General features: G+C 63.1%; 49 protein-coding genes, 5 tRNA genes and 1 riboswitch (2 of these 55 running past the window's edge). Of the genes, 28 read left to right on the top strand and 26 right to left on the bottom strand.

The window, feature by feature from the left end; all coding sequences use genetic code 11:
* From HNO82_RS10695 to apbC, 9 genes are all read right to left on the bottom strand, one after another.
* On the bottom strand, positions 1-2567 hold the 5' portion of the coding sequence (locus HNO82_RS10695) for a T6SS effector BTH_I2691 family protein (RefSeq protein WP_175343688.1). 904 nt of this gene lie to the left of the window's left edge; 2567 of the gene's 3471 nt are visible here — the first part of the coding sequence; its start codon is at positions 2565-2567; its stop codon lies beyond the left edge, outside the window.
* A gap of 35 nt (positions 2568-2602) precedes the next feature.
* Positions 2603-3565: a hypothetical protein gene (locus tag HNO82_RS10690; RefSeq protein ID WP_217509873.1), complete on the bottom strand. Its 963-nt coding sequence runs from the start codon at positions 3563-3565 to the stop codon at positions 2603-2605.
* 681 nt (positions 3566-4246) lie between these two features.
* Positions 4247-4322 (bottom strand) — tRNA-Glu (locus tag HNO82_RS10685).
* Between the two features lie 73 nt (positions 4323-4395).
* Positions 4396-4471 (bottom strand) — tRNA-Ala (locus HNO82_RS10680).
* 250 nt (positions 4472-4721) lie between these two features.
* Positions 4722-4797: transfer RNA gene (locus HNO82_RS10675), tRNA-Glu, on the bottom strand.
* A 56-nt stretch (positions 4798-4853) separates the two neighbouring features.
* Positions 4854-4929 (bottom strand) — tRNA-Glu (locus HNO82_RS10670).
* A gap of 80 nt (positions 4930-5009) precedes the next feature.
* Positions 5010-5085 (bottom strand) — tRNA-Ala (locus HNO82_RS10665).
* A 73-nt stretch (positions 5086-5158) separates the two neighbouring features.
* Positions 5159-6559, bottom strand: coding sequence for a glutamate--tRNA ligase (gene gltX, locus HNO82_RS10660; protein ID WP_175343686.1), 1401 nt, complete (start codon positions 6557-6559; stop codon positions 5159-5161).
* Positions 6560-6694: 135 nt separating this feature from the next.
* Positions 6695-7783 (bottom strand): iron-sulfur cluster carrier protein ApbC, encoded by a 1089-nt coding sequence (gene apbC, locus HNO82_RS10655; RefSeq protein WP_175343685.1) that lies wholly within the window; start codon positions 7781-7783, stop codon positions 6695-6697.
* A gap of 230 nt (positions 7784-8013) precedes the next feature.
* Between apbC and metG the strand changes: the two genes are divergently transcribed.
* The 7 genes from metG (at position 8014) to HNO82_RS10620 (ending at position 15950) form a co-directional block, all read left to right on the top strand.
* Positions 8014-10077 (top strand): methionine--tRNA ligase, encoded by a 2064-nt coding sequence (metG, locus tag HNO82_RS10650; RefSeq protein WP_175343684.1) that lies wholly within the window; start codon positions 8014-8016, stop codon positions 10075-10077.
* Between the two features lie 33 nt (positions 10078-10110).
* Entirely contained in the window at positions 10111-10590 is a 480-nt protein-coding gene (locus tag HNO82_RS10645; protein ID WP_008330226.1) for a GNAT family N-acetyltransferase, read from the top strand.
* A gap of 219 nt (positions 10591-10809) precedes the next feature.
* Complete coding sequence (locus HNO82_RS10640) at positions 10810-11790, top strand: sugar-binding transcriptional regulator (RefSeq protein WP_008330227.1); 981 nt, start codon at positions 10810-10812, stop codon at positions 11788-11790.
* A 24-nt stretch (positions 11791-11814) separates the two neighbouring features.
* A complete protein-coding gene (locus HNO82_RS10635; protein ID WP_175343683.1) occupies positions 11815-12864 on the top strand; it encodes an ABC transporter ATP-binding protein in 1050 nt (349 codons plus the stop codon).
* A gap of 54 nt (positions 12865-12918) precedes the next feature.
* Entirely contained in the window at positions 12919-14220 is a 1302-nt protein-coding gene (locus HNO82_RS10630) for an ABC transporter substrate-binding protein (RefSeq protein WP_008330230.1), read from the top strand.
* 27 nt (positions 14221-14247) lie between these two features.
* Positions 14248-15123, top strand: coding sequence for a carbohydrate ABC transporter permease (locus tag HNO82_RS10625; RefSeq protein WP_175343682.1), 876 nt, complete (start codon positions 14248-14250; stop codon positions 15121-15123).
* Positions 15120-15950, top strand: a complete 831-nt coding sequence (locus HNO82_RS10620; protein WP_175343681.1) for a carbohydrate ABC transporter permease — start codon at positions 15120-15122, stop codon at positions 15948-15950. The genes HNO82_RS10625 and HNO82_RS10620 overlap by 4 nt, the downstream gene beginning before the upstream one ends.
* A 12-nt stretch (positions 15951-15962) precedes the next feature.
* On the opposite strand, the gene HNO82_RS10615 is transcribed toward HNO82_RS10620, so the two are convergent.
* Entirely contained in the window at positions 15963-16490 is a 528-nt protein-coding gene (locus HNO82_RS10615; RefSeq protein ID WP_175343680.1) for an outer membrane protein assembly factor BamE domain-containing protein, read from the bottom strand.
* Between the two features lie 71 nt (positions 16491-16561).
* Between HNO82_RS10615 and HNO82_RS10610 the strand changes: the two genes are divergently transcribed.
* Genes HNO82_RS10610 through HNO82_RS10595 form a run of 4 tightly spaced genes read left to right on the top strand, consistent with a single transcriptional unit; the run spans position 16562 to position 19465 of the window.
* Positions 16562-16765 carry a DUF3460 family protein gene (locus HNO82_RS10610; protein WP_008330239.1) on the top strand — a complete coding sequence of 68 codons (204 nt, stop codon included), beginning with the start codon at positions 16562-16564 and terminating at the stop codon, positions 16763-16765.
* 9 nt (positions 16766-16774) lie between these two features.
* The gene (locus tag HNO82_RS10605; RefSeq protein ID WP_175343679.1) at positions 16775-17671 is read left to right on the top strand and encodes a segregation and condensation protein A; all 897 of its coding nucleotides are present in this window, start codon (positions 16775-16777) and stop codon (positions 17669-17671) included.
* Positions 17672-17731: 60 nt separating this feature from the next.
* Positions 17732-18571 (top strand): pantoate--beta-alanine ligase, encoded by an 840-nt coding sequence (gene panC / locus HNO82_RS10600; protein WP_008330243.1) that lies wholly within the window; start codon positions 17732-17734, stop codon positions 18569-18571.
* Positions 18572-18574: 3 nt separating this feature from the next.
* Positions 18575-19465, top strand: a complete 891-nt coding sequence (locus tag HNO82_RS10595) for a cobalamin-binding protein (protein ID WP_175343678.1) — start codon at positions 18575-18577, stop codon at positions 19463-19465.
* A gap of 64 nt (positions 19466-19529) precedes the next feature.
* Here the strand turns inward: HNO82_RS10595 and HNO82_RS10590 are convergent, their stop codons facing one another.
* The 3 genes from HNO82_RS10590 to HNO82_RS10580 are packed head-to-tail and all read right to left on the bottom strand — an operon-like array spanning position 19530 to position 23329.
* A complete protein-coding gene (locus HNO82_RS10590; RefSeq protein WP_175343677.1) occupies positions 19530-20330 on the bottom strand; it encodes an ABC transporter ATP-binding protein in 801 nt (266 codons plus the stop codon).
* Positions 20327-21310, bottom strand: a complete 984-nt coding sequence (locus HNO82_RS10585) for a FecCD family ABC transporter permease (RefSeq protein WP_008330248.1) — start codon at positions 21308-21310, stop codon at positions 20327-20329. The genes HNO82_RS10590 and HNO82_RS10585 overlap by 4 nt, the downstream gene beginning before the upstream one ends.
* A gap of 42 nt (positions 21311-21352) precedes the next feature.
* A complete protein-coding gene (locus HNO82_RS10580) occupies positions 21353-23329 on the bottom strand; it encodes a TonB-dependent receptor family protein (RefSeq protein ID WP_175343676.1) in 1977 nt (658 codons plus the stop codon).
* 80 nt (positions 23330-23409) lie between these two features.
* Positions 23410-23687: riboswitch (cobalamin riboswitch) on the bottom strand.
* Positions 23688-24185: 498 nt separating this feature from the next.
* On the opposite strand from HNO82_RS10580, the gene HNO82_RS10575 reads away from it, so the two are divergent.
* Both HNO82_RS10575 and HNO82_RS10570 read left to right on the top strand, forming a co-directional pair.
* Positions 24186-24920, top strand: coding sequence for a protein phosphatase CheZ (locus HNO82_RS10575; RefSeq protein WP_175343675.1), 735 nt, complete (start codon positions 24186-24188; stop codon positions 24918-24920).
* Positions 24920-26812 (top strand): chemotaxis protein CheA, encoded by a 1893-nt coding sequence (locus HNO82_RS10570; protein WP_175343674.1) that lies wholly within the window; start codon positions 24920-24922, stop codon positions 26810-26812. Before HNO82_RS10575 ends, HNO82_RS10570 begins: the two co-directional genes overlap by 1 nt.
* An 81-nt stretch (positions 26813-26893) precedes the next feature.
* On the opposite strand, the gene HNO82_RS10565 is transcribed toward HNO82_RS10570, so the two are convergent.
* Positions 26894-27835, bottom strand: coding sequence for a CysB family HTH-type transcriptional regulator (locus HNO82_RS10565; protein ID WP_008330266.1), 942 nt, complete (start codon positions 27833-27835; stop codon positions 26894-26896).
* A gap of 171 nt (positions 27836-28006) precedes the next feature.
* Here HNO82_RS10565 and HNO82_RS10560 point away from each other — a divergent pair, with 171 nt between their 5' ends.
* The 8 genes from HNO82_RS10560 (at position 28007) to HNO82_RS10525 (ending at position 35315) form a co-directional block, all read left to right on the top strand.
* On the top strand, positions 28007-28780 hold the full coding sequence (locus tag HNO82_RS10560; protein ID WP_008330268.1) for a sulfite exporter TauE/SafE family protein: 774 nt from the start codon (positions 28007-28009) through the stop codon (positions 28778-28780).
* A 63-nt stretch (positions 28781-28843) separates the two neighbouring features.
* Entirely contained in the window at positions 28844-30541 is a 1698-nt protein-coding gene (locus HNO82_RS10555; RefSeq protein WP_175343673.1) for a nitrite/sulfite reductase, read from the top strand.
* Positions 30534-31061: a DUF934 domain-containing protein gene (locus tag HNO82_RS10550; RefSeq protein WP_175343672.1), complete on the top strand. Its 528-nt coding sequence runs from the start codon at positions 30534-30536 to the stop codon at positions 31059-31061. The genes HNO82_RS10555 and HNO82_RS10550 overlap by 8 nt, the downstream gene beginning before the upstream one ends.
* Positions 31062-31091: 30 nt before the next feature.
* The gene (locus HNO82_RS10545; protein WP_175343671.1) at positions 31092-31823 is read left to right on the top strand and encodes a phosphoadenylyl-sulfate reductase; all 732 of its coding nucleotides are present in this window, start codon (positions 31092-31094) and stop codon (positions 31821-31823) included.
* 49 nt (positions 31824-31872) lie between these two features.
* Positions 31873-32808, top strand: a complete 936-nt coding sequence (gene cysD, locus HNO82_RS10540) for a sulfate adenylyltransferase subunit CysD (protein WP_069374332.1) — start codon at positions 31873-31875, stop codon at positions 32806-32808.
* Positions 32808-34139: a sulfate adenylyltransferase subunit 1 gene (locus HNO82_RS10535; protein WP_175343670.1), complete on the top strand. Its 1332-nt coding sequence runs from the start codon at positions 32808-32810 to the stop codon at positions 34137-34139. The genes cysD and HNO82_RS10535 overlap by 1 nt, the downstream gene beginning before the upstream one ends.
* 37 nt (positions 34140-34176) lie before the next feature.
* Positions 34177-34938: a uroporphyrinogen-III C-methyltransferase gene (gene cobA, locus HNO82_RS10530; protein ID WP_175343669.1), complete on the top strand. Its 762-nt coding sequence runs from the start codon at positions 34177-34179 to the stop codon at positions 34936-34938.
* A gap of 5 nt (positions 34939-34943) precedes the next feature.
* The gene (locus HNO82_RS10525; RefSeq protein ID WP_008330279.1) at positions 34944-35315 is read left to right on the top strand and encodes a tRNA-binding protein; all 372 of its coding nucleotides are present in this window, start codon (positions 34944-34946) and stop codon (positions 35313-35315) included.
* A gap of 80 nt (positions 35316-35395) precedes the next feature.
* Here the strand turns inward: HNO82_RS10525 and HNO82_RS10520 are convergent, their stop codons facing one another.
* The 3 genes from HNO82_RS10520 to lptF are packed head-to-tail and all read right to left on the bottom strand — an operon-like array spanning position 35396 to position 38090.
* Positions 35396-35779: a sirohydrochlorin chelatase gene (locus tag HNO82_RS10520; RefSeq protein ID WP_175343668.1), complete on the bottom strand. Its 384-nt coding sequence runs from the start codon at positions 35777-35779 to the stop codon at positions 35396-35398.
* A gap of 48 nt (positions 35780-35827) precedes the next feature.
* Positions 35828-36958 (bottom strand): LPS export ABC transporter permease LptG, encoded by a 1131-nt coding sequence (gene lptG / locus HNO82_RS10515; protein ID WP_175343667.1) that lies wholly within the window; start codon positions 36956-36958, stop codon positions 35828-35830.
* Between the two features lies 1 nt (position 36959).
* Positions 36960-38090 (bottom strand): LPS export ABC transporter permease LptF, encoded by a 1131-nt coding sequence (lptF, locus tag HNO82_RS10510; RefSeq protein WP_034350480.1) that lies wholly within the window; start codon positions 38088-38090, stop codon positions 36960-36962.
* A 166-nt stretch (positions 38091-38256) separates the two neighbouring features.
* Between lptF and HNO82_RS10505 the strand changes: the two genes are divergently transcribed.
* The 5 genes from HNO82_RS10505 (at position 38257) to xth (ending at position 44428) form a co-directional block, all read left to right on the top strand.
* Entirely contained in the window at positions 38257-39777 is a 1521-nt protein-coding gene (locus HNO82_RS10505; protein WP_175343666.1) for a leucyl aminopeptidase, read from the top strand.
* 13 nt (positions 39778-39790) lie between these two features.
* Positions 39791-40795, top strand: a complete 1005-nt coding sequence (locus tag HNO82_RS10500; RefSeq protein WP_175343665.1) for a dienelactone hydrolase family protein — start codon at positions 39791-39793, stop codon at positions 40793-40795.
* A gap of 154 nt (positions 40796-40949) precedes the next feature.
* Positions 40950-42053: an alkene reductase gene (locus tag HNO82_RS10495; RefSeq protein ID WP_175343664.1), complete on the top strand. Its 1104-nt coding sequence runs from the start codon at positions 40950-40952 to the stop codon at positions 42051-42053.
* Positions 42054-42208: 155 nt separating this feature from the next.
* A complete protein-coding gene (locus HNO82_RS10490; protein ID WP_175343663.1) occupies positions 42209-42976 on the top strand; it encodes a MipA/OmpV family protein in 768 nt (255 codons plus the stop codon).
* Between the two features lie 684 nt (positions 42977-43660).
* Positions 43661-44428 carry an exodeoxyribonuclease III gene (gene xth, locus HNO82_RS10485; RefSeq protein WP_008330303.1) on the top strand — a complete coding sequence of 256 codons (768 nt, stop codon included), beginning with the start codon at positions 43661-43663 and terminating at the stop codon, positions 44426-44428.
* A 66-nt stretch (positions 44429-44494) separates the two neighbouring features.
* Here the strand turns inward: xth and HNO82_RS10480 are convergent, their stop codons facing one another.
* The 6 genes from HNO82_RS10480 to prpB form a co-directional block, all read right to left on the bottom strand.
* Positions 44495-44782 (bottom strand): hypothetical protein, encoded by a 288-nt coding sequence (locus HNO82_RS10480; protein ID WP_008330304.1) that lies wholly within the window; start codon positions 44780-44782, stop codon positions 44495-44497.
* On the bottom strand, positions 44779-45285 hold the full coding sequence (locus HNO82_RS10475) for an arsinothricin resistance N-acetyltransferase ArsN1 family B (protein WP_175343662.1): 507 nt from the start codon (positions 45283-45285) through the stop codon (positions 44779-44781). The genes HNO82_RS10480 and HNO82_RS10475 overlap by 4 nt, the downstream gene beginning before the upstream one ends.
* 113 nt (positions 45286-45398) lie before the next feature.
* The gene (locus HNO82_RS10470; RefSeq protein ID WP_175343661.1) at positions 45399-47285 is read right to left on the bottom strand and encodes a propionate--CoA ligase; all 1887 of its coding nucleotides are present in this window, start codon (positions 47283-47285) and stop codon (positions 45399-45401) included.
* A 338-nt stretch (positions 47286-47623) separates the two neighbouring features.
* The gene (locus HNO82_RS10465; protein WP_008330314.1) at positions 47624-48061 is read right to left on the bottom strand and encodes a hypothetical protein; all 438 of its coding nucleotides are present in this window, start codon (positions 48059-48061) and stop codon (positions 47624-47626) included.
* A gap of 287 nt (positions 48062-48348) precedes the next feature.
* Complete coding sequence (gene prpC / locus HNO82_RS10460) at positions 48349-49503, bottom strand: bifunctional 2-methylcitrate synthase/citrate synthase (protein WP_175343660.1); 1155 nt, start codon at positions 49501-49503, stop codon at positions 48349-48351.
* A 51-nt stretch (positions 49504-49554) separates the two neighbouring features.
* On the bottom strand, positions 49555-50445 hold the full coding sequence (gene prpB, locus HNO82_RS10455) for a methylisocitrate lyase (RefSeq protein WP_175343659.1): 891 nt from the start codon (positions 50443-50445) through the stop codon (positions 49555-49557).
* A gap of 336 nt (positions 50446-50781) precedes the next feature.
* Here prpB and prpR point away from each other — a divergent pair, with 336 nt between their 5' ends.
* Positions 50782-52458 (top strand): propionate catabolism operon regulatory protein PrpR, encoded by a 1677-nt coding sequence (gene prpR, locus HNO82_RS10450; RefSeq protein WP_175343658.1) that lies wholly within the window; start codon positions 50782-50784, stop codon positions 52456-52458.
* A 241-nt stretch (positions 52459-52699) separates the two neighbouring features.
* Entirely contained in the window at positions 52700-53983 is a 1284-nt protein-coding gene (locus HNO82_RS10445) for an MFS transporter (RefSeq protein ID WP_008330332.1), read from the top strand.
* 177 nt (positions 53984-54160) lie between these two features.
* Here HNO82_RS10445 and ntrC read toward each other — a convergent pair whose 3' ends face one another.
* From ntrC to glnA, 3 genes are all read right to left on the bottom strand, one after another.
* On the bottom strand, positions 54161-55660 hold the full coding sequence (gene ntrC / locus HNO82_RS10440) for a nitrogen regulation protein NR(I) (protein ID WP_008330333.1): 1500 nt from the start codon (positions 55658-55660) through the stop codon (positions 54161-54163).
* Between the two features lie 137 nt (positions 55661-55797).
* Complete coding sequence (glnL, locus tag HNO82_RS10435) at positions 55798-56871, bottom strand: nitrogen regulation protein NR(II) (protein ID WP_008330334.1); 1074 nt, start codon at positions 56869-56871, stop codon at positions 55798-55800.
* A gap of 164 nt (positions 56872-57035) precedes the next feature.
* Positions 57036-57671, bottom strand: the 3' end of a protein-coding gene (gene glnA, locus HNO82_RS10430) for a type I glutamate--ammonia ligase (RefSeq protein WP_034331334.1). 780 nt of this gene lie beyond the right edge of the window; only the last 636 of its 1416 coding nucleotides appear in the window; its start codon lies beyond the right edge, outside the window — the gene reads right to left on this strand; the stop codon is at positions 57036-57038.

The following is a 57671-nucleotide window of genomic DNA, read 5'->3' as shown; positions in this document are numbered from 1 at the left end:
GCCGCTGCAGAAATTCCGAACGCCCCCTCCAACAAACCAGCGGTACTGCCCATCACGGACATGAGCGTATCCACATAGGCATCTCCTTCCTCCTGATCAAGCTTGTTGAGCGCCGCCGTCAGCGCGGCCATCTGCACAGAGGCCAACACCAGCGTGATCTTCCCCTGACGCGACCAGAGCGCCTGTCGGCCGGCCTTGGCCAGGCTGGCCTGCTCGCCCACCAGCTTGAGCGCGGTGGACTTGGGCAACTGGAAGCGCTCAGACAAATGCCCCAGTTGCCCGTCCCCCACGACCTCGACAAGCTGCTCCTGCTGACGCCCGGCATGCGCCTTCAACTCTGCAAGCTTTCGCTCGGTCACCACCACCGGAAAGTACTCGGGCAACTGCAAGCCGCGCGCCTGGTGCTTGGCCAGCTTGCGCAAGGCATCCCGGCTCTGGTGGCGCGTGGTGCGATCGGTACCGACCTTGGTTTCCATGATCATCCCCAGCGAAGCCGGACGCACGCCCTGCACCATCGCATCCAGCGCCTCGCCGATGGGCAGCTTCACTGAGATCGTCACATACCGTTCGGTAGCAGGATTGATCATCATCTCCATGATGGCGGCGGTGCGGACCTGGATGGTGATGACGCGCTGAACCTGACTGACGTTGGCCACCGGTGCGCCCAGTCTGGTCGCCTGCTTGGGGTCCAGCAAGGTAGCCTGCAAATGGACCGCCTGCTCCTGCACCTGCAACAAGCTATGGACATGCGCTTCATGCAGCTTGCGCTGGCCCTGCAATACCTCCTTGATCGCTTCAGGCAACTGGTTGACCAACCCATTGATCTTTTCGCTGACATCCTTGCGCTTCCCGGGGTCGGAGAGGATGGCCTCGTACAGATCCCATGGTTCCAGCATGGCCCGCTCCAGCCAGGTCACGGGGGCCTCCGGGTCTTTGCCATAAGCCCGCGCCAGTTCCCTGGACGAGCTCACTGAAATCGCGCCGCCGCCCCAGGCCTTCTCCACAGCACCCAACCGGTCCAGATATTCGAACACCTGCTGCACGACGCTGCCATAGGCGCTCGACACAGCGGTGAGGGACAGGTTCTGATCGAAGTCATGGCGCAAGGTCACCGCCAGCGAGCCGCTGGTCAGCCAGCGCACATGGTCGCCATCCAACCGGGCGACATACGTCTCCCAGCGCGCCATGCCCGCCCGAAACTCCTGGCGGAATTGATCAAGCTCCTCCATGCGCAACTTGCCCCGGTAACGCTCGATCCGTGAACGGGCGTTTTGTTCGGCAACGGACTCCAGTTTCTGCTCAATCTGCGCCGGCGGCGGTGTGACGCGATAGGTCCCCGGCTTGCTATCGTTGCGCGTGATCTTGGTCCCAAGTGGGTAGTAGGCTTTGCCACTGACCTGCTCCCGGGCGCGGATCTGCTCAAACTCGGCTTCACTGATGATGTGATGGTGGCGGTAGCCGCCAGCCTCTTGAAGTGTCTTCTGGTCGGCCAGCCGGGTGGCGACGACCCAGCTCTCGATCATCTCGACATGCAAGGCCGAGCGCAGTTTCCAGCTGCGCAAGGGATCAAAGCCGGTACCGTCGGGGTGCGGTCCCCCGGCGGCCCAGGCCTTTTGCGATTCCAGCGCACACAGGCGCAGATGATTGTGCTGCTCGATCACGCCCACGTCATCGGGCAGCATCACCAGCAGCGACTTGTTGACGTACAGCGTGGGATGATCCAGTTTCTCGGCGGCGCGCACCGCCTTGTCCATGGCAGCGGCTTGCCCGAGACGCTCTTTGTCCAGCGGCTTGAGCGCAAATTCGAACCCTTTGACGAAGGCGGCGCCACCCTCCTTCACGAAGTCAGCAACGTGTTGTTCCAGATTGGCTGCATTGAGCGGCAGGCATCCAGATTGGGGAAACTCCCCCTGCTTGATCCACTTTGCTGGATAGATCTCGCGGCCACGCAGCGTGCGCAATTTGTCTTTCCTCACTGCTTTGCCGTCTGGCCCCGGCAGATCCACCATGGGATTATCCGCATAACGCTGCAGTACTGGAGGCGACCACAACCGGGGCGTAAAAGCCAGCCATACGCTCTGTACATCCTTGGCACCGTTGATGCTGATCAGAGGCGCTTCCAGATTGGCTGCCCCGCGCGAACAGGTCTTCGGGGCCGCAGCCGTCAGGAAGCCAGTGACCAGCGCTGCATATTGCTTGACGCTGACCTGGTGCATGATCTTGCGAGTCAGACCGTTGCCCATGACTTGCCAGATATCCCAACGCTGGCTCTGCACGAAGTACAGCATCAGGTAGCCGCTGCGAGCCAGGCGCGCCACCGGCACGGTCGCCTCACGCCTGATCCCGGCAAAAACAGGATCAAGCGCGGCTTGCCATTGATAATCGGCACGCTGCAGCGTATTGGCATGCTCCAGCGGTGCGACCGAGGGTGTGACGATGAGCAATTGCAGGTCGGATCGCCGACAGGTCTGACAATTGGCACTCACGCAGAGCGGTGGTGCCCCTGCAGTAGCATTGATTGCATTTCCGATGACCTTTTCGCGGGTCGCGATGGCGGATTCCGTCATGTAGTTTCCTGAGGAGAGAGGCGCAGAACCGGCGCTTATGGAAGCGAGCGTGTGGGCAAGGGGCGGGACCAGCAGCGTAATGGCAGCTCACCGAGACGTTGAGCCAGGCTGTCGCCGTGGCGCGCTGCATCGCTGAGCAGGGCGCCGAATTCGGGGCTTTCGGTGAATTCGGGAGGCATTTGCATCGCGATGAGCACGCACAGCGACAGGTTTTCTCCATCAAGCCCAAATTGCCGCGCACGACTCACCTGGGCGGACAAGCGTTGCAGGGGATGCACGCCAAACTCCATGGCGGTATCCAGACACAAGTCATGCCACTGGGCCAGCAGCCGCTGAACGATCGGTAGATGATCCAGACGCTGCCATTGGACGTCGTCCAGGTGAAACCCTTGCGGCTGAGGAGCAATGGATGCACCCTCGCCTGCCTCGACGCCAGCAATCGATTGGAGTTGGCTCAGATCATCGTGAAACAGCCAGGTCGCCTCTCCCGCCAGTGCCAACCGCTGGTCTGGCGCAAGCATGGGCCAGAGCGTCTGGAGGCATGTGGCGATGTACCAGGCGATCCAGCGCCGTTGGCCATACTTGCTAACACCAACGGAGGCAGCATTGATTCGCCTGCACAGCTTGGCTGGCTCGTCGGGAGTGATGATCCACGCGCAGACGGCCCGCTCGGCCTGGCCTGGATCATCATTGGCATGCAGTACGTTGACGCGCTGGCCGAGCACGGTTTCCGCGTAGGACTGAGTGATGCCGGCTTCCAGCAGAGGATCATCGATTGGGTTATCGGTCTCGCCAGTTCCTTGCCCGCCAGGAAGACCAACCAGCTGGATCGGACGGGGCAGCTTGTTGAGCGCCCATCGTTGTGCAGCGGTGAAGGCTGGCTGGATCAGCAGCGGCAAGTGCGCATCGGCCTCTGCCAAGGACAAGGGATCATTTAATTCGGGAGCATAGAGCAGATAGAGCCGCGCCTGCCCATGTTGCTGCAGGGAAGAGCTCAATGCGTCAAGGAGGGTACGGCGGAATTCGGATAAGGTGGGTTGGCGAGGAGAACGCATGCTTCGATAGGCACGTGGCGCAAACACGTTAGGGGACGGCCATTTTGTGTTTTTTGCGCCAGGGGATATATCGAAAAGGATCTAGATTTCGGAGTTTCTGAGACGAGAGAAGAAACGGGATGAGGATGGACGTGAAGAAGGGTTCGGCTTTCTAGTGAAGAAAGGGAATCTTCAGATCAGAGGTGAAAGGCGCTAGGTAGGGGAAGCCCGCTTGCGCGGGCTTTCGGCTGGCTGGGGTGGCCTGGATTGCGTTCGGTGCGCGCTCCACCGCCCTCTAACGCTCGCTGCGCGAGCGAGGGATTCGCCCACGTGCCGCGGGCCCGGTTTCGCTTGCAAGCGAAACCCTTCGAATCCCCCCCGCGATGTGCTCAAGCACATCGCTAGGGGCCACCAAACAAAAAAGCCCGCATGCGCGGGCTTTCGGCTGGCTGGGGTGGCTTGGATTGCGTTCGGTGCGCGCTCCACCGCCCTCTAACGCTCGCTGCGCGAGCGAGGGATCCGCCCACGTGCCGCGGGCCCGGTTTCGCTTGCAAGCGAAACCTTTCGAATCCCCCCCGCGATGTGCTCAAGCACATCGCTAGGGGCCACCAAACAAAAAAGCCCGCATGCGCGGGCTTTTTTATTTGGCGTCCCCTGGGGGATTCGAACCCCCGTACTCACCGTGAAAGGGTGATGTCCTAGGCCTCTAGACGAAGGGGACAAAACGGTCACAACTACTACATTCCTCGAATCAGCTCTCCCGCCAATTCACCCCACATTTCCATGCGGGTCGCTGGTGGAGGTAAGCGGGATCGAACCGCTGACCTCTTGCATGCCATGCAAGCGCTCTCCCAGCTGAGCTATACCCCCTGCGAAAGGAAAAGTCCCAAACTCCGGACTATCCATCCTCAAGGTAGCCTGATCAGTCAGACTACTTCAACTTTCAAACAACCCGGCGGCAACCGGACTGCCTTAAAACCTGGCGTCCCCTGGGGGATTCGCCCACATTCTGCGGGCCGCGGAATCGCTTGCAAGCGATTCCCTTCGAATCCCCACGCGATGTGCTCAAGCACATCGCTGGACTTCCGTAATCCAACCTTGGTCGGACTATTTTGCTACCTGGCGTCCCCTGGGGGATTCGAACCCCCGTACTCACCGTGAAAGGGTGATGTCCTAGGCCTCTAGACGAAGGGGACACTATACCGCTACATACCTGCGCTGCCTGCTGGGTGACAGCGCAGATATCGAAATCTGGCGTCCCCTGGGGGATTCGAACCCCCGTACTCACCGTGAAAGGGTGATGTCCTAGGCCTCTAGACGAAGGGGACAAGCAGGTACTTCACATTACTTCTTGTTTCTACACTTCAAGCTTCGCCTGAAATATCACCGCCAAACATCTGCGGGTCGCTGGTGGAGGTAAGCGGGATCGAACCGCTGACCTCTTGCATGCCATGCAAGCGCTCTCCCAGCTGAGCTATACCCCCGTTGCGAAGAAGCGAGATTATGCAATACCTATTTTCAAAAGACAACACGTTTTTGAAAAATAATTTCTCTTTTTCAAAGATATGCCGCCAAACGTGCCTTAACAGCCTCACGACCAAACAATTGCAGCACGGCGTCAATGGCCGGCGTCTGCAATTGACCCGCCACGATCAGGCGCAAGGGCATGGCCAGCTGCGGCATCTTGATGCCGTGCGCAGCCAGGACTTCCTTGATCATCGGGGCAATGGCTTCCTTGGTCCATTCCACGGTCGCCACACGCTGGGCAAAGTCGGCCAGTGCCGGCTTGATGGCATCCGTAATGTGCTGCGCCACCAAAGCCGCATCCGGGGCCGGCTGGCGGTAGAACATCAGGGCCGCCGCAGCAATCTCGTTGACGGTATTGGCGCGATCCTTCAGCAAAGCGATCACGGCAGCCAGATCAGGCGCACCCTCGAACACCGCACCCTGTGCTTGCAACAACGGACGGACCAGATCAGCCAGGCGGGCGTTGTCGGCCAGCTTGATGTAGTGGTTGTTGAGCCAGTTCAGCTTTTCCGGGTTGAACTGCGCCGGGGCCTTGGTCAGGTGATCCAGGTCGAACCATTCACAGAACTGCTGCATCGAGAAAATCTCGTCGTCGCCATGGCTCCAGCCCAAACGCGCCAGATAGTTCAGCATGGCTTCAGGCAGATAGCCCTGCGCCGGGTAATCCATCACGCTGACTGCACCGTGACGCTTGGACAGCTTCTCGCCATCCGCACCCAGGATCATCGGCACGTGGCCATACTCGGGCAGCGTGCCGCCCAGGGCCTTCAGAATATTGATCTGGCGCGGCGTATTGTTCACATGGTCATCGCCACGGATGACGTGGGTGATCTTCATGTCCCAATCGTCCACCACTACGCAGAAGTTGTAGGTCGGCGTGCCGTCCGGACGGGCGATGACCAGATCGTCCAGCTCACGGTTGGAAATGGTGATGGGGCCCTTGACCACATCGTTCCAGCTGACTTCGCCATCCTGCGGATTCTTGAAACGCACCACCGGCTTGCGACCTTCCGGAATGGCCGGCAGGGTCTTGCCCGGTTCCGGACGCCAGGTGCCGTCGTAGCGCGGCTTCTCGCCGGCCGCACGCTGACGCTCGCGCATGGCTTCCACTTCTTCCGGGGTGCAATAGCAGTAATACGCCGTGCCCTGCTCCAGCATCTGCGCAATCACTTCGCGATAGCGATCCATGCGCTTCATCTGGTAGAACGGACCTTCGTCATGCTCCAGCCCCAGCCACTGCATGCCCTCGATGATGGCCTGCACCGCTTCCGGGGTGGAACGCTCGACGTCGGTATCTTCGATGCGCAGCACGAAAGTGCCGCCGAAGCGACGGGCGTAGGCCCAGGAGAACAGCGCCGTGCGGGCGCCGCCCAGGTGCAGGTAGCCGGTGGGACTGGGAGCGAAACGGGTACGAACTTGAGTGGCAGTCATGATAGCGAGTAAAAATCAGGCCGGTCCTGGAATGCCAGGGCCGGCCATCGGTCAAGCAAAGGAATTCGGAAAGGCGTCATTTTAACGCCTTTGCAGGGCGGCACGCCATGCCGGCAGCCCGCCCCGAGGCCCGCATCAGTCGTTCTGCACCACGATGCTGGGGAACTTGCTGGTCATATCGCGCGCCTTCTCGGCCACCTTCACGGCCACCTTGCGGGCGATGGCCTTGTAGATCTCGGCCACCTTGCCATCCGGATCAGCCACCACGGTGGGCTTGCCGGAATCGGTCTGCTGGCGGATTTCCATGGTCAGCGGCAAAGCACCGAGGAAATCCACGCCAAAGTCGGCACACATCTTCTCGCCACCGCCCACGCCAAAGATGGGTTCGGCATGGCCGCAGTTGGAACAGACGTGCATGCTCATGTTTTCCACGATGCCCAGGATGGGGATGCCGACCTTCTCGAACATGCGCAAACCCTTGCGCGCATCCAGCAGCGCAATATCCTGCGGGGTGGTCACGATGACCGCACCGGTGACCGGCACCTTCTGCGACAAGGTCAGCTGCACATCACCGGTGCCCGGCGGCATGTCGACGATCAGGTAATCCAGGTCGCGCCAGTTGGTCTGGTCCAGCAATTGCTGCAGGGCTTGCGTGACGATGGGACCGCGCCAGACCATGGGTTCGTCGGGATCGATCATGAAACCGATGGAAGAGACCTGCAGGCCGTGGTTCTCCAGCGGCTCCATGGTCTTGCCATCCTTGGTCTCGGGCTGGCCCGAGATGCCCATCATCATGGGCTGCGAAGGACCGTAGATATCGGCATCCAGGATGCCCACGCGCGCGCCCTCGGCCGACAGCGCCAGGGCCAGGTTCACGGCCGTGGTGGACTTGCCCACCCCGCCCTTGCCCGAGGCCACGGCGATGATGTTCTTGACGTTGCTCTTGAGCTTGATGCCGCGCTGCACCGCATGCGCCACGATCTTGAAATAGACGTTGGCCTCGACGCCGGTCACGCCGGGCAGCTTGCCCAGCGCCTCTTCGACCAGCTGGCGGATCGGCGCGATCTGGCTGGCTGCCGGGTAGCCCAGCTCCACGTCCAGCAGCACGCGGCCACCCTCGACGCGGATGTTGCGGGCTTCCTTGCCCCGGATCAGATCCTTGCCGGTATTGGGGTCGATCACCTGCAACAGGGCCGCCTTGATCTCTTCCACGGTAATGCTCATTGGTTCTCCTTGCTCAGAACCCGCAAGTCTAAACCAATCGCGCCAGCGCCGCCCTGTGCGCCGATCAAAGCGCCCTTGCAGAACCCTTCATATTGATTGCAACGGAGCAACTACTGCGCCCAAGGCCCGCTGGCTGATAGAATGCCCCTCTTTCATGGCAGTTTTATTGCAGTTTTCTTGCTATTTCGGCGCGCACGCGCCTTAACCTACTTGCATCGTCCGTATCGCCAATGAGCACTTCCGCACCTCGCCAACTCTTTGTCACGACCGCACTCCCCTACGCCAACGGCGCTTTCCACATCGGCCACATCATGGAATACATCCAGGCCGATATCTGGGTCCGGTTCCAGCGAATGCAGGGCAATGAGGTGCATTTCGTCGGCGCCGACGATGCCCACGGCGCGCCCATCATGATCGCCGCCGAAAAGGCCGGCATCACCCCGCAGCAGTTCGTGGCCAACATCGCCGCCGGCCGCAAGCAATACCTGGATGGCTTCCACATCGCCTTCGACAACTGGAGCTCCACCGACAGCCCGGAGAACCACCAACTGTCGCAGGAGATCTACCGCGCCCTGCGCGACGAGGCCCAACTGATCTCCACCAAGACCATCGACCAGTTCTATGATCCGGTGAAGAACATGTTCCTGCCGGACCGCTACATCAAGGGCGAATGCCCCAAGTGCGGCACCAAGGACCAGTACGGCGACTCCTGCGAGAACTGCAGCGCGGTCTATTCGCCCACCGACCTGAAGAACCCGTACTCGACCCTCTCGGGCGCCACGCCCGTGATGAAGTCCTCCGAGCACTTCTTCTTCAAGCTGTCGGATCCGAAATGCGTGGCCTTCCTGCGCGAATGGGCGCTGGACAGCAACCGCCTGCAGCCGGAAGTGGCCAACAAGGCCCGCGAATGGCTGGATGGCGAAGGCGGCCTGGGCGACTGGGACATCAGCCGCGACGCGCCCTACTTCGGCATCGAGATTCCGGATGCACCGGGCAAGTACTTCTATGTCTGGCTGGATGCGCCCATCGGCTACCTGGCCTCGCTGAAGAACTACTTCGTCAAGACCGGCCGCGACTTCGACGCCTTCATGGCCGATGACAAGACCGAGCAGTACCACTTCATCGGCAAGGACATCACCTACTTCCACACCCTGTTCTGGCCGGCCATGCTCAAGTTCGCCGGCCGCAAGACGCCGACCAACGTCTTTGCGCACGGCTTCATCACCGTCAGCGGGGAGAAGATGTCCAAGTCGCGCGGCACCGGCATCTCGCCGCTGCGCTATCTGGACATCGGCATGAACCCGGAATGGCTGCGCTACTACATCGCCGCCAAGTTGAACGCCAAAGTCGAAGATGTGGACTTCAACCCGGACGACTTCGTCGCCCGCGTCAACGCCGACCTGATCGGCAAGTACGTCAACATCGCCAGCCGCGCAGCCGGCTTCATCGCCAAGCGCTTCGACGGCCGCGTGTCCACCCAGTGGGCCACGGCGGACGATGCCTTCCTGGCCAAGCTGCGCGGCGTGGCTGACGAGATCCGCAGCCTCTACGAGCAACGCGAATACGGCAAGGCCCTGCGCCTGGTGATGGAGCAAGCCGACGCCATCAACGCCTATGTAGACGCCAACAAACCCTGGGAACTGGCCAAGGACAGCAGCAAGGATGCGCAACTGCACGAAGTCTGCAGCCGCCTGCTGGAAGCCTTCCGCATCCTGACCATCTACCTCAAGCCCGTGCTGCCGCAGCTGGCGGCCCAGGTGGAAGCCTTCCTGCAGGTCCAGCCCTTCCAGTGGAACGATGTGGCCGCACCGCTGGCCGACGGCCATGTCATCAATGCCTATTCGCACCTGATGCAGCGTGTCGATCCGAAGATGCTGGATGCTCTGTTCGAAGCCCCCGAAGCACCCGCAGCGGCCCCGGCAGCGCAAGAAAGCGCCATCGAGGAACTGGCCCCGGAGATTTCCATCGATGACTTCGCCAAGATCGACCTGCGCATCGCCAAGATCGTCAACTGCGAAGCCGTGGAAGGTTCCACCAAGCTGCTGCGCCTGACCCTGGATGCCGGCGAAGGCCGGACCCGCAACGTCTTCTCCGGCATCGCCTCGGCCTACAAGCCGGAAGACCTGGTCGGCAAGCTGACCGTGATGGTGGCCAACCTGGCACCGCGCAAGATGAAGTTCGGCGTCTCCGAGGGCATGGTGCTGGCCGCATCCGCCAAGGATGAGAAGACCAATCCGGGCATCTATGTGCTCAACCCGTGGCCGGGCGCCGAGCCGGGCATGCGGGTGCGCTAAAGCACAGTCGCCTGCGCAGGAGGAAAGATCGCAATGAACCTGGTGATACGTGAAGCCACTTCGGAAGATGCCAGTCTGATCGCCGAACTGACCCGCCACAGCTGGGCCAACAAGGTCGCGCCCAGCTCCTCGGGCCACCGCGAGGCGCCCGACCATGTGCAGGAAGACCTGCAGAACGGCGGCGCCTTCATCCTGCTCAGCGGCGAGACGCCCGCCGGCTCCGTGCGCTGGCTGCCACTGGATACCGAAAGCGATGTCTGGGAAATCCGCCGCATGGGCATCGCCCCGGCCTTCCGGGGTGAGCGCCTGTCCCAGCATCTGATGGAAGCCCTGATCCACCGCGCCCAGTCAGCCGATGTGCGCGAGCTGCGGCTGGCGGTACGTACCGACCAGGCACAGCTGGTGGATCTGTACGCCGCCTTCGGCTTCGAGATCGCGCCGGAACTGGAATACACCCGCGCCAATCCGCAGGAAGCACCGCCCATCGTGATGCGACGGGTCATGCGGCACTGATCATCCATCCTTCCCCTCCCCAAAAAGCGACGCCCGGTGCGTCGCTTTTCTTTTGCCCGACCGCCGCCACGGGAAATTGGAACGTTTGTTCATCAAGCGGTAACAATCGCTCGCTACCATCATGAAAACGTTGTCAGGAGGCGCTGCCCGCCTGGCTCGCCGGGGGGCGGTCCAAGAGCATGCGCTGAAAATTCACATTCACTGGTAAGCACCATCACAATGGCCCAAGGGGATAGACAGGAAACCGCCTACCTGGCCGTGCGCGTGGCGCGGCTGTATTACTTCCAGAACATGACCACCGCCGCGATCGCCGATGAAATCGGCACTTCGCGCGCTACCGTCTCGCGCCTGCTGTCCTTCGCGCTGGAGCGCGGGCTGGTGGAAATCCGCGTACACGATCCGCAGCAAGTCTCCGGCAGCCTGGAAGCGGCCATCGCCCATCACTACCGGCTGCGCTCGATTCAGGTGGTGCCGGTAGCTGCCGCCGCCACCGACAAGGAAACCCTGCAGCGCGTCACCTGTCACGCTGCCGCCTACGTCAACTCGCTGGTCACGCCCGGCACCATCATCGGTCTGGCCTGGGGCACGACGGTGGCACAGATCGCCGACCAGTTGCTGCCGCGCCATGTGCACGACGTCGACGTGGTGGCGCTCAATGGCTCCGGCAGCGGCGCCAGCTTCATCAACAGCTTCAGCGAATCCATCGTCTCGCGCTTCGCCCAGAACTATGGCGCGCGCGCCCATCATCTGCCGGTACCGGCCTTCTTCGACTACCCCGAAACGCGTACCGCGCTCTGGCGCGAGAAGAGCATCAAGGCCATCCGCGACCTGCAGGAGCGCGCCTCCATCCTGCTGTTCTCCATCGGCGCCGAAGCCACCGGCAGTTACATCCATACCGCCGGCTACCTGGGTGAAGAAGAACGCCAGATCCTGCGCGAGGAAGGGCTGGTGGGCGACATCGCCACCGTCTTCTTCCGTGCCGATGGCAGCTGGCGCGATGTGGCCTTCAATGGCCGCAACAGCGGCCCGGACATGGACTGCTTCACGCACGCGGCGCACTCGCTGTGCGTGGTCTCCGGCACCGGCAAGCTGCCCGGCCTGAAAGCGGCGCTGCGCGGCGGCTTCATCAACGAACTGATCATCGACGAACCGAGCGCGCGCCTGCTGGTGGAGCAGATCCGCAACGGCGCGGCGGCGTGATCGCATCTCCACGAGGAAACCAGCATGGCAGCCATCTCCTTGCAGGGCGTCGGCAAACACTGGGGTGACGCCCAGGCCGTCAGGAATATCGATTTCGAGGTGCAGCCGGGCCAGTTCACCGTCCTGCTGGGCCCCTCCGGCTGCGGCAAGTCGACCACCCTGCGCCTGATCGCGGGGCTGGACAAGCCCAGCTCGGGCAGCATCCATATCGGCGGACGCGACGTAACCCAACTGCCGCCCGCACAACGCAAGATTTCGATGGTGTTCCAGTCCTATGCACTGTTCCCGCATCTCACCGTGCGCGACAACATCCTCTTCGGCGTGCGCGTGCGCAAGGAGCCACGTGCCGGTTACGAAACGCGCCTCAAGCGCGTGACCGACATCCTCGGTCTGGCGCACCTGCTGGAGCGCCGTCCGGCGCAGCTTTCCGGGGGCCAGCAGCAGCGCGTGGCGCTGGGCCGCGCCATCATCGCCGATGCCCCGGTCTGCCTGATGGACGAGCCGCTGTCCAACCTCGATGCGCAGCTGCGCCAGGAAATGCGCCGCGAAATCCGCGCCCTGCAGCAGCAACTGAACATGACCATGATCTACGTCACCCACGACCAGACCGAGGCCATGAGCATGGCCGATCAGGTGATCCTGCTGCGCGAGGGCCGCATCGAACAGGATGCCGCCCCGGCCGATCTGTATGCCCGGCCCGCGACGGCCTTTGCGGCCCGCTTCATAGGTACGCCGCCGATGAACCTGCTGCCGCTGGACACCCACGCCGAAGGATTGACCATCAGCGGCAGCGAGGTGATCCTGCGCGAGCTCGGCCACGCCCCGTTGCAATTGGGCCTGCGTCCGGAACACATCCGACTGGCCAGTGCCAGCGATGCGTCGGTGCCGGCAGTGGTGGAGACCGTCGAATACCTCGGTGCCGACACCATCATTGGCGCCCGCATCGGCACAGCTTCGTTGCTGGTGCGCGCGCCCGGACAACACCGAATCAGCGCTGGTGAGCCCGTGCACCTGGCATGGGATGCCCGCGACCAGTATTTCTTCGATCGGGATAGCGGCCTGCGCCGGTCCTGATCCACACCACGATTTCCGCAGCAAGCCAACCCATCCACCTCATGGAGATGCACTATGCGTAGAACCTTCCTCAAGTCCCTGTCCGCACTGGCCGCGGTGGCCGCTACAGCCGCCTTCTGTGCACCGGCCATGGCTGCCAACCCGGTCGAGATCAGCTTCTATTACCCGGTCGCCGTGGGCGGTGCAGTCACCAAGACCATCGACAGCATGGTGGCCGACTTCGAAAAGGCCAATCCCGACATCAAGGTCAAGGCCATCTATGCCGGCACCTACCAGGAAAGCATCGTCAAGGCGCTGACCGCCTTCAAGGGCGGCACCCCGCCGACCCTGGCCGTGCTGCTCTCGACCGACCTCTTCACGCTGATCGACGAAAACGCCATCGTGCCCATCGACAGCCTGGCTGGCAGCGCCGACGACAAGAAATGGATCGATGGCTTCTACAAGGGCTTCATGGAAAACAGTCAGACCGACGGCAAGACCTGGGGCATTCCCTTCCAGCGTTCGACCATCGTGATGTACTACAACAAGAGCCTGTTCAAGCAAGCTGGCCTGAACCCGGACAAGGCCCCCGCCAACTGGAACGAGATGGTCGAGGCCGCCAAGAAGCTGACCAGGCGCGATGCCAACGGCAACGTCACCCAATGGGGCGTGAAGATTCCTTCCACCGGCTTCGGCTACTGGATGTTCCAGGCCATGACCGCCTCCAATGACGCGATCCTCATGAACAACGTCGGCACCAAAACCTACTTCGACAAGCCGGGTGCGGTGCAGGCCCTGCAACACTGGGTCGACCTGACGACCAGGGACAAGGTGATGCCGGCCGGTTCCATCGAATGGGGCACCATCCCCAAGGACTTCCTGGAGCAGAAGGCCGCCATGATCTGGACCACCACCGGCAACCTGACCAACATCCGTACCAACGCCAGCTTCCCCTTCGGCGTGGCGATGCTGCCGGGCATCAAACATCCGGGCAGCCCCACGGGTGGCGGCAACTTCTATGTCTTCAACAAGACCTCTCCAGCCGAGCAGCAGGCCGCCATGAAGTTCATCCGCTTTGCCACCGAACCGGCGCGCGCCGCGCAGTGGTCGATTGCCACCGGCTATGTGGCCCCGCGTCAGGATGCCTGGGATACCCCGGAAATGAAGAAGTATCTGCAGGACGTTCCGGCCGCCGACGTGGCGCGTGAGCAGATGAAATATGGCGTGGCCGAACTCTCCACCCACGACAACCAGCGCGTGACCAAGGCCTTGAACGACAACCTGCAGGCCGCCCTGTCCGGCACCAAGACACCGGAAGCGGCCCTGAAGGATGCCCAGCGCGAAGCCGAGCGCATCCTGCGCGCCTACGGTCGCTAAGTCCTGCCCGTTGCACAAGAGCTGCCGATGAAACGCCTGCCCTCCTCCGTGCTGCCCTGGCTGCTGCTGTCGCCAGCGATGGTGCTGCTGATCGCCTTCACGCACTATCCGGCGCTGGCGACGCTCTGGCACAGCGTCTTTTCCACACCCAAGGGAGCCCGGCCATCGGTCTTCGTCGGGCTGGAAAACTATCGCCTCATGGTGGACGATCCGGTGTTCTGGCAGGCCCTGTGCAACAACCTCTGGTTTGCCCTGGGCACCATCCCGCTGGCCATTGCCCTGGCCATCCTGATGGCGCTGTGGGTCAACGAGAAACTGGCCGGGCGCGGACTGCTGCGCCTGGCCTATTTCACCCCGACCGTGCTGCCGATGATCGCGGTGGCCAATATCTGGCTGTTCTTCTATACGCCGCAATACGGCTTGCTGGAGCAGATCACCGGCGCGCTGGGCCTGCCCTCGCACAACTGGCTGGGCAATCCCGATACCGTGCTGGGGGCGCTGATGGTGGTGGCGGTATGGAAGGAAGCCGGCTTCTTCATGATCTTCTACCTGGCCGCGTTGCAGCAGATCTCGCCGGTGCTGGCCGAAGCCGCAGCACTGGAGGGGGCGTCGCGCTGGCAATACTTCTGGCGCGTACAGTTCCCCTTGCTGATGCCGACCACGCTGTTCGTGCTGATCAATGCGCTCATCAACGCCTTCCGCCTGGTCGACCACATCGTGGTGATGACCAAGGGTGGGCCGGACAATGCCAGTACCCTGCTGCTGTACTACATCTATGAAGTTGGCTTCGCCTTCTGGGACTCTTCCTACGCTGCAGCCCTGACGGTAGTGCTGCTGGCCCTGTTGGGATTGATTGCGCTGGTGAAGTTTCGTGTACTTGACCGCCGGACTCATTACCAATGATCGCCCCCACCTCGCCTTTCGCCGCACGCCATCGCGCGCTGGAAACCGTCTCTGCCTGGGTGCTGGCGCTGCTGTGGCTGCTACCGCTCTTGTATGCGCTGTGGACGGCTTTTCATCCGGCGGCCTACGCCACCCGCTTCGCGCTGGACGCCCCGCTGACGCTGCAGAACTTCGCCAACGCCTGGCAGGCTGCCCCCTTCCCGCGCTATTTCCTCAATACCTTCCTGCTGGTGACCTTGATCCTGGCGGCGCAGCTGATCCTCTCCACCCTGGCGGCCTATGCCTTTGCACGCTTCACCTTCCGGGGCAGCAATGTGATGTTCATGCTGGTGCTGCTGCAACTGATGGTGATGCCCGACATCTTGATCGTGGAGAACTACCAGACCATGAACCTGCTGGGACTGCGCGATACCATCCTCTCGATTGGGCTGCCTTACTTTGCCTCGGCTTTTGGTATTTTTTTGCTGCGCCAGACCTTCAAGACGGTGCCGCGCGAGCTGGATGAAGCGGCTACCGTGGAAGGCGCATCGCCCTGGCAGATCCTGATGCAGGTCTACGTGCCGCTGGCCAAACCGATCTACATCGCCTTCGGGCTGGTCTCGGTCAGCACCCACTGGAACAACTTCCTGTGGCCGCTGATCGTGACCAATTCGGTGGAGTCGCGCCCGCTGACGGTGGGGCTACAGGTGTTTTCGTCCACCGACCAGGGGGTGGACTGGTCCATCATCACGGCGGCCACGCTGATGACGTCGGCACCGCTGTTGCTGGCGTTCCTGCTGTTTCAGCGGCAGTTCGTGCAGTCGTTCATGCGGGCGGGGATACGCTGAAGTGGCCGGGTCTCAATGGCCCGAGATTTCCGAGATCGAGGTCCGCACGACCTGCTTGGTATTCATGTCGAAATGCACATTGAAGAGCCGGTCCTCGTGCACGTAGTGATACTTCCAGTCCCACACTTCCTCATTCTTGCGGGCAAACTGCACCACGCTGCGCGGCCGGCCAAATTCGCGCCGGATCTGCTCGCTGGTCATGCCCGCACGGATGGTATCGAAATGCTCCTGGGTCAGCACCTGGGTGTAATCGATCAGCGTACCGGAAGCACCGATACGAAACATCCAGGTGCGGATGCCTTCCGGTCCCTTGGGATATTCCAGCGTCCGGGCACCCCCGCCGTCCTCCCAGACTGTGTCGGGCTGGCCCATCACGCCGCGTACGTCGGCTTCGCTGGAAATGCCCTTTTGCAACTTGTCCAAACCGAACTCCTCGATGGGATTGCCGTTGCGGTCGCAGCCGAACAGGGCCAGGGCAACAAATAAAGCCCCGAAATGGGCGGCATGGCGACGCAGGCGAGTGAAGATGGGTTCACGCATAGGTATTTGATTATCCCTGATGAAGACAAGGTAAAATACGGCTTCTGTGTAACATTTGGCCTGAAAATATCATGCTCTTCGGAAAAAAGACCACCTACGTATCTGAAATCACCCAGTTCATCGACGAACTGAAGACGAAGAACCCGAAGCTGGAAGAATCGCAACGCGCCGGCCGCGCCCTGCTGTGGGACAAGGAACCGCTGGACCTGGACAAGACCGCCCGTGACAAGGCCTCGCGCGTGGCCCAGCAGCCCTACGTCTACCAGAGCCACTAAGCTGTTGGCATGACGGCCCAAGCAGGTGGCGCCGACCCCGCCGGCCAGCCCGGCGCGGAACCCAGCGCCGACGCCATCGACATCACCCCCGCAGGCCAGCAGGACACCACGCCCGACGTGATCGACGGCGTGGCATTGGCACGTCTGTACGGCGAACCGCTGTTCCAGCTGCCCAATGATCTCTACATCCCCCCGGATGCGCTGGAAGTCTTCCTGGAAGCCTTCCAGGGGCCGCTGGACCTGCTGCTCTACCTGATCCGCAAGCAGAACTTCAACATCCTCGATATTCCGCTGGCGCAGGTCACCGCACAGTATCTGGAATACGTCGAGCAGATCCGCAAGCAGAACCTGGAGCTGGCCGCCGAATACCTGCTGATGGCCGCCATGCTCATCGAAATCAAGTCGCGCATGCTGCTGCCGGCCAAGAAGGCCGAGCCCGGCGAGGAGCCCGAAGACCCGCGCGCCGAGCTGGTGCGCCGCCTGCTGGAATACGAACAGATCAAGCTGGCCGCCCAGGAGCTGGACCAGCTGCCGCAGGTCGGCCGCGACTACGTGCGCACTCAGGTCCACATCGAGCAGACCGTGGTCACCCGCTGGCCCGAGGTCGACATCGACGACCTCAAGGCGGTCTGGGCCGATATCATCAAGCGCGCCAAGCTGACCCAGCATCACCACATCAGCCGCGAAGAACTGTCCGTGCGCGAGCACATGACGGGCATCCTGCGGCGCCTGCAGTCGGCACGCTTCGTCGAGTTCTCGGACCTCTTCGATCCCTCGCGCGGGGTCCCGGTGGTGGTGGTCAACTTCATCGCCCTGCTGGAGCTGGCCAAGGAAACGCTCATCGAAATCACCCAGGCCGAAGCCTTCGCGCCCATCTATGTCAGACTGTCCTACTCGCCCAGCTGAACGGGCGCAGTCCACCGGCAACGGGGCGATAGACGGTCCGCCCGCAACCAGAGAATCCGCATGAAAATCATTTCCTCCATCGAAGAACTCCGTGACCACCTGCGCGGCCAGTTGCGCACCGCCTTCGTGGCGACCATGGGCAACCTGCACGAAGGCCATCTCTCGCTGATGCGCCTGGCGCGCACCCACGGTGACCCGGTGGTGGCCTCGATCTTCGTGAACCGCCTGCAGTTCGGCCCCAACGAGGACTTCGACAAGTATCCGCGCACCTTCCAGGCTGACGTCGAGAAGCTGGAGAAGGAAGGCGTCTACGTACTCTTCGCCCCCACCGAAAAGGATATGTACCCGGAACCGCAGGAATACCGCGTACAGCCGCCCAATGACCTGGGCAACATCCTGGAGGGGGAATTCCGTCCCGGTTTCTTCACCGGCGTATCCACCGTGGTGATGAAATTGTTCTCCTGCGTGCAGCCGCGCGTGGCCGTGTTCGGCAAGAAGGATTATCAGCAGCTCATGATCGTGCGCAACATGGCACGTCAGTTCGCCCTGCCCACCGAGATCGTCGGCGCCGAAACCTATCGGGCTGAGGACGGCCTGGCGCTGTCCTCGCGCAACGGCTACCTGTCCCCGGAAGAACGCGCCGAGGCGCCGCTGCTCTACCAGGTGCTCAATGCGGTCGCCGATGAAGTGCGCGGCGGCCAGCACGACGTGGCCCTGGCCGAGCGCGTGGCCATGGAACGCCTGGCCGCCCGTGGCTGGAAGCCCGACTACGTGGCCGTGCGCAAGCGCATCGACCTGCAGCCGCCCTCCCCTGCCGACATGGAGCAAGGCGCCCCCCTGGTGGTGCTGTCGGCGGCCAAGCTGGGGGCGACGCGCCTGATCGACAACCTGGAGATCTGATTCATGCGTGTGCTGGCGGGATGCTTGCTGTCCTGGGCGGCGTTGCTGGCCGCCGATGCCGCCCACGCCAGCATCACTGTCCAGGATGACCTGGGCCAGAGCGTCACCCTGACCCAACCCGCGCGCCGCATCGTCAGCCTGGCGCCGCATGTGACCGAACTGCTCTATGCAGCCGGGGCCGGGGCGCAGATCGCAGGGGTCAGCAACCACAGCGACTATCCTCCGCAAGCCGCCCAACTGCCCAGTCTGGGCGGCTACAACGCGCTCGACATCGAGCGCATCGCCAGTCTCAAACCCGACCTCATCGTGGCCTGGCACAGCGGCAACAAACCCCTGCAACTGGCGCGCCTGCGCAGCCTCGGCATTCCCGTCTTCGAGAGCCAGCCGGACGACTTCGGCATGATCGCCTCCTCGCTGGAAAGACTGGGCCGACTGGCCGGCACCGACACCACCGCGCAAGCGGCTGCAGCGGCCTTCCGGGCGCGCTGGCAGCAGCTCGAGGCGCAATACCGGGGACGCACGCCCGTGACCGTGTTCTACCAGATCTGGAGCCAGCCCCTGATGACGCTCAACGGCCGACACATGGTATCGGCCGTGCTGCGGCTGTGCGGCGGGCGCAACATCTTTGCCGATCTTCCCCAACTGGCCCCCACCGTGAGCGTGGAATCGGTACTGGCTGCGGATCCCCAGGTCATCCTCAGCGCCGGCGACGCACGCGATCAACCGCTGGCGCGCTGGAAGCAGTTCACGCGCCTGCGCGCGGTGCGCGACGGGCAACTGTATTCGGTCAATGCGGACTGGCTGAACCGGGCCGGGCCGCGGGTGCTGCAAGCGGCCGAGGAGGTCTGCGGCAAGCTGGAGCAGGCGCGTCAGGCAGCCACACGCAGCCCCTAAGAAACATCCCTCGCGAAAAGGGATGCAGATTGACATACGGGTGCACGAGAATACGAAGCTTCTTTCAAGTCTTCGGGATCAGCGGGCTGCCCTGGGCGGCCAGGAAGACCATTCCGTCCGGGCTTGCGAGGGGGACGAAGCGGCAACCGAAGGCGGCTTCCAGCGCAGCGGGCTGCATGACCGCCTCCACCCTGCCACCTTGCGCAGTACTGCCATCGAGCAGCAAAACGTGCGAAGCAAAGCGCCTGGCCAGATTGATGTCATGACAACTGGCCACTACCGCCCCGCCCTGCTGCGCCAATGCCTGCAGCAGCTGCATCACCTGCCATTGCGCGGCGATATCCTGATGCGAGGTCGGTTCGTCCAGCAGATAGAGCGCGGGGGCCTGGACCAGCAGGGTCGCCAGCGCCACGCGCTGGCGCTCGCCGCCTGAGAGTCGCAACAGGTCCTGGGTCGCCAGAGCAGCCAGGCCGACCTGTTCGAGCGCCTGGCTGGCCGGTGCGGTGTCGCGCTCCTGGCCACCCCAGCCATCGCCATGGGCGAAGCGGCCGGCCATGACGGCCTCCAGTACCGGCAGCGAAAACGCATCCTGTTGATGTTGCAATAGCAGACCCCGCTGCAAGGCCAGTTGCGCCGGCGAGAAGCAAGACAGCGCACGCCCCTGCAACAGTACCTGCCCGCCATGGGGCGGCTGCAAACCCGCCAGCACATGCAGCAGGCTGCTCTTGCCCACGCCATTGCGGCCCAATACGCACCAGAACTGGCCGGGCCGGACCTGCCAGTCCAGTCCATCGAGCAGCAAGCGGGCACCGGCCCGCACGACCAGCTGGCGTGTCTCCAACAAGGGAACGGAAGACCCCTTCATGTGCGACTCCGCGCCAGCAGCCACAGAAACAGCGGCACCCCCACCAGGGCAGTGATGACGCCCACCGGCAACTGCACCGGTGCCACCACCGTGCGCGCCAGCAGGTCGGCCAGGGTCAGCGCCGCGCCGCCGGCCAAACCACAAGCCGGCAGCAGCAGACGCTGGTCATTGCCCAGTACCAGCCGCAGACCATGCGGCACCACCAGCCCGACAAAGCCGATGGTCCCGGCCATGGCCACGGCGCCGGCGGTGCAGGCGGCGGCCACGCACAGCAGCATCACGCGCAGCCGCATCACCGGCACGCCCAGCAACTGCGCAAAGGCATCGCCGCGCGCCAGCAGGTTCAGCGACGGCGCATGACGCCAGCTCCACAGCAGCGCCAGCAGCAGGACCGGTGCCACCAGGGGCAGCAGACGCGCATCGTCGAGGTCGCCGATGAGCCAGAACACCATGCCGCGCAATTGGGCATCGGGCGCAATCGACAAAGCCAGGGAAATGAGCGCACCGAAACCGGCCGCCAGCATCACCCCCGTCAACAGCAGGCGCTGACTGGAGAGCAAGGGCGAGATCGCCAGATGCCGCAGCGACTGGCGCACCAGCCCGAACAGCAGCAGCATGGCCAGGCCTGCACCCAGCAAGGCGCCGGGCGCCGTGACCGCCTGCAGCGGCCAGCCCAGCCGCAACGCCACCAGCATGGCCAGCAGGGCGCCCGCCGCAGAACCACCGGACAGGCCCAATACATAAGGATCAGCCAGGGGATTGCGCAACAGGACCTGCATCAGCGCGCCCGCCAGGGCTAGCGCACCGCCCACCACAAAAGCCGTCAGCGCCCGCGGCACCCGCAGCGACAGCAACAGTGCCACGCTGTCGGCCGGCGATGAAGGACGCAGGCACCCCGTGCTGCCGCACAGCGCCGCCACCGACAAGGCCAGCAGGGATAGCAGCAGCAAGATGCACAGCACGGGCAGATAAGGTCGCATGGGTGGCAGGCTCAGATCAGTGGCAGAAGCGCGGGCTTGGCTTCAGAAGTCGTAGCGGGCGGTGAATTTTACTGCCCGTCCATCTTCCGGATAGATGCCCGATACCGCCCCGCCACTGCAGTCATAGGCTTGCGAGTAATACTTGCGGTCGGCCAGGTTGGTGCCGGTGACGGCCAATTCCCAGGCGCTGACACGTACCGCATAGCGGGCATCGAAGGTGGTGAAGGACGGCATGCGCGCGCAGGTGTTGGCAAAATCATTGCCCATGCGCTGGCGGTCCACCCAGCGCGCCCCCACATCGGCACTGTGCTGGCCGGACTTCCAGTTCAATCGGGTCGACAGCGTATTGGCCGGCACCAGCGCCAGTTGCTTGCCGCTGTTGTCGCCCTGCACGAAACGCGCATCGATGTGCTGGTAGGCGGCACGCCACCCCAGGGTCTCGGTCAGCTGCACGCGCCCTTCCAGTTCCACGCCCTGATGACGGGTCGGGGCCAGGTTGCTGTTGGCACCGTTGCCGCCATTGGCGGTGGGGTCGTAATACAGCTCGTCACGCACGCGATGGCGGAACCAGCGCAGCGTCACCTGGCGTGCGCTATTGCCCAGGGTCGCGCCCAGTTCCAGATCATGCGAGACCTGGGGCTTCAAGACCGCGCCGCTGGGCAAGGCGGTGAAACCGTTCTCGTCGGCCGTGGCCAGGCGATAGCTCTGGCCGGTCTTGACGAAGCCGCGCAGCAACGGCAGCGGTGCGTAGCTGGCCTGCAGGTCCCAGGCATTGACGGCACTGGTGCGGCCATAGGCACCGGAACCACTTAGCTGGGTGAACTGCTCGCGGCGCACGCCGGCGGCCACGCGGGCATTGTGGTCGAACTCGATTTCATCGCGCAGATACAGCGCCTTCGAATGCTGGGAGGCATCGCTGTTACCATAGCTGGCGTTGGTGGCCGAACTCCATTGGGCCAGGTCGACGCCGGCAATGGCCTCGTTCTTCCAGAAACCACTCTCGAGTACGTGGCGCAGGCGCGGCGAGAACTGGGTAGTGCGTACATTGTTCTGCGCGGTCGAGCCGCTGCTGACATAGGTGGAGCGCGAGATCTTCTCGCGATGCGACAGTTCGGCGGCCACATCAAAGGCACCAAAACGGCGTTCCAGGAAGGCCGTAATGCTGTCGTTGTCATAGGAGCCATGGTCCAGTGGCTTGCTGGTCTGACGCGCATTGGCTTCATATTGCGCTTGCGTCAGGCTGCCTGGCAGGCCGAAATCGGCCCGGGACAGGTTGGCACGCAGGCCGAAGCGCCAGTCGCTGGCGAACCATTGCACCGTGGTGCTGGCGTTTTCCTGGTTGGCACGGCTGTTGTGACGCCAGTTGTCGGCGTGCGATTTGGCATAGCTGGCATCGATGGACATGTTGTCCCAGCCGCGCGAGACCGCCGCCCGGCCCGCGCGCTGACCGTTGCTGCCGACTTCGCCCACCACGGTACCGTGCGCCGCATTGGCCTGCGGGCGGCGGGTGATGATCTGGATGGTGCCGCCGGTGGCGCCGCTGCCATAGAGGACGCTACTGCCACCGCGCACGATCTCGATACGTTCGATGGTCTCGATGGGAATCGACGACAGCAAGGGCGTCGTCAGTTCGTTCTCGGAAATACGTACACCGTCGACCAGCACCACCATGTTCTGGTCCCCATTGGCGCCGAAGCCGCGCAGGTCCAGCGGGAAGTCGCGCGGACCGGCCAGGCTCTGGCGTCCGTAGACGCCGCCCAGCTTGCGGATGGCTTCATTGGCGTTGTCGATGCCGGCTTCGCGGATCTGCTCGGCGGTGATGACCGTGGTGGCCACCGGCGCAAAGGCCGGATCGTTCGGGAAGCGCGAGGCCGACACCACCACGGCCGACAGCGGCTGGCTGGCGTCGGCTGCCTGGCTGCCGGCGGCCAGGGTCGAGAGGATGAGCGCAACGGCGGTGCGCAGGGCAAAACGGGGGCGTGGACCGCCGCAGCGGGCCGGGAAATGAGCGATGTGCATGAAAAGACAGTCGATGAATGTGTGCAGCCTGCCTCCCCGCAAGCCGCAATCAACGGAAAACCGCACCAGCATTGGCTGTGCAGCTCCCTCCTGTTCTGGCCGGTCTCCGGACTGCAGGCATGACCATCGGCCTTCCCATGTGGCGAAGTGAACGTTCGCGCAAAAACACAGTGGCGTGGAAGACGGTCTCGCCGGCATGGCGAGACGCATCGTCTCACTGCTGCCGGCACCTGGTTACCGTTGCGGGGGCAGTACACCTTGGCCGGCCCTCCTGCTTGCTGCAGGCGGCCTGGCGCGTGTTTCCCGTTTAACGGCCGGCGAGGATACGCCGGCGGGCACCAAAACCGCGCCATTGTAGGCGTGCAATGTGCAGGCCACAAGCGCCCGGCAACAGATGATGTAAATCAGCACAAGCCCGAGCACACTAATTGCTTTCAGGAAAAAGCCAGATAGAATTCATCCCCAGCAGCTTTATATAGAATAAATTCGATTCTTCTATCGAAAACATTTGAAACGCGGTCTCCGGCGCTGGGTGGTCGGGGCCGAAAAATTGAAACAAATGGGGGATTTCACTCGCTGTTTGGCCGATGAGATCACGGCAAGCGGTCCTATACTCGGCGCCATGGCATCGTCGACCGATGGACTCTTGGCGGGTCCGCTGGCCTCACTGTCATCCCTGAACCGTTGTCGTGGTCTGCGGGCCTTCAGACTCTGCCTCTGGCTGCCGATATCTCCTTGATATCGGGGAAAGGGTAGTTGCTGTGCCTCCCGGAACGACGCATTTGATCCGCCTACGGGCAACTTTGCACAGCAGTGCGCCGACGAGCGCACACCTTTGTTGGGAGAATCAGTAATCATGAGCGACGACGTTGATCTGGAAGCATTGTTTGACGAAATTTCCTCGCAGACGCTACCGGGCATGACCGCCGAACCGGCCGCCGCCACCGCCAGCACCGACGAGGCAGCCGCAGGCGAACAGGAAGACCAGAGCGACAAGCCCATGTATGAACGCCTGGGCGGCATCGTGCGCCTGTTGCACGATTCCATGCGTGAACTGGGCTACGACCGCTCGCTCACCGACGTAGCCGAGCAGATCGGCGACGCCCAGAGCCGTCTCGAACACATCGCCACCCTCACCGAGCAGGCGGCCAACAAGGTGCTCAATGCGCTCGATTCGGGCATGCCGGCCCAGGACCGCCTGCAGGAACAGGCCAAGGACATCAACGCCCGCTGGACCAGGCTCTATGCCGGCCAGATGAACATCGACGAGTTCAAGGCGCTGGCAGGCGACTCGCAGAAATTCTCCACCTCGGTCATGGAATCGACCGAAGCGGAAAAGGCGCGCATGCTGGAAATCATGATGGCCCAGGACTTCCAGGACATCACCGGCCAGCTGATCAAGAAGATTGTGGCCATCACCGCCACCGCCGAGCGCGAACTGGCGCAATTGCTGCGCGACAATGCACCGCCCGAGGTGAAGGCGCAGATGGATGCGGAAAAACCGGTCACCCTGATGAATGGCCCGTCCGTGGGGGGCACCGCCATGGCACAGGACGACGTGGACGACTTACTCGATAGCCTGGGGTTCTAATGGATGACGAAATGCTCAAGGATTTTGTCGTTGAAGCGTTGGAGCTCGCCACCAACGTGGAAGAGCATCTGCTGACGCTGGAACGACATCCTGATGACCTTGAAATCCTCAACGCGGTCTTCCGCGCATTCCACACCATCAAGGGTGGCGCCGGGTTCGTGAACCTGCCGGCCATGGTATCGGCCTGCCACCTGACCGAAAACCTGTTCGATGCGCTGCGCACCGGCAAAGCCCCGGTCACGCCGCTGGCCATCGAAGCGGCGCTGCAGGCCAGCGGCTTCGTGGCCGACCAGTTGAACGAATTGTCCAACGGCGCCGCGCCCGACAGCCTGGCCTCGATGCCGGCGGAACTGAAAGACATCCTGACCCAGGCCATCGAAGGCAAGAGCGAAGCGCCGGCACCCGCTGCGGCTGCACCTGCCCCGGCGGCAGCGGCACCCGCGGCAGCACTGGTGGCGGCTACGCCCGCTGCTGCGGCCAGCGTCGATGGCAGTGCCAGCGTGATGAAGAATGGAGAACTGGACTGGCCCGCGCTGTACCAGGCGCTGGTGCCGGGCGCGGCTGCCGCGCCGGTGGCTGACAGTCCGGTCGAGGCCGCTCCGGTCACCGCTGCTGTGCCTGCCGCTGCCGCTCCTGCCGCCGCCGATGGCGAGCCCAAGGCCGCCGCCCCGGTTCAGCAGAATCGCCGCGCCACCGACTCCCCTGGCGGAGCCAAGGAAGAAAGCATCCGTATCGATGCCGTCAAACTGGATGCCCTGCTGGAAGTGGCCGGTGAATCGGTGCAGGCCGCCAACCAGGCCGCCGTACTGCTGGAAAAGCTGCAACAGTTCAAGTTCGAAGGCACCGCTGCGGCGCTCATGTCGACCCTGGCCGAAACCCTGGGCCGCGCCTCGCGCTACTCCAGCGAACTGCAACGCGCCACGCTGTCCACGCGCATGCAGCCGGTGGGCCGCCTGTTCCAGAAATTCCCGCGACTGGTGCGCGAACTGGCCAAGGACCTGGGCAAGGACGTGGACCTGGTCATCACCGGTGCCGAAACCGAAGTCGACCGCGTGGTGGTGGACAGCCTCTACGACCCGCTGGTGCACATGCTGCGCAACTCGCTGGACCACGGTATCGAAGTGGACCGCGCCGCCGCCGGCAAGCCCAACAAGGCGACCATTTCGCTCAACGCCTGGCAGGCCGGCAGCAGCGTCATGATCGAAGTCTTCGATGATGGCAAGGGCATGGATCCGGACATGCTGCGCGGCAAGGCGCTGGCCAAGGGGCTGATCAACGAACACCAGGCGCTGACCGCCGACGAGGCGCTGCAGCTGGTGTTCCTGCCCGGTTTCTCGACCAAGGAAGTGGCTTCCAGCGTCTCCGGACGCGGCGTGGGCATGGACGTGGTCAAGACCGCCGTGGAAAAGCATCGTGGCACCATCCGCATCGAATCCACCGTCGGCAAGGGTACCAAGTTCTCGATCCGCCTGCCCATCGAACTGTCGATCATCCCGACCATGCTGGTACGCTGCGCCGGCGCCCCGCTGGCCCTGCCGATGGCGGTGGTCGAACGTGTGGTCGAGCTGCCCGAGACCTTCGACGAAGTCGGCGGCGCCCCGGTGCTGCGCGACCAGGGACGGCCCTTGCCGGTCAACTCGCTGGCCGGCGTGCTGGGCTACGAGCCGGGCAATGAACGGGTCGGCATCGTCATGGCGGTACCGCATCCCTACATCCTCGGGGTGGAATCGGTGGAAGGCACGGCCGATCTGGTGATCAAGCCGCTGACCGCGATCCATACCGCCGGCATCACCGGTACGGCCCGTTCGGCTGAAGGTGAGCTGGTGCTGGTGGTGGGCTTGTCCTTCCTGCTGGACGGCTGCCGCGACATGGAGCGCACGGCAGTGGCGTAAGACTGCTGCCCACGCTACGAACGGCCGGATCCGCGCGGATCCGGCCGTTTTTACGTCTGGTCTGCCTTCGGACGGCGGGACTTAAAGTTCATACATGTCCTTCTCGCCCTCCATGACCTGCGCAATCAGCTTGCGGTTCAGGGTCGGCGCCAGCAATTCGATGAAGGTATAGACATATCCCCGCAAATACGCCCCCTGCTTCAAGGCCACGCGCGAGACATTGGTGCCGAACAGGTGGCCGGCCGGAATGGCCCGCAATCCCCGGTCGCGCTCGGCATCGAAGGCAATGCCGGCAATGATGCCCACCCCCATGCCCAGCTCCACATAGGTCTTGATGACGTCGGCATCGATGGCCTCCAGTACCACGTCAGGCTTCAACTGGCGCAGCGAGAAGGCATGGTCGATCTTGCTGCGGCCGCTGAAGGCGGAGTCATAGGTGATCAGCGGATTGGCGGCGATCTCTTCCAGCGTCAGGCTCTTCGATTGCAGCAGCGGATGGTCGGGCGGCACCACCACCACGTGCTCCCACTGGTAACAGGGCAGCGACACCAGCCCCTCGCCTGAGGCCAGCGCCTCGGTGGCGATGGCAATGTCGGCCTGGTCGTTGCGCACCATCTCGGTGATCTGCTTGGGATTACCTTGCAGCAATGACAAATGCACCTTGGGATATTTCTGGGTGAAGGCTTGTACCACCTTGGGCAAGGCATAGCGCGCCTGCGTGTGGGTGGTGGCGATGGTGAAACTGCCGCTGTCGTGGGCGGCGAATTCCTTGCCGATGCGTTTCAAGCCATCCACTTCCTGCATGATCAGCTCCACCGAGCGCAGCACCGCCCGACCCGGCTCGGTCAGGCCGCGAATCCGCTTGCCGTGGCGGGTGAAGATGTCCACGCCCAGCTCTTCCTCCAGCTCGATGATGGCCTTGGAAACGCCTGGCTGCGAGGTATAGAGCGCCTTGGCGGCCTCCGTGAGGTTGAAGTTCTGCCTTACCGCTTCACGAACGAAACGGAACTGATGAAGATTCATGTGGGAATTCCTTCGCTTCTACCTAGTAAGCGGGCGGCGCCCGGCGCCAGCCCTGCCTGCTTCATTCGCAGCATTTCCATATGCCAAAGGCGTATATAAGCAAATAAATACTATGTAGTTTGGTTTGAAACATAAGTTTATTACGATTCGCAGACTAATGGGCGAGGTGTTATGACTGTTTCTTATGTAGTAAGCGGATTTGCCGTAGGACTGCTGGTCGGACTGACCGGGGTTGGTGGCGGCTCGCTCATGACACCGCTGTTGACCTTGCTGTTCGGCATTCATCCTTCGGTGGCCGTGGGCACCGACCTGGCCTTTGCCTCGGCCACCAAGACCGCCGGCACCCTGGCCCACCGCTTCAAGGGCACGGTGCGCTGGGATGTGGTGCGCCGCCTGTCTTATGGCGCCCTGCCCGCCGCGCTGCTGACCACTCTGCTGCTGAAGCATTTTGGTGCCGTGAGCGACGGCATTGCCCTGACCATCCGCTATTCGATTGCAATCTCGGTGTTCCTGACCGTAGTGGCGCTGCTGTTCCGCTCGCGCATGCAGGCCTGGCTCAACGCCCATCCGGAAGCACAGTTGCAAGGTACCAGGCTGGCCAGTGCCACCATGGCCGCCGGGGCCCTGCTGGGCACGCTGGTGACCATTTCCTCCATCGGTGCCGGTGCCGTGGGCGCGACCTTGCTGGTCTTGCTGTATCCTCGCCTGTCTCCGGCGGAGATCGCCGGTACCGACATCGCCTATGCCGTGCCGCTGACTGCCATCGCTGCACTGGGCCACTGGTGGCTGGGTTCGATCAACTGGGAACTGTTGGCCACGCTGTTGCTGGGCTCGGTTCCGGGCATCACCATCGGTTCGCTCGCAGCGCGGGCGGTGCCGGAGAAATTCTTGCGCGGCCTGCTGGCCATTACGCTGACGAGCGTTGCAGTCAAGCTGATTTGGTAGGCTTATTTTCAATCGGGCGCACCCTGATCCGGGCGCCCATAAGACGTTAACAGGGAAGACAAGATGTACCGCTATGACCAATACGATCACCTGATCGTCAAAGAGCGAGTCGCACAATACCGAGACCAGGTGCGTCGGCGCCTGTCGGACGAACTGGCCGAAGACGAATTCCGTATCCTGCGCCTGCAGAACGGCCTGTACCTGCAACGCCATGCCTACATGCTGCGCATCGCCATTCCCTACGGCATGCTGGCCTCCAATCAACTGCGCAAGTTCGCCGAGATCGCCGTCAAGTATGACCGCGGCTACGGTCACTTCACCACCCGCCAGAACATCCAGTTCAACTGGATCAAGCTGGAAGAATCGCCCGAAATCCTGGAACAGCTGGCCAGCGTGGAAATGCACGCCATCCAGACCTCCGGCAACTGCATCCGCAATACCACCTCGGACGAACTGGCCGGCGTGGCCGCCGATGAAATCGTCGATCCGCGTCCCTATGCCGAACTGATCCGCGAGTGGAGCACCTTCCACCCCGAGTTCGCCTACCTGCCGCGCAAGTTCAAGATCGCCATCAGCGGCGCCGCCGAAGACCGTGCCGCAACTGCCGTGCACGACATCGGCCTGCACGTCATCAAGAACGAGGCTGGCGAAGTCGGCTTCCGTGTGCTGGTCGGCGGCGGCATGGGCCGCACCCCGATTCTGGGCAGCGTGATCCGTGACTTCCTGCCCTGGAAGCACGCCATGTCCTATCTGGAAGCGATCCTGCGTGTGTACAACCAGCACGGCCGCCGCGACAACATGTACAAGGCCCGTATCAAGATCCTGGTCAAGGCCATCGGCCCCGAGGAGTTCGCGCGCCAGGTCGAAGCCGAATGGGCAGACATCAAGGATGGCCCCTCCACCCTGACCGAAGAAGAACTGCAGCGCGTGGCCAAGTTCTTCACCGATCCGGCCTACGAAACCCTGCCGGCCGTGGATGCGGAATATGAACGCCTGAAGGCTGAAGACCGTGGTTTCGCCAACTGGATCAAGCGCAACGTCAAGGCGCACAAGCAGGCCGGCTATGCAGCCGTGCTGCTGTCGCTCAAAAAACCGGGCGTGCCGCCGGGCGACATCACCGCCGACCAGATGAACTTCGTGGCCGACCTGGCCGACCAGTACAGCTTCGGCGAACTGCGCGTGACCCACGAACAGAACCTGGTGCTGGCCGACGTCAAGCAATCCGAACTGTATGGGCTGTGGAAGGCCGCCAAGTCGCATGGCCTGGCTACGCCCAACATCGGCCTCCTGACCGACATCATCTGCTGCCCCGGCGGCGACTTCTGCTCGCTGGCCAATGCCAAGTCGATCCCGATTGCCCAGGCCATTGCCGAGAAGTTCGAGAACATCGACTTCCAGCATGACATCGGCGACATCGAGTTGAACATCTCCGGCTGCATCAACGCCTGCGGCCACCACCACGTGGGCAACATCGGCATCCTGGGCGTGGACAAGGATGGTTCCGAGTGGTACCAGGTCTCGCTGGGCGGTGCCCAGGGCAACGAGTCCTCGATCGGCAAGATCATCGGCCCCTCGTTCTCGGCCACCCAGATGCCTACCGTGATCGACCGCCTGCTGCAGGTGTATGTCAAGCAGCGCACCGAGGAAGAACGCTTCATCGACACCGTGCGCCGCATCGGTGTGACCCCGTTCAAGGAATTCGTTTACGCAACGCCGATCCGTTCGGCCGAGTATGTCGCAGGAGAAGACGCAAATGCCTGAAATCATCAAGAACAAGACCGTCGTGAGCGACGACTGGACCGTACTGCGCCTGGCTGAAGGCGAGACCGCAGAGACCGTGACCGTACCGCAAGGCCGCGTGATCGTGCCGCTGAAGGTGTGGCAGGCACAGGGCGAGGCCCTGAAGTCGCGCGCCGAGATCGGCGTGTGGCTGGCCAGCGATGAACGTCCGGAAGAACTGAAGGGCCAGCTTGACAGCTTCAAGGTCGTCGCCGTGGACTTCCCCAAGTTCGCCGATGGCCGTGGCTATTCCATCGCCTACAACCTGCGTGCCCGCCTGGGCTATACCGGTGAGCTGCGTGCCATCGGCGACGTGCTGCGCGACCAGCTGTTCTACATGCAGCGCGTGGGCTTTGACGCCTTTGCCGTGCGTGCGGACAAGAACATCCACGATGCCGTCAAGGGCCTGACCGACTTCTCCGAGAAGTACCAGACCTCCTGGGATGAGAAGAACCCGCTGTTCCGCCGCGTCAAGCGCGAAACCGTGCAGGCCGCTGACTGAACGGCGATTGTGAAGAAGGAAGGACAGCCCATGACCAACCCAGGCTTGCAAGAACTCATCGCCAAGACCCAGGCCACCCTGGAACGCATCGCCGCCGAGTACGCCCCGGCCGCGCTGGCCTCCAGCCTGGCCGCCGAAGACATGGTGCTGACCGACCTGATCCTGCGCGGCAAGCTGCAGGATCGCATCAGCATCTTCACGCTGGAAACCGGTCGCCTGCACAAGGAAACCGTGGGCATGCTGGACCGCATCCGCGAGACCTACGACTACGAGGTCGCGCCCTATCGTCCGCAGCCCGAAGCGGTAGAAGCCTACGTACGGAAGAACGGCGCCAACGCCTTCTACGACAGCGTGGAACTGCGCAAGGAGTGCTGCCACATCCGCAAGATGGAGCCGCTCAATCGCGCCCTGCAGGGCAAGGCCTCGTGGGTGACCGGCCAGCGCCGTGCACAATCGGTCACACGCGCCGAGCTGCATGTGCAGGAACGTGACGAAGCCCACGGCATGGAGAAGTTCAACCCCCTGGCCGACTGGTCGGAACAGGACGTGTGGGACTACATTCGCGCCAATGACGTGCCCTACAACCCGCTGCACGACCAGGGTTACCCGTCCATCGGCTGCGAGCCCTGTACCCGGGCCATCCAGCCAGGTGAAGATATCCGCGCCGGCCGCTGGTGGTGGGAGAACCCCGACTCCAAGGAGTGCGGCCTGCACGTGGTCGATGGCAAGCTGGTGCGCATCAAGGCGCATGCGGCGAGCTGAACCAGAATTCAATCAAAGCAACAACAAGCAAAGCATCGGAAGGTCCGGCATGAACACAGCGGTAGACAAACTCTTTTTGGACAACGCCAGCAACCGTCACCTCGACTGGCTGGAATCGGAAGCCATCCACATCATGCGCGAGGTCGCGGCCGAGTGCAGCAACCCGGCACTGCTGTTCTCCGGCGGCAAGGACTCCGTAGTACTGCTGCGCATCGCCGAAAAAGCCTTCCGCCCCGGCAAGTTCCCCTTCCCGCTGGTGCACATCGACACCGGCCACAACTTCCCGGAAGTCATCGAATTCCGTGACCGCCGCGCCGCCGAACTGGGCGAGCGCCTGGTGGTGCGTTCGGTGGAAGATTCGATCAAGCGCGGCACCGTGCGCCTGCGCAATCCGCAAACCGATTCGCGCAATGCAGCACAAGCCGTCACGCTGCTGGAAACCATCGAGGAATTCAAGTTCGACGCCTGTATCGGCGGCGCTCGCCGCGATGAAGAAAAGGCCCGCGCCAAGGAACGCATCTTCTCCTTCCGCGACGAGTTCGGCCAGTGGAATCCCAAGGCCCAGCGCCCCGAACTGTGGGACCTGTATAACACCCGCGTACATCCGGGCGAGAACATGCGCGTCTTCCCCATTTCCAACTGGACCGAGCTGGATGTGTGGCAATACATCGCCCGCGAAAAACTGGCCCTGCCCTCGATCTACTTTGCGCACGAACGTGAAGTGATCCCGCGCAACGGCCTCTTGGTACCGCTGACCGACCTCACTCCGGCGCGCGAAGGCGAGACCGTGGAAAAGCAGGTCGTCCGCTTCCGTACCGTGGGCGACATTTCCTGCACCTGCCCGGTGTCTTCCGATGCCGCTTCCGTGGAAGCGATCATCGCCGAAACCGCAGTGACCCAGATTACCGAGCGCGGGGCCACCCGCATGGACGACCAGACGTCCGAAGCCTCGATGGAAAAACGCAAGAAGGAAGGATATTTCTGATGAACGCCGCCGCAACCCAAGCACAACTGGCCCAGGCCACCGCACAATCGCACGAACGCGGCCTGCTGCGCTTCATCACCGCCGGTTCCGTGGACGATGGCAAGAGCACCCTGATCGGCCGCCTGCTGTTCGACAGCAAGGGCATCTTCGCCGACCAGCTCGACGCCATCTCACGTGCCAAGCACAAGCGTACCGTGGGCGATACCGTGGACCTGTCGCTGCTCACCGATGGCCTGGAAGCCGAGCGCGAGCAAGGCATCACCATCGACGTGGCCTATCGCTACTTCGCCACGCCCAAGCGCAAGTTCATCATTGCCGATACCCCGGGTCATGAGCAGTACACCCGCAACATGGTCACCGGTGCATCTACCGCCGATGCCGTCATCATTCTGGTGGACGTCTCCAAGGTGAAACTGGGCGACGATGGCAGCGTGGAACTGCTGACCCAGACCAAGCGCCACTCCACCATCGCCCACCTGCTGCAGATCCAGCACGTGATCGTGGCCGTCAACAAGATGGACCTGGTGGATTACGACCAGACCGTCTATGACCGCATCGTCGGCGCCTACCAGCAGTTCGCGCAGCAACTGGGCTTGCAGGACGTGCACGCCATCCCGCTGTCGGCGCTGGCCGGTGACAACGTGGTGGAGGCCAGCGCACGCATGTCCTGGTATCAGGGCCCGACGCTGATCAACCTGCTGGAATCGCTGTCGGTGTATGAAGATGCGCACGAAGAAGCCTTCCGCTTCCCGGTGCAGCTGGTGGCGCGCCACAACGGCCACGAAGCCAATGATTTCCGTGGCTACATGGGCCGTATCGAAGCCGGCAAGGTCGCGCGAGGTGACAAGCTGGTGGTGCTGCCCAGTGGACAGAGCGCGACCGTCAAGGACATCCAGACCCTGGATGGTTCGCTGGAATCGGCCTCGGCCGGCCAGTCGGTGACCATCCTGCTGGACGAGTACCTGGACATCTCGCGCGGCGACCTGCTGGCCGCGGCGGCCCAGCCCTCGACCATCCTCAAGACCGTCAACGCGGATGTGTGCTGGCTCTCCGAAGAACCGCTGGACCTGCGCCGCAAGTACTGGCTCAAGCACACCACCAAGCAGGTGGCAGCGCGCGTGGCCAAGGTCGATACGCTGCTGGACATCAACACCCAGGAACGCCGCCCCGCCGACACGCTCAAGCTCAACGACATCGCCCGCATCAGCGTGAACGTGCAGCAGCCCATCGCGGCCGATTCCTACCAGGACATCCGCGCCACCGGCGCCTTCATCCTGATCGACGAAGTGAGCCATCAGACGGTGGCCGCTGGTATGATTCGGATCGACTGAATTTCCTTCGATCCGCAATCGTCTCTTCGACCAGGCCATGGCCACCCAACAGGCAGCGACTTCCTACTCTTCCGATTCACCCGCCCCCAGCCCGGACCATCCGGGCATGGTGTGGCTGGTTGGCTCCGGCCCTGGGGCCGCTGACCTGTTGACGGTGCGTGCCGCGCGCCTCTTGGCGCAAGCCGAGGTCGTGCTGCACGATGCCCTGGTCACCGAAGATATCTTGGCCCTGTGCCCGCAAGCCGTGCTGGTCCCGGTGGGCAAGCGCAGCGGTCAGCGTTCCACGGCCCAGCCCGTGATCAACCAGAAGCTGGTGGAAGCGGCTCTGCAGTATCGCCGCGTGGTGCGCCTCAAAGGCGGCGACCCCATGCTCTTCGGTCGGGCCGATGAAGAAATGCGGGCGCTGGAAGAGCACAACATTCCTTACGAAATCGTCCCCGGCATCACCGCCGCACTGGCGGCCGCCTCCGCTGCCAAGCGTCCGCTCACGCGCAGGGGGATTGCGCGCAGCGTCTCGCTGTTCACCTCCAGCACGGGCGTGGATGAGCCGGATGAAGTCCGTATGCCCAATGGCGATACCCTGGTTCAATACATGGGCGGACGCGAAGCCACGGCCACGGCGCAACGCCTGCTGGCCCTGGGCCATGCCCCCGAGACGCCGGTGGTGGTGGTAGAAAACTGCAGCCGCGCTGACCAGCATATCTACCATCTGCAACTGGCTGGCCTGGAGGCCGGGCTGCAAGCCTGTAGCGGACCGGTGCTGGTGATGATCGGGCCGGCACTGGCGGATCGGGACTGACGCCCATGCACCTGCTCCACGACCCTGCGGCCCCTGCCGCCGCCCCCATCGATTTCGAGGCATTCCTCAAGGTCGATATCCGCATCGGCACCATCATCGCCGCCGATGCCTTCCCTGAAGCCCGCAAGCCTGCGTTCAAACTGAAGATCGATTTCGGTCCGGGCATCGGTGTGCGCCAGAGCAGCGCCCAGATCACTACCCACTACACGCTGGAGCAGCTGGTCGGTCGCCAGGTGGCGGCGGTAGTGAATTTTCCGCCGCGCCAGATCGGCAAGTTCATGTCGGAAGTGCTCACGCTGGGCTTTCCGGATGCCCAGGGCGAGGTGGTGCTGTTCAAGCCGGACCAGGCCGTACCCAACGGCGCCCGGCTGTTCTGAAGGGCTCTAGGGCCTGTTCCCAACAAGCAGATGGCCCGTATTCCGGGCCATCGTCGCATGCGGGAGTGCCGATGGCAGGATCAGCTATTGGCCGTCCCCACGCAATAAGCGGCAATCGCCTGCAACACTGCCTCATCCTCGCCCACCGCAGCGACGGTGCGCACTTCCACACCTGGATGCGCCTGGCGCAGTTGCTCCAGCAATTCCGGCAGGTCACGGCGCACGTGCCCGCCCTGCCCCAGGAACACCGGAATGACGGTCACGCGCCGGCTGCCGGCGGCAATCTGCCGCGCCGCCACGGTCGGCAGGTCCGGCTGCATCAGCTCCAGGAAGGCCAGCTCCACGCTGGTCCCCGGCATGGCCGCCTGCGTGAGCGCGCGCAGGCGCTCGAAAGGCGCCGCCCAGGCGGGGTCGCGAGCGCCGTGGGCGAACAGGATCAGGCTTTGGGAAGTGGCTTGGCTCATGATGTGCAGCAGTCTTTCAGGCTAAGTATTCGAGATCTCGGGACGGACTCAAGTCCGCTCCACCCACCACAGCGCACCAATGGCCAGCGCCATGAACAACAGGCTGGGCAGCGCCGCCGTCATGAAAGGCGGCCAGGTATTGAGCAGGCCAAGGTGGGAGAACAGGCTATTGATGAGCTGGAAGCACACCCCGATCATGATGCCGGTGAAAATCTTCAGGCTCACGCCACCCGCGCGGAAGTGCAGGTAGGCGAACGGCAAGGCCAGCGCCAGCATCACGAAGATCGACAGCGGATAGACGATCTTCTTCCAGAACGCGATCTCGTAACGATCGGTACGCTGGTTGTTGGCCTCCAGATGCTTGGTATAGGCCAGCAGGTCGTAGGCGGACATGCGGTCCGGATCGGCGAAGAGCACCGAGAGAATTTCCGGCGTCACCTCGGAGACCAGCCTCACATGGGCGAGCTTGACGGTCTTGACCGGCTCGGTGATCTTGCGGTCCTTGCCGCCGACGAAGTCCGATTGCACCACATCATTGAGCACCCACTGATGATTGCCTTCGTAGATGCCGGTCTTGGCCGTCACCATGCGCGCCATGTGGAAGTCGGTATCGAGCTCATAGAGCTTGACACCCTCGATGCGGCCATCCGGCTGCACCGTCTGGATATTGATGAAGCGGCTGCCGGTCACATTGCCTTCCAGGCCATTGTCCTTGATCACGTCCTTGGCCCACATGCCCGAGCGGAACTGGGAGGACATCGAGGCGCCCTGGGCTTGCAGCTTCAACTTCTCGGCCCATTCGGAAGCCTTGGGCGCGATCAGCTCGCCGAACACGATGGTCAGCACCGCAAACCCCACGCCGATACGCAGGAGCACCTTGGCCGCCATCCCGGTGGACATGCTGGAGACCCGCATGATGGTGAATTCCGAGCGCGCCGCCAGTTGCGAGAGCGTGTAGATGGTGCCGATGAGCACCGCCGTGGGCATCAGTTCATAGACATTGCCGGGCAAGCCCATGAGCACGTAGAACACCGCCTGCTGCAACTGGTAGCCGTTGCGACCGACCTGTTCCAGCTGGCCCATCATCTCGAAGAAGGCGAACAGCGCCAGGAAGGCCGCCAGGGCGAAGAGCACCGAGCGCGTGATCTCGGTGGTGAAGTAACGTTGGATGACTCTCATCTCAGGCCTCGCGCTGGAACGTCATGGCGCGCCGCACTCGGCTCCACAACCGGGATGGGTGGGCGGGATGATTGATGTTCAGGCGCAGGGCGAACATGCCCACCACCAGCAGCGCCACGATCACGTGCACCGGCCACCAGGCCATCATGAAACTCATGCGCTGCTGCGCCACCGATGCCTGGAACACGCTGACCGTGTTGCTGTAGACCACGAACAGCAGCAAGGCCACCAGGAGTCCCAACGAACGGCCGGCCCGCGGATTGACGAAGGACAGCGGAATGGCCAGCAGCATCAGCGTGAGCGCCATCAGCGGCAGCGCCATGCGCCAGAGCAGCTCGCCACGGGCATATCCGTCCTGCTTGCCCAGCAGCTCGGCCAGCTGCAGCGCGCGCGCCGAGCGCTCACCGGCCGCCGTTTGCGACTGATTGCCGATCAGCAGCCCATAGCGCTCGAAGTCGACGATCTGGAAATCCGGCAGGCTGGGCGAACCGTCATAGCGGCGCCCCTTCTGCATGACCACGAACTTCTCGCCATCCGGGTCCACCTTGGTTTCGCCTTCCTTGGCGACTACCACGCTGTTCTTGCCATCGGGGTTGATGGTATTGACGAAGATGTTGCGCACCTTGGAGGCATCGCCGGAAATGCCTTCGACGAAGAAGATCCGGTTGGCCGCCGCTGACTGCTGGAACTTGCCGGGCGAGACACGGGCGATGTCCTCGCGCTGCTCGAAACGGCTGCGGTATTCGCTGCTCTGCTCATTGGCCCAGGGCGTGACCACGAAGGAGAGCGCGGCCACCAGCGCCACGATGGGCCAGCCAAAGCGCAGCACCGGCGCGATCCAGCGCGTGAGCGACATGCCGCAGGCGAACCAGACCACGATCTCCGAATCCTGGTAGCTGCGCGTCATCACCAGCAGCACCGAGATGAAACCGGTGAGGATGAGGATGATGGGCATGTAGTTCAAGGCCTGGAAGCCGATCAGGGCCAGCACGTCTTGCGACGCAACCTGGCCGCCTGCGGCCTGGCCGAGGATCTTGATCAGCATCACGGTCAGGGTGATGGTGAACAGCGTAGTGAAGACCCCACCTGCGGTGCTGGTCAGTTCGCGTCTGAGGGCGCGTTGGAAAATCATGGGAAGGCTGGCTTGGTTTCTGGTGTCGGGGTCATTAACGGATGGCCTGCGCGGATGTCCGGCGCCCGGCATCGTGTCCGAAGCTGGCTTACCTGGCTGAACGCATGCGCGCGTAGCGTCGAAATGGGCTCTATAATCGCCAGGTAATTCATATAAAGGACGAACGATGGACTTTAGCACAAAAACATTGGACGCAAAAAACGCCTTGACAGGCGTCAAGACCGGCGCGCTGGTCGTTGGCATCTATGAAAATCGCAAGCTGACCAAGGCCGCCAGCGCCCTGGACAAGCTGGGCGCCATCAGCGCCGCGCTGAAGTCGGGTGACATTTCCGGCAAGCCCGGCTCGACCCTGCTGCTGCGCGGCGTGACCGGCATTGCCGCCGAACGCATCGTGCTGCTGGGCCTGGGCAACGAAGAAGAAACCGGCGACAAGAACTTCGCCGCCGCCAGCAGCGCCCTGGTGCGCACCCTGGCCACCCTGGGCTGCGACAACGCCGCCCTGGCCCTGCCCCTGGATGGCATCAAGGGTCGCGGTCTGGACTGGGCCATCCGCACCGTGGTGCTGGCCGGCCATGACGCCGCCTATCGTTCCGACACGATGAAGAGCAAGAAGGACCCCGCTCCCACCGGTGTGAAGAAGATCACCCTGCTGGTGGCCGCCGAGCAAGGCGCTGCCGCCAAGACCGCCCTGGCCGAGGCCGTGGCGCTGGCCAACGGCATGGCGCTGACCAAGGAACTGGGCAACCTGCCCGGCAACGTCTGCACCCCGACCTACCTGGCCACTACCGCCAGGAAGCTGGCCAAGCAATTCAAGCTGGGCGTGGAAGTGCTGGAGCGCAAGCAGCTCGAAGCGCTCAAGATGGGCAGCTTCCTGTCGGTCACCAATGGCAGCGACCAGCCGCCCAAGTTCATCGTCCTCAAGCACATGGGTGGCAAGGCCAAGGATGCGCCGGTGGTGCTGGTGGGCAAGGGCATCACCTTCGACACCGGCGGCATCTCGCTCAAGCCGGGCCTGAACATGGACGAGATGAAGTACGACATGTGCGGCGCCGCCTCGGTGCTGGGCACCTTCCGTACCATCGCCGAACTGGGCCTCAAGTTGAACGTCATCGGCGTCATCCCGACCTGCGAAAACATGCCCTCGGGCCGTGCCACCAAGCCGGGCGACATCGTCACCTCGATGTCCGGCCAGACCATCGAAGTGCTCAACACCGATGCCGAAGGCCGCCTGATCCTGTGCGACGCGCTGACCTACGTGGAGCGCTTCAAGCCGGCCGCCGTGGTCGACATCGCCACCCTGACCGGTGCCTGCGTGGTGGCCCTGGGCCATCACAACACGGGCCTGTTCACCCGCGAGGATGACAGCCACGACCAGCTGGCCAACGCCCTGCTGGCCGCCGGCAAGGAAAGCGGCGATACCGCCTGGCGCATGCCGATTCAGGATCCCTACCAGGAGCAGTTGAAGTCCAACTTCGCCGACATCGCCAACATCGGCGGCCAGCCTGGCGGCAGCGTGACGGCGGCGTGCTTCCTGGAGCGCTTCACCCGCAAGTACACCTGGGCGCACCTGGACATCGCCGGCACCGCCTGGAAGAGCGGCGCAGCCAAGGGTGCCACCGGCCGCCCGGTGCCGCTCTTGACCACCTGGCTGCTCAACCAGGCGCACGCCAGGTCGGCACGCGGCTGATGGCCCTTGCGGCATGGAAGACGATACCGGTTTCGCCATGACCGTCTTCCTGCCGCAGACCTCGCCCGGGTTCACCACGGCAAGACCACCGCAGCACTTTGTGTTGCGGTGGTTTTTTTTCATCTTTTTACTGCTGTCGGGCAGCCTTGGACTGATCCTGCCGGAAACGTCCGTGGCACAAGACACGCCGATGCCGCCCGCCCAGACCGTGCGTTTTCCTTCATCTGACGGAAAAACCACCCTCACCGGCTATCTCTACGACCCCTTCGGTGCCGGCCCGCATCCGGCCATCGTACTGCTGCACGGACGCGCCGGGCTGTACTCCTCGCGCGTCAACGCCGCCTGCACCCAGGTCGGTCCGGCCATCCCCTCGCCCTGCGATGCCGATGCGCTCACGGCGCGCCACCGGGCCTGGACTGCCTACTGGGTCTCGCGTGGCTACGTGGTCCTGCTGGTGGACAGTTTCGGCCCGCGCGGCGTGGCCCATGGCTTTGGCCGCTACACCCATGGCTTGCCAGAACGGGACGCCGTCAACGAACTCACGGTGCGCCCGCTGGATGCCGAAGGCGCGCTGCAATGGCTGGCCACGCGCAGCGAGGTCGATGTCCGCCGCATCATGTTGCAAGGCTGGTCCAATGGCGGCAGCACGGCCCTGAACGTGATGCAGCGCCAGGCTGCACGACCGGCCGACGATGCGCCCGCTTTCGCCGCCGCGCTGGTGTTCTATCCGGGCTGCGGCAAGCAGGCCCTGCTGTCGTCCCACCCTGAATTCGACAAGCCCGTGCAGGTGCTGCTGGGCAGCGCCGACGACGAGGTCTCGCCGCAGACTTGCCAGCGCGTACTGCGCCAGGCCATCCCCATCCGCCAGGCTCCCGCCCCCGTGGTCAAGCTCTATGCCGGGGCCACGCACGACTTCGACGATCCCGGCCGGGCGCATCAGTCGGTCCAGGCCAACCGGGCGGCACGCCAGGATGCACTCAGGCGGCTGGGGCCGTGGCTGGACCGGATCGCCCCCTGATCCTGGCCCGGCGGCATCACTGCGGCGACCTTCTGCAAAGACGCCGGTTCCCGTCTAGACTGTTGATCCTTCCCCGGAACACTGCCACGCAACTGCGGTCGGTAGTGAGGTCGACGCAGTTCATCCCAAGCAATGCCAACAAGAAAGGATCAGCATGACCAACGCCACCCATCTTCAGAGTGACCTCTTCAAGCCCATGCAGCTGGGCGCAGTGCAACTGCACAATCGCATCGTCATGGCTCCGCTCACCCGCAGCCGTGCCAAGGCAGGCGACGTGCCCAGCGACCTGGCCGCCCAGTACTATGCCCAGCGTGCCGGTGCCGGCCTGATCATCGCCGAGGCTACCCAGATCTCGCCGCAAGGCAAGGGCTACGCCTGGACACCGGGCATCTACGACCAGGCGCAGGTGGCCGGCTGGAAGAAGGTCACCGACGCCGTCCACGCAAAAGGCGGGCGCATCTTCCTGCAGCTGTGGCACGTGGGTCGCATCTCGCACCCCGACCTGCAGCCCGGCCATGCGCTGCCGGTCGCTCCCTCGGCCATCAGGCCGCAAGGCAATGCCTTCACCGAAAGCGGTTTCAAGCCCTTCGTCGAACCGCGCGCGCTGGAGGCCGCGGAGCTGCCCGGCATCGTCGCGCAATACAAGACCGCCGCGCAACTGTCGATGCAGGCCGGCTTCGATGGCGTGGAAATCCACGCCGCCAACGGCTATCTGCTGGACCAGTTCCTGCGCGACAAGAGCAACCAGCGCACCGACGCCTATGGCGGCAGCATCGAGAACCGTGCCCGTCTGCTGCTGGAAGTGGTCGAAGCGGTGACGTCGGTGGTGCCGAGCGAGCGCGTGGGCATCCGCCTGTCCCCCATCAGCCCGGCCAATGACATCGCCGACAGCGATCCCAAGGCGCTCTTCAGCTACGTGGTGGAGCAGCTCAACCGCTACAGGCTGGTCTACCTGCACGTGGTGGAAGGCGCCACCGGCGGCCCGCGCGAGGTGGAGGGCGGCTTTGATCTGCAGGTGCTGCGCGATCTCTTCAAGGGCATCTACATCGCCAACAACGGCTATGACCTGGAGATGGCCGTCCAGGCGCGCGCACGCAATGTTGCCGACCTGGTGGCCTTCGGTCGTCCGTGGATCGCCAACCCGGATCTGGTGGAACGCTTCAAGGCCGGGGCGCCGCTGGCCGAGTTCAACCAAGCCACCCTCTATGGCGGTGGTGCGGAAGGTTATACCGACTATCCGCCCCTGCAGCAGTCCTGACGCAGCATCCGCTGCCGCAGCGCTGAAACTGGAGGTCGGCAGCGGCTGTTCCAGACCGTCATGGCCTGCCTTCACGGCAGGCCATTTTCGTGCACCACGCCGCATCGGACCGCCAGCCCGCTACAATGCCGCTTGGCTCCACTCCCCTGCTCATCATGAAAACAATTTTCGCCACTCTCACGCTGGCCTGCTGCGCGCTCCCCGCACTGGCCCAGCAAGCCGCGCCCGCAACCGATACCAGCGATCCCCTGCAACTGCAAGACCGACTCACCGGTGACCTGGGTGTGGGCGTCTACCGCGTCGATCGCAACGGTCCCGATGCGCATCGCCGCAACCAGGTGCTGCCCTATGCCTACGCCGACTATGGCCGTGCTTTTGCGCGTCTGGACACCTTCGGCGTCAAGACCATGCGCATGGGCTATGGCTACCTGGAACTGGCCGGGCGAGTGAGCCTGGACGGCTTTGATGCCCAACGCGGCCTGCAGCGCCGCTCTGACCCGATCCCGCTCGGCATCGGCACCTATCAGGAAACGCCCTTCGGCGGCTTCTTCCTCAACGTCTTCCGCGACTTCAACAAGTCGCACGGCACCCTGGCCGAGGCCATCTATGCGGCCCAGATCGACCTGGGTCCGGTGAGCCTCTATCCGCAGCTCGGCGTGGAATACCGCAGCGGCAGCTACAACGATTACTTCGTCGGCGTCTCCGCCAGCGAATCGGCCGCCAGCGGCCTGCGCCAATACAGCGCCGGCGCCTCCACCAGCCCCACCCTGGGCCTGGCTGCCGATATTCCCCTCACGGGCGCCTGGCACCTCAATGTGCACCTGCGCCGCAAGTGGCTGGACCATTCCGTGGCAGACAGTCCGCTGGTCCGCCGCCACACGGATGACACCGCCATCGTGGCCGTCAGCTACCGCTTCAAGTAATCCGCCTCCCCTGCCCGCCCGAGACCGGCCGCACGGCCGGCTTCGGGTAGCGGCCATGTTGTGCTATCCGCTTCCCTCCTCTGTCTGCATTCTGCGCCTGCTTGTGCCGCCTGCTGAAGAGCTCGCTTTGCTTGCGAATTTTTTTACGGTAGAGCTCAAGCCTGCAGCCGCGCTTTCAATGCGCAAACAATTCCGGAATGTTTTCATGCGTCACTTTTTCTGACGCAAAATTTGTCCTGTTTTTCATGGCATGAGAACAAAATGGATTTGCCGAAAAAACTTAGTTTCCGCATTCAAACAAATTTCCTCACGCCAAGCCACATGCAGTCAGGAATCCTTTACCAGAGCGACTTCACGAATTCATACGCCACAACAGAAGTTACATGAAAAGCGTAATATTTTGTTTATATCGTTAGTATTTTTCCATTATTCTCGCTCCGTCTCCTTGAACAAAAATCACAAATCGAGACGCAGTTCTGACCCTGCCAACATCAATAACAAAACCTGTCGGAGCGTAGTTTCCCTTGCAGTGGGATTCCCCTTCTGTTTCGGGAGCAGGAATGATCGCGGTCACCGTCATTGGCCGGGGAGCGCGACGAATGCGGTAAGATGGCGCCCGTTGCTCATGACGCATCGGCTGTGATGCGCGCGGGCCGGTCTCCGATTCACCACTGCATTGTCCCCATGAAAATCGCCACCTGGAACGTCAACTCCCTCAAGGTCCGCCTGCCGCAGGTGCTGAAATGGCTGGAAGAAAACCCGGTCGACGTGCTCTGCCTGCAGGAAACCAAACTCACCGACGACAAGTTCCCCGCCGCCGAGATCGCGGCCGCCGGATACCTGGTCGAATTCTCGGGTCAGAAGACCTACAACGGCGTGGCCATCCTGTCGCGCCATCCAATGACCGATGTGGTCAGGAACAATCCGCTCTTCCCCGACGAACAGCAACGCATCATCGCCGCTACCATCGAGGGCGTGCGCTACGTCTGCGCCTACATTCCCAACGGGCAGTCGCTGGAGTCCGAGAAGTATCCCTACAAGCTGAACTGGCTGGCCGCCCTGCACGAATGGCTGGCGCAAGAAAAGGCGAAGAACCCGCGCCTGGCCCTGCTGGGCGACTACAACATCGCCCCTGAGGACCGCGACGTGCACGACCCGGTGGCCTGGCAAGGCCAGGTGCTGGTGTCCGAACCCGAGCGCGACGCCTTCCGCAAGCTGCAGGCCCTGGGCCTGACGGATGCCTACCGCCTCTTCGAACAACCGGAAAAAATGTACAGCTGGTGGGATTACCGCCAGATGGGCTTCCGCCTCAATCGCGGCCTGCGCATCGACCATATCCTGCTGTCCGAAGAACTGGTGCCACGCTGCACCGCCTGCGTCATCGACAAGGTGCCGCGCAAGTGGGAACAGCCTTCGGATCACGCGCCCGTGATTGCCACGCTGGCGGACTGATGTCGGTGCAGGCTGCTCGCAAATTATTTAAATGATTTAAATGATTTATATCATTTACGCAAAACCTTACTGAGCGCCACCCTCGGGTGGCGTTTGTTCTTTCTTGTTGCGCATGTTCTTCTCGAACTGCACATCCAGCTTGCTCACGCGCCTGGCCTTCTGTGGTCCCTGGGCGTTGACGAAGGTGACGAAGTCATCCAGCTCCATGGCCTCGTTGAGCTTCTCCAGCGGCTGGCCGGGCAGGCGGCGGGTCAGGATGAAGCGTTCATCGGAGGTGCGCAGCATCGAATACTCGCGTGATTCGGTGCGGCTGTTCAGGCGCTCGATGGCGCTGGCGGCGCGGGTCGATCTCATCCTTGCGCCTCTTGCAGCTTGAGTTGCCAGTATCCGACGTCGATCCAGCGGCCCATCTTGTAGCCCACTTCCGTGAAGACACCGCATTTCACGAAACCCACACTCTCATGCAGGGCCACGCTGGCCGGATTGGGCTGGGCAATGCCGCCGATGACCAGGTGTACGCCCAGCGGCTTCAACTGCGCAATGAGCTCACGATAGAGCTGCTTGCCGATGCCCTTGCCGCCCGCATCGTGACGCAGGTAGACCGAGCTTTCCACCGAATGCCGGTAAGCCGCACGGGGCTTCCACTTGCTGGCATAGGCGTAGCCCAGTACCTGGCCCTGTTCTTCAAACACCAGCCAGGGGAAATCGGCCTGCACATCGGCGATGCGCGCGGCCATGGCCTCGGCGCTGAGTGCTTCGGTCTCGAAGCTGATGACAGTGGTCTGTACGTAGTGGTTGTAGATGTCGCAGAGGGCGGGAGCATCGGCAGCGGTGGCCGGACGGATGGAGGAAGACATGGACAGGAAGGGATCGAGGAAAATCGGAAGCCCTCAGTGTAACCAAATTATGCCGGGCGCGGCGCCCCTGCTCCGCTGCAAGCGCACCGCCCCGTGGATGACCGCCGCCCGCCTCAGTCCCTGATCACTGCGCGAACCTGCTCCAGTGCGGCCGGATCTTCAATGGTGGGCAGATCGCCCGGGTCGCGCCCTTCGCAGATGGACTGGATGGCCCGACGCAACAGCTTGCCCGAACGCGTCTTGGGCAAGCCGCTGACGAAGAACACCCGCGCCGGCCGGCCCACCGCGCCGATCTGCTTGTCGACCACGCCCATGATCTCGGCCTCGAGCGCACGGCGTCGTTCCGGTGTGGCCATCGCATCGGCCTGCTTGGGGATGGCGAAAGCAATCGCTACCTGGCCCTTGAGCTTGTCTTCCACGCCGACCACGGCCACTTCGGAGACATTGGGATGGCTGGAGATGCTCTCCTCGATTTCACGCGTGCCCAGCCGGTGTCCGGCGACGTTGATGACGTCATCGGTGCGACCCAGGATGAAGTAGTAACCGTCCTGGTCCTTGATACCCCAGTCGAAGGTGGAATACACCTCGCGCGGCAGGCTGCGCCAGTAGGTGTTGACGAAGCGCTCATCGTCACCATAGACCGTCTGCATGCAGCCCGGCGGCAACGGTCCCTCGATGGCGACCACGCCCTTTTCTCCGGCGGCGCAAGGCGCGCCGGTGGCTTCGTCGAGGATGGCCAGGCGATAACCCGGCATCGCTACGCCCGGACTACCCAGGCGCGTGGGCTTGTCGCTGATACCCTTGGCGATCGAGATGATCGGCCAGCCCGATTCGGTCTGCCAGTAGTTGTCGATGACCGGCACCTTCAGGGCGCCCGAAATCCAGCGCGACGTCGTTTCATCCAGGGGCTCGCCGGCCAGGTAGAGCGCCTTGAGCGAAGAGGTATCGTAGCGCTCCATACATTCCGGCGGCTGCTTCTTGAGTACGCGGATGGCCGTCGGCGCGGAGAACATGCGGGTGACTTTGTACTTCTCGACGATGCTCCACCAGATGCCGGCATCGGGACGGATCGGCAACCCCTCGTAGAGCACGGTGGCCATGCCCGCAATCAGTGGGCCATAAACGATGTAGGAATGGCCGACCACCCAGCCGATGTCAGACGTGCAGAAGTAGGTTTCCCCGGGCTTGCCGCAGAAGATGTGCTGCATGGAGGACGCCAGCGCCACCGCATAACCGCCCACGTCGCGCTGCACGCCCTTGGGCTTGCCGGTCGTGCCGGAGGTATAGAGGACATAACTGCACTCGTTCGATTCCAGCCAGGCCACCGGCACCGGCTGATCCAGATGCTGCTGGCGCAGGGGCGCATAGTCAACGTCGCGCCCCGCCGTGCGCGCCATGTCGGCCAGGCCGCGATCGACCAGCAGGACCTTCTGCGGCTTGTGCTGCGCCAGGTGGATCGCCTCGTCCAGCAAGCCCTTGTAGGCAATGACCTTGCCACCGCGTGAACCGGCATCGGCCGAGACGATCAGGCTCGGCTGTGCATCATCGATGCGCGAGGCCAGGCTGTTGGAGGCAAAGCCGCCGAAGACCACCGAATGCACCGCACCAATGCGCGCACAGGCCAGCATGGCAAAGACCGCCTCGGCGATCATCGGCATGTAGATCAGCACCCGGTCGCCGCGCTGCACCCCCAAGGCCAGCATGGTGGCGGCCATGGCCTGGACTTCGCGATGCAGTTCGGCGAAATCGTAGACGCGCTCGGTGTTGGTTTCCGTGGAAATGGCGATCAGTGCGGCCTGCTTGGGTCGCTCGCCAAGGTGGCGGTCCACCGCGTTGTAGCAGAGATTGGTGGTGCCGCCGATGAACCAGCGCGCAAAGGGGGCCCGGGAATAATCCAGGGTACTGGTGAAGGGCTTGTTCCAATGGATGCGCTGCGCTTCTTCCGCCCAGAAGGTCTCGGGCTGGTCGATGGAGCGGCGATAAAAATCCTCGTACTGCATGACGTCTCCTCATGTCTCTCGAATTGGACAACCGCTGCAGACCTTGCGCGGCGTGGCCCGCAGGGTGATGGTCGCGTGGCTCTGAGGCATGTACAGCGGCATCTCTGCCATGCGTGGCCCTCATGCGACGGTGAAACCAGTCTTGCACCTGAATCTTACGAGCGGCTGAATCGGCAGCATCGACGCGCGATCACGGCTGATACAGATCAAGTGCAACAACGAAAAAAGCGGGAGCGTTGTCGACGGCATGAAGCCGTCAACATGACAAGGGAGGAGCAAACGTGAGGTGGAAAGAAAGCGCCGGCGTCAGGCCATCACGACGGCGCAGCGCCAAGGCTTCAGCGTGTGCGACAATCGTTGGCCAGTTGCTGCCCGATCTTGGAATTGAGCAGCATGGACTTCGACGGGATCTGGATCCACACCAGGCCTTCGCCCTTGTTCTCCAGACGCACTGCACCGGTCGAGGTACTGACCGGGTTCATCATGTAGCTGCTGCCCTTCCACACCAGCGTGACCCCATCGGTGACGCGGCCATCCATGCGGATTTCCACCTTGTTGCCCATCTCGCAACTGAAGGCACCGGTTTTGAGCTGGGTCGCCCAGGTCGGCTGCGTGGCCGCCGGCGATTGCAGCAATTGCGGCAGCAGTGGTTTGGTCTCGGTGACGGGCACCGGCGTGGAAGAACAGGCCGACAGTGCAACGGCAACGGTGGCGGCCAGGCAGAGGGATGTCAGGGGCAAGGCGCGAGGACGGCGGGAAACGATGGCAGCAATCATCGGATGATCCATGGAGAGTCAGAGGTGGACGCAGAGGCGGAAAAGATCCGCCCGCATCTTAACAAGATATTGCGACTGACTCGACCATATGTAACGCTTGTTACAAATCGGCCTGATCGCCCGGGTCGGCCCGCCCCGTCTCCTTCGCCGGGGAATGGGGCGACCGGCACACGCCGGCCGCCGCTCCCTTCTTCTTGCTGCTCCCTCTCCCTCTCTTGCTCCTTGCTCCTTGCTCCTTGCTCCTTGCTCCTTGCTCCTTGCTCCTTGCGCCGCTGTACCTGCCAGCCTTACTTGCGCTTGCCGATCGGCACGAACTTCAGATCTTCCGGTCCCACGTAGTTGGCCGAGGGGCGGATGATCTTGTTGTCGATGCGCTGCTCGATGATGTGCGCCGCCCAGCCCGAGGTACGGGCAATGACGAAGAGCGGCGTAAACATCGCGGTGGGCACGCCCATCATGTGGTAGGACACGGCCGAGAACCAGTCCAGGTTGGGGAACATCTTCTTGATGTCCCACATGACCGTCTCCAGACGCTCGGCGATGTCGAACATCTTGGTCGAACCGGCTTCCTTGGAGAGCTTGCGTGCCACTTCCTTGATGACCTTGTTGCGCGGGTCGGAGATGGTATAGACCGGGTGACCGAAACCGATCACCACTTCCTTGTTCTCGACGCGACGGCGGATATCGGCCTCGGCCTCGTCCGGATTGTCATAGCGCTTCTGGATCTCGAAGGCCACTTCATTGGCGCCGCCATGCTTGGGGCCGCGCAGGGCGCCGATGGCGCCGGTGATGGCCGAATACATGTCCGAACCGGTGCCGGCGATGACGCGACCGGTGAAGGTGGAGGCATTGAATTCGTGTTCCGCATACAGGATCAGTGAGGTGTGCATGGCCTTCTCCCAGGCCGCCGAGGGCTTCTCGCCATGCAGCAGGTGCAGGAAATGGGCACCGATGGAATCGTCGTCGGTCTCGACCTCGATACGGTTGCCGTTGTGGCTGTAGTGGTACCAGTACAGCAGCATCGAACCCAGCGAAGCCATCAGGCGATCGGCGATGTCGCGCGCACCGGGGGTGTTGTGGTCATCCTTCTCCGGCAGCACGCAGCCCAGCGCGGAGACGCCGGTACGCATCACGTCCATCGGATGCGAGGCGGCCGGCAACCATTCCAGCGCTGCCTTGACGTTGGCCGGCAGGCCGCGCAGGGCCTTCAGCTTGGCCTTGTAGGCGCGCAGTTCGGCAGCCGTCGGCAGCTTGCCGTGCACCAGCAGGTGGGCGATTTCCTCGAACTCGCAGCTATCGGCCACGTCGAGAATGTCGTAACCGCGATAGTGCAGGTCATTGCCGGTCTTGCCGACGGTGCACAGGGCGGTGTTGCCGGCAGTCACGCCGGAGAGGGCAACGGACTTCTTGGGCTTGAAACCTGCGGCTTGTTGTTCGCTCATCGTGTTCTCCTCGTATTCGGTATGGGGTGACAATGCTTTGTCGGAAGGGGCTTACTTGTTCTTCTGCTGGGCAAACAGCGCATCGAGGCGCTGTTCGTAGCTGTGGTAATCGATGCGGTCATAGAGTTCCATGCGGGTCTGCATGGTATCGACCACGTTCTTCTGCGTACCATCGCGGCGGATCGCCTGGTAGACGTTTTCAGCGGCCTTGTTCATGGCGCGGAAGGCCGACAGCGGATAGAGCACCAGCCCCACGTCGGCATCCCTGAGTTCGTCCACCGTGAACAGCGGAGTCGAACCGAACTCGGTGATGTTGGCCAGGATCGGTACCTTCACCGCATTGGCGAACTGCTTGTACATGGCCAGGTCGGTGATGGCTTCCGGGAAGATCATGTCGGCACCGGCCTCGACGCAGGCCACGGCGCGCTCGATGGCGGCATCCAGCCCTTCCACGGCCAGCGCATCGGTGCGCGCCATGATGACGAAGTTCTCGTCGGTGCGGGCATCCACGGCGGCTTTGATGCGGTCTACCATTTCCTGCTTGCTGACGATTTCCTTGCCGGGACGATGGCCGCAGCGCTTGGCGCCGACTTGGTCTTCGATGTGCATGGCGGCGGCGCCGAACTTGATCATGGACTTGACGGTCCGCGCCACGTTGAAGGCCGAGGCACCGAAGCCGGTATCCACATCCACCAGCAGCGGCAGGTCGCACACGTCGGTGATGCGGCGCACGTCGGTGAGCACGTCGTCCAGATTGGAAATGCCCAGGTCAGGCAAGCCCAGCGAACCCGCCGCCACGCCGCCGCCGGACAGATAGATCGCGCGGAAACCGGCGCGCTTGGCCAGCAGGGCGTGGTTGGCGTTGATCGCGCCGATGACTTGCAAGGGGGATTCTTCCTGGACGGCCTGGCGGAACGCTGCGCCTGCGGAATGGAGAGCCATGGTGGACACCTTCTCGATGAGGTTGGAATGCGGAAAGTCTGGACCAACTGCGTCACTGCTTGACTGCGTAAAGCGACAGGCGGACGTGAGGCACACCCGTCCTGCGACATTTGCGTTCACCATTGCAACGGCCGTGCCATCGCAGTGCAGCATCCGATGGCAAGGGCCCCGAAGAAACCTTCATATCTCCTGAAACCCCCGTCAAACAAGGCTCGCCACCGGACGGGGCGGGCTCGCCCCGGGCTTGCGCCGGAGCTGCCAGCTTGATCTGGCACAAGCATCCATGTTTCATCAGTGTTACATTGACGTTTCACCGAAACACACTGAACGCCCACCATGAAACGCCCTGCCCCTGCTGATCGCCTGGCCGACAAACCCGTGATCTGGACCGTGTCCGTGTCGCGCCTGTCCGAACTCTTCCGCGACATCACGCTGGAATTCGACGGCGTGGCCGACATCGAGCCCATTCATCTCGGTTTCGACGAGGCCGTACGCGCCATCCGCGAGCGCCTGGCCAGCGAGCGTTGCGATGTGGTGATCTCGGCCGGTTCCAATGGTGCCTATCTCAAGAGCCGCCTGCCGGTACCGGTGGTGGTGGCGCGCGCCAGCGGTTTCGACGTGATGCAGGCGCTGGCCCGCGCGCGGCAGATCAGCGCGCGCATCGGGCTGGTCACCTATCAGGAGGCGATGCCGGCCCTGAGCGAGTTCCAGCAGATGTTCGGACTGGACATTGCCCAGCGCACCTATGCCACCGAGGAAGATGCGCGCGCCGTGGTACAGGAACTGAAAGCTGGCGGCGTGCAGGCGGTGGTCGGGGCCGGGCTCATCACCGACCTGGCCGAGGAAGCGGGCATGCAGGGCATCTTCCTCTACTCCTCGGCCACGGTGCGCCAGGCCTTTGAAGATGCGCTGGAACTGGCACGCCTGACGCAACTGGAAAGCTCGCGCGGCCCCAGCCTGTCGGTGGCAGACAGTCTGCGCGCACGGCATCACCTCAAGGACTTGCGCGGCGACTCGGCGGTCATGGAAGCGGTGCGCCAGTCCATTACGCTGTTTGCACGTTCGCCGGCCAATGTACTGATCCAGGGCGAGACCGGCAGCGGCAAGGAACTGGCGGCCCAGGCCATTCACCGCGCCCATCCGCGCATGCAGGGCAAGACCCAGGCCGCGCATCCGTTCGTGGCCATCAATTGCGGGGCGCTGGCCGAATCGCTGCTGGAATCCGAACTGTTCGGCTACGAGGAAGGCGCTTTCACCGGTTCCCGCCGTGGCGGACGCGCCGGTGTGTTTGAGGCCGCACATCGCGGCACCCTGCTGCTCGATGAAATCGGCGAGATGCCGCTGCCGCTGCAGACGCGACTGCTGCGCGTGCTGGAGGAGCGCGAGGTGGTGCGCGTGGGGGGTACGCGGCCCATTGCGGTCCAGGTGCGCATCATCAGTGCCACCCATTGCGACCTGGAAGCGCGGGTGCGGGAAGGCCGTTTTCGCGCCGACCTGTATTACCGCCTGAGCGTGCTGCGCCTGCAACTGCCGCCCTTGCGCGCGCGCCGTGAAGACATTGCGGCGCTGGCCGAATGGCATCTCAAACATGCGCTGGCCGCACTCGATGCGCGCCCGCATGCCAATCTGGGCGCGGAAATCCTGCGCTGTGCGCCGCTGCTGTGCGCCTATGACTGGCCGGGCAATGTGCGCGAACTGCGTAACCTGATGGAGCGACTGGCGCTGTTCCTGGCTGCAGAACCCTTGCAGGCACTGACGGCGACGCTGATACAGCGGGTCGCACCGGAGCTGGCCACAGCAGCGCAGCCGCTGATCATGGACGCTGCACAGACGCCGCCCTCTCATGCCCTGACCACCACTGACCACGCCCCCGACACCGACGCCATCCACGCCGCACTGCGCCGCTTCCGTGGCAACCGCGCCGCGGCCGCGCGTCACCTGGGCATCAGTCGCACGACCTTGTGGCGCAAGCTCAAGGAGGTCGAGGAGGTCGAAACGTCAGCACGGCAGTGAGCTTCGGGTCAGCGAAACGAGAAAATGATTTCGCAGAATCGCGCCCATGTCCTGCCTCCTGATAATCCCCCGCACTGCGCCTTGACAGTGCCGCATCGCCCCGCCTATGCTCGCCCGCTGTAACGGCTGCGGCCGTCACGCGGAGCCCACAACCATCCATATACAGCCAGGCAGCCGTCTGCCCCGCCAGGGTCGGAACGGCGTGCTGCTCCTCCATCCACGTATCCATCAGGGAGTCTCCATGACCAGCAATACCGCGGCGCCTGGCGCCGGCACCACGCATCCGCAAGCGCGGCGTGCGATCATCTCGTCCTCCATCGGCAATGCGCTCGAATGGTTCGACATCCTTATCTATGGCGCCTTCGCGGTAGTCATCGCCAAGCAGTTCTTCCCCACCGGGGATGACAACGTCTCGCTGCTGCTGACCTTCGCCACCTTCGGCGTGTCCTTCTTCATGCGTCCGCTGGGTGCAGTGGTGCTGGGTGCGTACTCCGACCGCGCCGGTCGCAAGGCCGCGCTGATGCTGTCCATCATGCTCATGACGGTGGGCACCGCCATGATCGCATTCATGCCCAGCTATGCCAGCATCGGCATGCTGGCACCGGCCGGCATCGCACTGGGCAAGATGATCCAGGGCTTCTCCGCCGGTGGCGAGTTCGGCAGCTCCACCGCCTTCCTGGTGGAACACGCACCGCACCGTCGCGGCTTCTTCTCCAGCTGGCAGGTGGCCAGCCAGGGCATCAGCCTGCTGCTGGCCGCCATCTTCGGCGCCGTGCTCAACAACATGCTCACACCCGAGCAGTTGTCCTCCTGGGGCTGGCGCGTACCCTTCATCTTCGGTCTACTGATCGCCCCGGCCGGCATCTACATCCGTCGTCACCTGGATGAAGCGCCCGAATTCAAGGAATCCAGCGAGAAGACCGACGCGCCCCTGCGCGACACCTTCACCCACCAGAAGATGCGCCTGCTGATCGGTACCGGCAGCGTCATCATGGCCACCGTCTCGGTGTACCTGTCGCTGTACATCCCCACCTATGCCGTCAAGCAGCTGGGGCTGCCGGCCTGGTCCTCGTTTGCCGCGATGTCGGTGGCCGGCCTGATCATGTTCATCGGCTCGCCACTGGTGGGCAAGCTCTCCGACAAGATCGGTCGTACCCCCTTCATGATCACCAGCAGCGCGCTCTACATCGTGCTGACCTATCCGATGTTCGTGTTCCTGACCCACTCGCCGGGCTTCCTGCAACTGCTGTTGCTGCAGACCGTCATCGGTGTGCTCATGACCATGTATTTCGCCGCGATGCCGGCACTGCTGGCCGACATCTTCCCGGTGGCCACGCGCGGCACCGGCATGTCGTTGGCCTATAACATCGCCGTGACCATCTTCGGCGGCTTCGCCGGCCTCATCATCACCTGGTTGATCGACTTCACCGGCGACAAGCTGTCGGTGAGCTACTTCGTCATCTTCGGCGCGGTGCTGAGCCTGATGGCCACCGTGGCGGCGCGTTTCGTGTTGCGTCTGCGCTGATGCTTCGCATCGTTGCGTAAATGATATAAATCGTTTACGAAGCGCCCAATAAAAATGGCCTGGATCTCGCGATCCAGGCCATTTCCTTTTTTATGGCCGCCGCCTCTTCCCCTTGCTGATCCTGCCCGCGCGGCGGCTCGCGGGCAGACCTCCCCTGCTTGATGGTTAAGTTGTGCTTCAGTCGTCTTCCGCGCCGCCGATACCCAGTTCCTGGATCTTGCGGGTGATGGTGTTGCGACCGATGCCCAGGCGGACGGCTGCGTCATTCTTGCGACCGTGGGTATGCTTCAACGCGATCTTGATGAGCGCCGCTTCGAACTGGCGACCGAGGATATCCATCACCTCGGGCTGTTCGGAGGCCAGCATCTGGGCCGCTTCCACTTCCAGCAGCGAGATCCAGTTGCCAGCCACCGCATCCACTGGTGCCGCCGCAGCAGCCGGGTCGGCATACACCACCGGTGCGGCCACGGCAGCCGCCGAGGCCGGGGCGGAGACGATCTGCGCCGGTTGCGGCGCATGCACGCGCTCTTCCACCAGATCTTGCGGCAGGTCCTTGATCTCCACGGTCTGGCCCGGGGCCATCACGGTGATCCAGTTGCACAGGTTTTCCAGCTGGCGCACGTTGCCGGGGAACTCCAGCTGCGACAGGAACTGCATGGCCTGCGGCGACAGGCGCTTGGCTTCCACGCCCAGCTGGCGAGCACTCTGTGCCAGGAAGTAGCGGGCCAGGATGGGAATATCCTCGCTGCGTTCGCGCAGGCTGGGCAGGCGCAGACGGATCACGTTCAGGCGATGGTACAAGTCCTCGCGGAACAAACCTTCACGTACACGCTGCTCCAGATTCTGGTGGGTGGCCGCAATGACGCGTACATTGGCCTTGAGCGACTGATGGCCGCCGACACGATAGAAGTGACCATCCGAGAGCACGCGCAAGAGGCGCGTCTGCAGGTCCAGCGGCATGTCGCCGATTTCATCGAGGAACAGCGTACCCCCCTCGGCCTGTTCGAAACGGCCACGGCGCATGGCTTGCGCGCCGGTGAAGGCACCGCGTTCATGGCCGAACAGTTCGGATTCCAGCAAATCCTTGGGAATGGCTGCGGTGTTGAGCGCCACGAAAGGCTGGCTGGCGCGCGGGCTGTGCTTGTGCAGGGCACGTGCCACCAGCTCCTTGCCGGAACCGGATTCGCCGGTGATCAACACCGTCACGTTGGATTGCGACAGGCGACCGATGGCACGGAACACGTCCTGCATCGCGGGCGCCTGGCCGAGAATCTCGGGAGTCTGGGCGGCGCCCTGCTCGATGTCGGTCTCGCGCAGGCTTTCGTCGAGCGCGCGACGGATCAGCTCGACCGCCTTGTCGACGTCGAAGGGCTTGGCCAGGTATTCAAAGGCACCGCCCTGGAAGGCCGAGACCGCCGAATCCAGGTCCGAGAAAGCGGTGATGATGATGACCGGGATGCCGGGGTGCTTGGCCTTGATGGTCTGCAGCAGCTCCAGGCCGGAGGCGCCGGGCATGCGGATGTCCGAGACCAGCACCTGCGGCGTGCCGTTCTGCAGCGCCGCCATGGCATCACGGGCGCTGGAAAAACTCTGCGTGGCGAGATTTTCTCGGGCCAGTGCTTTTTCGAGCACCCAGCGTATCGATTCGTCGTCGTCAACAATCCAGATTGGCTTCATAAATCACATCTTCCTGCGTTGGTCATGCTGTTAATGCTCCCGCGATCCACGGCGCTTCTGGCGCCCTGTCCGCAGCCCCCTTGGTGGACGGGAAGCCCTGCGTCCACTCGGCTTTGGCGCGCCGCCTGCGGCCATGCTCACGGCAGCGGTATAAGTATTCTGAAATCGGTACAACCAGGCCGGCTGTCGCATTCAATCACGCCCATGTGCTGATGCACGAAGGTCTGCGCCAGAGTCAGCCCCAGTCCGCTGCCACCCTCCCGACCCGATACCAGGGGATAGAAGATTCTTTCCTGGATGTCGGGGGGAATGCCCGGACCGTTATCGATGATATGCAAGTCTAGTGCCAGCCGGTATCGGACCTTGGATAGCGTCACCTGACGCGAGACGCGCGTGCGCAGGATCAGCTCGCCATCACCGGCACGGATACGGTCGGCCAGCGCTTGTGCGGCGTTGTGGACGATGTTGAGCACGGCCTGGATCAGCTGCTCCTTGTCTCCCCGGAACTCGGGAATGGAGAGGTCATAGTCGCGCTTGATGGTGAGCCCCTGCGGAAACTCGGCCATCACCAGGCTGCGCACGCGCTCGCAGACTTCGTGGATGTTGACGTCGCCGACGATGTGCGGATGGCGGTGCGGGGCCAGCAGGCGATCCACCAGGGTCTGCAGGCGGTCGGCTTCCTTGATGATGACCTGGGTGTATTCGCGCAATTCCTTCAAGTGCCGCTCGGGCAGTTCCAACTCCAGCAGCTGCGCTGCGCCACGGATGCCGCCCAGCGGATTCTTGATCTCGTGGGCCAGGTTGCGGATGAGTTCCTTGTTGGCCTGGCTCTGGTCGAACATGCGTTCTTCGCGATCGAGCTTGAGTTGCTGCACGTTCTCGCGCAGCTCCAGCAGCACCGGCCAGTCGCTGCTGTCCAGCGGCGTGACGATGGTATGGACCTGCAGCGGCTCGCGGTTGGCGCGTTCCAGCACCAGGTCCAGGCGCTTGTCGGCGAACTGGTGTTCGATGGCCTGGTAGAACAGCGCGGTGAGCTCCTTGCCATTGAGGAAGAGCTCCGACAGCTTCTGTTGTGAGAGTACCTTGAAGGAGCTCTCCAGCAGGTTCTCGGCGGCAGCATTGGCGTAGACGATGCCGCCGTTGGCATCGAGGATGATCACGGCCGAGGCCAGCAGGTCAAGGCCATCGAGGGAAGGAAGCGGTGTCTTCATGGGAGCATTCGTGGTGCCTGGGGTCATGTCTTCTGGCGCGCTCTGGCGCAGTCCTTGATCCGTCCTGACTAGCAATTTCCGGGCGCACTACCCGGCATGGAGGGCATGCCGGGCATAAAAAAAGGGGAAGCAAGCTTCCCCTTTTTCTCCGGATGCGGATTCGATTACAGCGAGTAGTACATGTCGAATTCGATCGGGTGCGTGGTCATGCGGAAGCGTTGGACTTCCTGCATCTTCAGCTCGATGTAGGCATCGATCATGCTGTCGGTGAAGACGCCACCACGGGTCAGGAACTCGCGGTCCTTGTCCAGGTGTTCCAGAGCTTCGTCCAGCGAGGCGCAGACGGTCGGGATCAGCTTGTCTTCTTCCGGCGGCAGGTGGTACAGGTCCTTGGTAGCCGCTTCGCCCGGGTGGATCTTGTTCTGCACGCCATCCAGACCGGCCATCAGCAGGGCCGAGAAGCACAGGTACGGGTTGGCCAGGGGATCCGGGAAACGGGTCTCGATGCGGCGGCCCTTCGGGTTGGCCACGTGCGGGATACGGATCGAAGCGGAACGGTTGCGGGCCGAGTAGGCCAGCTTGACCGGTGCTTCAAAGCCGGGGACCAGACGCTTGTACGAGTTGGTGCCAGGGTTGGTGATGGCGTTCAGCGCCTTGGCGTGCTTGATGATGCCGCCGATGTAGTACAGCGCGAACTCGGACAGGCCGGCATAGCCGTCGCCAGCGAACAGGTTCTTGCCATCCTTCCAGACGGACTGGTGCACGTGCATGCCGGAACCGTTGTCGCCAACCAGGGGCTT

The sequence above is a fragment of the Herbaspirillum sp. C9C3 genome (assembly GCF_013359625.1).
Lineage (GTDB): Bacteria > Pseudomonadota > Gammaproteobacteria > Burkholderiales > Burkholderiaceae_D > Herbaspirillum.
Note: the sequence above shows the minus strand (reverse complement) of the source record. Positions and strands in the feature narration are given on the sequence as shown.

Coding starts and splice junctions, on each gene's coding strand:
- xth (WP_008330303.1), top strand. CDS start 43,661: ATGAAAATCGCCACCTGGAACGTCAACTCCCTCAAGGTCCGCCTGCCG.
- HNO82_RS10550 (WP_175343672.1), top strand. CDS start 30,534: ATGCCTGAAATCATCAAGAACAAGACCGTCGTGAGCGACGACTGGACC.
- HNO82_RS10480 (WP_008330304.1), bottom strand. CDS start 44,782: ATGAGATCGACCCGCGCCGCCAGCGCCATCGAGCGCCTGAACAGCCGC.
- HNO82_RS10605 (WP_175343679.1), top strand. CDS start 16,775: ATGACGGCCCAAGCAGGTGGCGCCGACCCCGCCGGCCAGCCCGGCGCG.
- glnL (WP_008330334.1), bottom strand. CDS start 56,871: ATGAAGACACCGCTTCCTTCCCTCGATGGCCTTGACCTGCTGGCCTCG.
- HNO82_RS10640 (WP_008330227.1), top strand. CDS start 10,810: ATGGCCCAAGGGGATAGACAGGAAACCGCCTACCTGGCCGTGCGCGTG.
- HNO82_RS10595 (WP_175343678.1), top strand. CDS start 18,575: ATGCGTGTGCTGGCGGGATGCTTGCTGTCCTGGGCGGCGTTGCTGGCC.
- HNO82_RS10570 (WP_175343674.1), top strand. CDS start 24,920: ATGGATGACGAAATGCTCAAGGATTTTGTCGTTGAAGCGTTGGAGCTC.
- HNO82_RS10545 (WP_175343671.1), top strand. CDS start 31,092: ATGACCAACCCAGGCTTGCAAGAACTCATCGCCAAGACCCAGGCCACC.
- HNO82_RS10645 (WP_008330226.1), top strand. CDS start 10,111: ATGAACCTGGTGATACGTGAAGCCACTTCGGAAGATGCCAGTCTGATC.
- HNO82_RS10560 (WP_008330268.1), top strand. CDS start 28,007: ATGACTGTTTCTTATGTAGTAAGCGGATTTGCCGTAGGACTGCTGGTC.
- gltX (WP_175343686.1), bottom strand. CDS start 6,559: ATGACTGCCACTCAAGTTCGTACCCGTTTCGCTCCCAGTCCCACCGGC.
- prpR (WP_175343658.1), top strand. CDS start 50,782: ATGAAACGCCCTGCCCCTGCTGATCGCCTGGCCGACAAACCCGTGATC.
- lptF (WP_034350480.1), bottom strand. CDS start 38,090: ATGATTTTCCAACGCGCCCTCAGACGCGAACTGACCAGCACCGCAGGT.
- HNO82_RS10580 (WP_175343676.1), bottom strand. CDS start 23,329: ATGCACATCGCTCATTTCCCGGCCCGCTGCGGCGGTCCACGCCCCCGT.
- HNO82_RS10505 (WP_175343666.1), top strand. CDS start 38,257: ATGGACTTTAGCACAAAAACATTGGACGCAAAAAACGCCTTGACAGGC.
- HNO82_RS10620 (WP_175343681.1), top strand. CDS start 15,120: ATGATCGCCCCCACCTCGCCTTTCGCCGCACGCCATCGCGCGCTGGAA.
- HNO82_RS10565 (WP_008330266.1), bottom strand. CDS start 27,835: ATGAATCTTCATCAGTTCCGTTTCGTTCGTGAAGCGGTAAGGCAGAAC.
- HNO82_RS10470 (WP_175343661.1), bottom strand. CDS start 47,285: ATGCAGTACGAGGATTTTTATCGCCGCTCCATCGACCAGCCCGAGACC.
- HNO82_RS10625 (WP_175343682.1), top strand. CDS start 14,248: ATGAAACGCCTGCCCTCCTCCGTGCTGCCCTGGCTGCTGCTGTCGCCA.
- HNO82_RS10525 (WP_008330279.1), top strand. CDS start 34,944: ATGCACCTGCTCCACGACCCTGCGGCCCCTGCCGCCGCCCCCATCGAT.
- cysD (WP_069374332.1), top strand. CDS start 31,873: ATGAACACAGCGGTAGACAAACTCTTTTTGGACAACGCCAGCAACCGT.
- HNO82_RS10495 (WP_175343664.1), top strand. CDS start 40,950: ATGACCAACGCCACCCATCTTCAGAGTGACCTCTTCAAGCCCATGCAG.
- HNO82_RS10575 (WP_175343675.1), top strand. CDS start 24,186: ATGAGCGACGACGTTGATCTGGAAGCATTGTTTGACGAAATTTCCTCG.
- prpC (WP_175343660.1), bottom strand. CDS start 49,503: ATGAGCGAACAACAAGCCGCAGGTTTCAAGCCCAAGAAGTCCGTTGCC.
- HNO82_RS10445 (WP_008330332.1), top strand. CDS start 52,700: ATGACCAGCAATACCGCGGCGCCTGGCGCCGGCACCACGCATCCGCAA.
- HNO82_RS10520 (WP_175343668.1), bottom strand. CDS start 35,779: ATGAGCCAAGCCACTTCCCAAAGCCTGATCCTGTTCGCCCACGGCGCT.
- lptG (WP_175343667.1), bottom strand. CDS start 36,958: ATGAGAGTCATCCAACGTTACTTCACCACCGAGATCACGCGCTCGGTG.
- HNO82_RS10500 (WP_175343665.1), top strand. CDS start 39,791: ATGGAAGACGATACCGGTTTCGCCATGACCGTCTTCCTGCCGCAGACC.
- prpB (WP_175343659.1), bottom strand. CDS start 50,445: ATGGCTCTCCATTCCGCAGGCGCAGCGTTCCGCCAGGCCGTCCAGGAA.
- metG (WP_175343684.1), top strand. CDS start 8,014: ATGAGCACTTCCGCACCTCGCCAACTCTTTGTCACGACCGCACTCCCC.
- HNO82_RS10590 (WP_175343677.1), bottom strand. CDS start 20,330: ATGAAGGGGTCTTCCGTTCCCTTGTTGGAGACACGCCAGCTGGTCGTG.
- HNO82_RS10635 (WP_175343683.1), top strand. CDS start 11,815: ATGGCAGCCATCTCCTTGCAGGGCGTCGGCAAACACTGGGGTGACGCC.
- HNO82_RS10475 (WP_175343662.1), bottom strand. CDS start 45,285: ATGTCTTCCTCCATCCGTCCGGCCACCGCTGCCGATGCTCCCGCCCTC.
- HNO82_RS10630 (WP_008330230.1), top strand. CDS start 12,919: ATGCGTAGAACCTTCCTCAAGTCCCTGTCCGCACTGGCCGCGGTGGCC.
- HNO82_RS10535 (WP_175343670.1), top strand. CDS start 32,808: ATGAACGCCGCCGCAACCCAAGCACAACTGGCCCAGGCCACCGCACAA.
- ntrC (WP_008330333.1), bottom strand. CDS start 55,660: ATGAAGCCAATCTGGATTGTTGACGACGACGAATCGATACGCTGGGTG.
- HNO82_RS10615 (WP_175343680.1), bottom strand. CDS start 16,490: ATGCGTGAACCCATCTTCACTCGCCTGCGTCGCCATGCCGCCCATTTC.
- HNO82_RS10490 (WP_175343663.1), top strand. CDS start 42,209: ATGAAAACAATTTTCGCCACTCTCACGCTGGCCTGCTGCGCGCTCCCC.
- HNO82_RS10465 (WP_008330314.1), bottom strand. CDS start 48,061: ATGATTGCTGCCATCGTTTCCCGCCGTCCTCGCGCCTTGCCCCTGACA.
- HNO82_RS10585 (WP_008330248.1), bottom strand. CDS start 21,310: ATGCGACCTTATCTGCCCGTGCTGTGCATCTTGCTGCTGCTATCCCTG.
- panC (WP_008330243.1), top strand. CDS start 17,732: ATGAAAATCATTTCCTCCATCGAAGAACTCCGTGACCACCTGCGCGGC.
- apbC (WP_175343685.1), bottom strand. CDS start 7,783: ATGAGCATTACCGTGGAAGAGATCAAGGCGGCCCTGTTGCAGGTGATC.
- cobA (WP_175343669.1), top strand. CDS start 34,177: ATGGCCACCCAACAGGCAGCGACTTCCTACTCTTCCGATTCACCCGCC.
- HNO82_RS10555 (WP_175343673.1), top strand. CDS start 28,844: ATGTACCGCTATGACCAATACGATCACCTGATCGTCAAAGAGCGAGTC.
- HNO82_RS10610 (WP_008330239.1), top strand. CDS start 16,562: ATGCTCTTCGGAAAAAAGACCACCTACGTATCTGAAATCACCCAGTTC.